At 72.0% G+C, this 54,672-nt stretch carries 61 protein-coding genes and 1 pseudogene (1 of these 62 only partly in view); 34 read left to right on the top strand and 28 right to left on the bottom strand.

Features of this window, described 5'->3' with window-relative positions; all coding sequences use genetic code 11:
* Positions 1-337 carry the final stretch of a helix-turn-helix transcriptional regulator gene (locus ACIQVZ_RS35795; protein WP_402455947.1) on the top strand. It extends 476 nt beyond the left edge of the window, so 337 of the gene's 813 nt are visible here — the last part of the coding sequence; its start codon lies off the left edge, out of view; it ends in the stop codon at positions 335-337.
* Positions 338-457: 120 nt separating this feature from the next.
* Here ACIQVZ_RS35795 and ACIQVZ_RS35790 read toward each other — a convergent pair whose 3' ends face one another.
* The gene (locus ACIQVZ_RS35790; protein WP_402455946.1) at positions 458-1,435 is read right to left on the bottom strand and encodes a hypothetical protein; all 978 of its coding nucleotides are present in this window, start codon (positions 1,433-1,435) and stop codon (positions 458-460) included.
* Positions 1,436-1,804: 369 nt separating this feature from the next.
* Here ACIQVZ_RS35790 and ACIQVZ_RS35785 point away from each other — a divergent pair, with 369 nt between their 5' ends.
* Together ACIQVZ_RS35785 and ACIQVZ_RS35780 are read left to right on the top strand one after the other, a co-directional pair.
* Positions 1,805-1,996, top strand: a complete 192-nt coding sequence (locus ACIQVZ_RS35785; protein WP_402455944.1) for a hypothetical protein — start codon at positions 1,805-1,807, stop codon at positions 1,994-1,996.
* Positions 1,997-2,319: 323 nt separating this feature from the next.
* The gene (locus ACIQVZ_RS35780; RefSeq protein WP_402455942.1) at positions 2,320-2,541 is read left to right on the top strand and encodes a DUF397 domain-containing protein; all 222 of its coding nucleotides are present in this window, start codon (positions 2,320-2,322) and stop codon (positions 2,539-2,541) included.
* Between the two features lie 126 nt (positions 2,542-2,667).
* Here the strand turns inward: ACIQVZ_RS35780 and ACIQVZ_RS35775 are convergent, their stop codons facing one another.
* Both ACIQVZ_RS35775 and ACIQVZ_RS35770 read right to left on the bottom strand, forming a co-directional pair.
* On the bottom strand, positions 2,668-2,886 hold the full coding sequence (locus ACIQVZ_RS35775; protein WP_402455940.1) for a DUF397 domain-containing protein: 219 nt from the start codon (positions 2,884-2,886) through the stop codon (positions 2,668-2,670).
* Positions 2,883-3,725: a helix-turn-helix domain-containing protein gene (locus tag ACIQVZ_RS35770; protein WP_402455938.1), complete on the bottom strand. Its 843-nt coding sequence runs from the start codon at positions 3,723-3,725 to the stop codon at positions 2,883-2,885. Before ACIQVZ_RS35770 ends, ACIQVZ_RS35775 begins: the two co-directional genes overlap by 4 nt.
* Before the next feature lie 354 nt (positions 3,726-4,079).
* On the opposite strand from ACIQVZ_RS35770, the gene ACIQVZ_RS35765 reads away from it, so the two are divergent.
* The 13 genes from ACIQVZ_RS35765 to ACIQVZ_RS35705 all read left to right on the top strand — a co-directional run bounded on the left by ACIQVZ_RS35765 (position 4,080) and on the right by ACIQVZ_RS35705 (position 17,601).
* Positions 4,080-4,694: an ATP-binding protein gene (locus tag ACIQVZ_RS35765; RefSeq protein ID WP_402455936.1), complete on the top strand. Its 615-nt coding sequence runs from the start codon at positions 4,080-4,082 to the stop codon at positions 4,692-4,694.
* A gap of 172 nt (positions 4,695-4,866) precedes the next feature.
* Positions 4,867-5,319: a hypothetical protein gene (locus ACIQVZ_RS35760; protein WP_402455934.1), complete on the top strand. Its 453-nt coding sequence runs from the start codon at positions 4,867-4,869 to the stop codon at positions 5,317-5,319.
* Between the two features lie 180 nt (positions 5,320-5,499).
* Positions 5,500-6,060, top strand: coding sequence for a DUF5753 domain-containing protein (locus ACIQVZ_RS35755; protein ID WP_402455932.1), 561 nt, complete (start codon positions 5,500-5,502; stop codon positions 6,058-6,060).
* A 367-nt stretch (positions 6,061-6,427) separates the two neighbouring features.
* Positions 6,428-6,589 carry an FxLD family lanthipeptide gene (gene fxlA, locus ACIQVZ_RS35750; RefSeq protein ID WP_402455930.1) on the top strand — a complete coding sequence of 54 codons (162 nt, stop codon included), beginning with the start codon at positions 6,428-6,430 and terminating at the stop codon, positions 6,587-6,589.
* Positions 6,590-6,676: 87 nt separating this feature from the next.
* Positions 6,677-9,796 (top strand): lantibiotic dehydratase, encoded by a 3,120-nt coding sequence (locus ACIQVZ_RS35745; protein ID WP_402455928.1) that lies wholly within the window; start codon positions 6,677-6,679, stop codon positions 9,794-9,796.
* On the top strand, positions 9,793-11,025 hold the full coding sequence (locus ACIQVZ_RS35740) for a lanthionine synthetase C family protein (RefSeq protein WP_402455926.1): 1,233 nt from the start codon (positions 9,793-9,795) through the stop codon (positions 11,023-11,025). The genes ACIQVZ_RS35745 and ACIQVZ_RS35740 overlap by 4 nt, the downstream gene beginning before the upstream one ends.
* A gap of 36 nt (positions 11,026-11,061) precedes the next feature.
* Entirely contained in the window at positions 11,062-13,137 is a 2,076-nt protein-coding gene (fxlM, locus tag ACIQVZ_RS35735; RefSeq protein WP_402455924.1) for a methyltransferase, FxLD system, read from the top strand.
* A 5-nt stretch (positions 13,138-13,142) separates the two neighbouring features.
* On the top strand, positions 13,143-14,222 hold the full coding sequence (locus ACIQVZ_RS35730) for a hypothetical protein (protein ID WP_402455922.1): 1,080 nt from the start codon (positions 13,143-13,145) through the stop codon (positions 14,220-14,222).
* Between the two features lie 186 nt (positions 14,223-14,408).
* A complete protein-coding gene (locus tag ACIQVZ_RS35725) occupies positions 14,409-14,534 on the top strand; it encodes a hypothetical protein (RefSeq protein WP_402455921.1) in 126 nt (41 codons plus the stop codon).
* Between the two features lie 176 nt (positions 14,535-14,710).
* Positions 14,711-15,367, top strand: a complete 657-nt coding sequence (locus ACIQVZ_RS35720; protein ID WP_402455919.1) for a hypothetical protein — start codon at positions 14,711-14,713, stop codon at positions 15,365-15,367.
* A gap of 60 nt (positions 15,368-15,427) precedes the next feature.
* Complete coding sequence (locus ACIQVZ_RS35715; RefSeq protein ID WP_402455917.1) at positions 15,428-15,586, top strand: hypothetical protein; 159 nt, start codon at positions 15,428-15,430, stop codon at positions 15,584-15,586.
* Between the two features lie 53 nt (positions 15,587-15,639).
* Complete coding sequence (locus tag ACIQVZ_RS35710; protein ID WP_402455915.1) at positions 15,640-16,242, top strand: hypothetical protein; 603 nt, start codon at positions 15,640-15,642, stop codon at positions 16,240-16,242.
* 522 nt (positions 16,243-16,764) lie between these two features.
* Complete coding sequence (locus ACIQVZ_RS35705) at positions 16,765-17,601, top strand: TrmH family RNA methyltransferase (protein ID WP_402455914.1); 837 nt, start codon at positions 16,765-16,767, stop codon at positions 17,599-17,601.
* Between the two features lie 7 nt (positions 17,602-17,608).
* Here ACIQVZ_RS35705 and ACIQVZ_RS35700 read toward each other — a convergent pair whose 3' ends face one another.
* From ACIQVZ_RS35700 to ACIQVZ_RS35660, 9 genes are read right to left on the bottom strand one after another with little or no spacing between them, the layout of a single operon-like run.
* Positions 17,609-18,598, bottom strand: coding sequence for a glycosyltransferase family 4 protein (locus ACIQVZ_RS35700; protein WP_402455912.1), 990 nt, complete (start codon positions 18,596-18,598; stop codon positions 17,609-17,611).
* 8 nt (positions 18,599-18,606) lie between these two features.
* A complete protein-coding gene (locus ACIQVZ_RS35695; RefSeq protein ID WP_402455910.1) occupies positions 18,607-19,458 on the bottom strand; it encodes a glycosyltransferase family 2 protein in 852 nt (283 codons plus the stop codon).
* A complete protein-coding gene (locus ACIQVZ_RS35690; protein WP_402455909.1) occupies positions 19,455-20,231 on the bottom strand; it encodes an HAD family hydrolase in 777 nt (258 codons plus the stop codon). The genes ACIQVZ_RS35695 and ACIQVZ_RS35690 overlap by 4 nt, the downstream gene beginning before the upstream one ends.
* Positions 20,228-21,253, bottom strand: coding sequence for an NAD-dependent epimerase/dehydratase family protein (locus ACIQVZ_RS35685; RefSeq protein WP_402455907.1), 1,026 nt, complete (start codon positions 21,251-21,253; stop codon positions 20,228-20,230). Before ACIQVZ_RS35685 ends, ACIQVZ_RS35690 begins: the two co-directional genes overlap by 4 nt.
* Positions 21,254-21,280: 27 nt before the next feature.
* Positions 21,281-22,483 carry a polysaccharide pyruvyl transferase family protein gene (locus tag ACIQVZ_RS35680; protein ID WP_402455905.1) on the bottom strand — a complete coding sequence of 401 codons (1,203 nt, stop codon included), beginning with the start codon at positions 22,481-22,483 and terminating at the stop codon, positions 21,281-21,283.
* Between the two features lie 15 nt (positions 22,484-22,498).
* Positions 22,499-23,536, bottom strand: coding sequence for a hypothetical protein (locus tag ACIQVZ_RS35675; protein ID WP_402455903.1), 1,038 nt, complete (start codon positions 23,534-23,536; stop codon positions 22,499-22,501).
* A complete protein-coding gene (locus ACIQVZ_RS35670) occupies positions 23,533-24,564 on the bottom strand; it encodes a glycosyltransferase family 2 protein (RefSeq protein WP_402455901.1) in 1,032 nt (343 codons plus the stop codon). Before ACIQVZ_RS35670 ends, ACIQVZ_RS35675 begins: the two co-directional genes overlap by 4 nt.
* Positions 24,561-25,220, bottom strand: a complete 660-nt coding sequence (locus ACIQVZ_RS35665) for a phytanoyl-CoA dioxygenase family protein (protein ID WP_402455899.1) — start codon at positions 25,218-25,220, stop codon at positions 24,561-24,563. The genes ACIQVZ_RS35670 and ACIQVZ_RS35665 overlap by 4 nt, the downstream gene beginning before the upstream one ends.
* Complete coding sequence (locus tag ACIQVZ_RS35660) at positions 25,217-26,173, bottom strand: NAD-dependent epimerase/dehydratase family protein (protein WP_402455897.1); 957 nt, start codon at positions 26,171-26,173, stop codon at positions 25,217-25,219. Before ACIQVZ_RS35660 ends, ACIQVZ_RS35665 begins: the two co-directional genes overlap by 4 nt.
* A gap of 458 nt (positions 26,174-26,631) precedes the next feature.
* Between ACIQVZ_RS35660 and ACIQVZ_RS35655 the strand changes: the two genes are divergently transcribed.
* The 3 genes from ACIQVZ_RS35655 to ACIQVZ_RS35645 all read left to right on the top strand — a co-directional run bounded on the left by ACIQVZ_RS35655 (position 26,632) and on the right by ACIQVZ_RS35645 (position 29,655).
* Positions 26,632-27,927, top strand: coding sequence for a hypothetical protein (locus ACIQVZ_RS35655; RefSeq protein ID WP_402455895.1), 1,296 nt, complete (start codon positions 26,632-26,634; stop codon positions 27,925-27,927).
* The gene (locus tag ACIQVZ_RS35650) at positions 27,924-28,637 is read left to right on the top strand and encodes an SDR family NAD(P)-dependent oxidoreductase (protein ID WP_402455894.1); all 714 of its coding nucleotides are present in this window, start codon (positions 27,924-27,926) and stop codon (positions 28,635-28,637) included. Before ACIQVZ_RS35655 ends, ACIQVZ_RS35650 begins: the two co-directional genes overlap by 4 nt.
* 739 nt (positions 28,638-29,376) lie before the next feature.
* Positions 29,377-29,655 carry a hypothetical protein gene (locus ACIQVZ_RS35645; RefSeq protein WP_402455893.1) on the top strand — a complete coding sequence of 93 codons (279 nt, stop codon included), beginning with the start codon at positions 29,377-29,379 and terminating at the stop codon, positions 29,653-29,655.
* A 111-nt stretch (positions 29,656-29,766) separates the two neighbouring features.
* On the opposite strand, the gene ACIQVZ_RS35640 is transcribed toward ACIQVZ_RS35645, so the two are convergent.
* The 10 genes from ACIQVZ_RS35640 to ACIQVZ_RS35595 form a co-directional block, all read right to left on the bottom strand.
* On the bottom strand, positions 29,767-30,033 hold the full coding sequence (locus ACIQVZ_RS35640) for a hypothetical protein (protein ID WP_402455892.1): 267 nt from the start codon (positions 30,031-30,033) through the stop codon (positions 29,767-29,769).
* Between the two features lie 107 nt (positions 30,034-30,140).
* Positions 30,141-30,326, bottom strand: a complete 186-nt coding sequence (locus tag ACIQVZ_RS35635) for a hypothetical protein (protein WP_402455890.1) — start codon at positions 30,324-30,326, stop codon at positions 30,141-30,143.
* Positions 30,281-30,820: a GNAT family N-acetyltransferase gene (locus ACIQVZ_RS35630; protein ID WP_402455888.1), complete on the bottom strand. Its 540-nt coding sequence runs from the start codon at positions 30,818-30,820 to the stop codon at positions 30,281-30,283. Before ACIQVZ_RS35630 ends, ACIQVZ_RS35635 begins: the two co-directional genes overlap by 46 nt.
* A complete protein-coding gene (locus ACIQVZ_RS35625; protein WP_402455886.1) occupies positions 30,817-31,659 on the bottom strand; it encodes a hypothetical protein in 843 nt (280 codons plus the stop codon). Before ACIQVZ_RS35625 ends, ACIQVZ_RS35630 begins: the two co-directional genes overlap by 4 nt.
* Positions 31,623-32,279, bottom strand: coding sequence for a hypothetical protein (locus ACIQVZ_RS35620; protein WP_402455884.1), 657 nt, complete (start codon positions 32,277-32,279; stop codon positions 31,623-31,625). Before ACIQVZ_RS35620 ends, ACIQVZ_RS35625 begins: the two co-directional genes overlap by 37 nt.
* Positions 32,276-32,704 carry a hypothetical protein gene (locus tag ACIQVZ_RS35615; protein WP_402455882.1) on the bottom strand — a complete coding sequence of 143 codons (429 nt, stop codon included), beginning with the start codon at positions 32,702-32,704 and terminating at the stop codon, positions 32,276-32,278. The genes ACIQVZ_RS35620 and ACIQVZ_RS35615 overlap by 4 nt, the downstream gene beginning before the upstream one ends.
* 129 nt (positions 32,705-32,833) lie before the next feature.
* The gene (locus tag ACIQVZ_RS35610; RefSeq protein ID WP_350876263.1) at positions 32,834-32,983 is read right to left on the bottom strand and encodes a hypothetical protein; all 150 of its coding nucleotides are present in this window, start codon (positions 32,981-32,983) and stop codon (positions 32,834-32,836) included.
* A gap of 6 nt (positions 32,984-32,989) precedes the next feature.
* Positions 32,990-33,190 (bottom strand): hypothetical protein, encoded by a 201-nt coding sequence (locus tag ACIQVZ_RS35605; RefSeq protein ID WP_402455880.1) that lies wholly within the window; start codon positions 33,188-33,190, stop codon positions 32,990-32,992.
* Positions 33,191-33,295: 105 nt separating this feature from the next.
* Positions 33,296-33,466, bottom strand: coding sequence for a hypothetical protein (locus ACIQVZ_RS35600; protein WP_402455878.1), 171 nt, complete (start codon positions 33,464-33,466; stop codon positions 33,296-33,298).
* A 54-nt stretch (positions 33,467-33,520) separates the two neighbouring features.
* Positions 33,521-33,745: a hypothetical protein gene (locus ACIQVZ_RS35595; protein ID WP_402455876.1), complete on the bottom strand. Its 225-nt coding sequence runs from the start codon at positions 33,743-33,745 to the stop codon at positions 33,521-33,523.
* Positions 33,746-33,853: 108 nt separating this feature from the next.
* Between ACIQVZ_RS35595 and ACIQVZ_RS35590 the strand changes: the two genes are divergently transcribed.
* Positions 33,854-34,096 carry a hypothetical protein gene (locus ACIQVZ_RS35590; protein WP_402455874.1) on the top strand — a complete coding sequence of 81 codons (243 nt, stop codon included), beginning with the start codon at positions 33,854-33,856 and terminating at the stop codon, positions 34,094-34,096.
* Here ACIQVZ_RS35590 and ACIQVZ_RS35585 read toward each other — a convergent pair.
* Positions 34,093-34,659, bottom strand: coding sequence for a hypothetical protein (locus ACIQVZ_RS35585; RefSeq protein ID WP_402455872.1), 567 nt, complete (start codon positions 34,657-34,659; stop codon positions 34,093-34,095). The two genes, ACIQVZ_RS35590 and ACIQVZ_RS35585, sit on opposite strands and share 4 nt — an antisense overlap.
* Positions 34,660-34,905: 246 nt before the next feature.
* On the opposite strand from ACIQVZ_RS35585, the gene ACIQVZ_RS35580 reads away from it, so the two are divergent.
* Complete coding sequence (locus tag ACIQVZ_RS35580; RefSeq protein ID WP_402455870.1) at positions 34,906-36,246, top strand: transcriptional regulator; 1,341 nt, start codon at positions 34,906-34,908, stop codon at positions 36,244-36,246.
* Positions 36,247-36,530: 284 nt separating this feature from the next.
* Here the strand turns inward: ACIQVZ_RS35580 and ACIQVZ_RS35575 are convergent, their stop codons facing one another.
* Positions 36,531-37,457 (bottom strand): SUMF1/EgtB/PvdO family nonheme iron enzyme, encoded by a 927-nt coding sequence (locus ACIQVZ_RS35575; RefSeq protein ID WP_402455868.1) that lies wholly within the window; start codon positions 37,455-37,457, stop codon positions 36,531-36,533.
* Positions 37,458-37,516: 59 nt separating this feature from the next.
* Entirely contained in the window at positions 37,517-38,293 is a 777-nt protein-coding gene (locus ACIQVZ_RS35570) for an aminotransferase class IV family protein (protein WP_402455971.1), read from the bottom strand.
* 546 nt (positions 38,294-38,839) lie between these two features.
* Between ACIQVZ_RS35570 and ACIQVZ_RS35565 the strand changes: the two genes are divergently transcribed.
* The 13 genes from ACIQVZ_RS35565 to ACIQVZ_RS35505 all read left to right on the top strand — a co-directional run bounded on the left by ACIQVZ_RS35565 (position 38,840) and on the right by ACIQVZ_RS35505 (position 52,573).
* On the top strand, positions 38,840-39,655 hold the full coding sequence (locus tag ACIQVZ_RS35565) for a hypothetical protein (RefSeq protein ID WP_402455866.1): 816 nt from the start codon (positions 38,840-38,842) through the stop codon (positions 39,653-39,655).
* A 44-nt stretch (positions 39,656-39,699) separates the two neighbouring features.
* The gene (locus ACIQVZ_RS35560) at positions 39,700-41,199 is read left to right on the top strand and encodes an amino acid permease (RefSeq protein WP_402455864.1); all 1,500 of its coding nucleotides are present in this window, start codon (positions 39,700-39,702) and stop codon (positions 41,197-41,199) included.
* On the top strand, positions 41,196-42,629 hold the full coding sequence (locus tag ACIQVZ_RS35555) for a glutamine synthetase family protein (protein WP_402455862.1): 1,434 nt from the start codon (positions 41,196-41,198) through the stop codon (positions 42,627-42,629). The genes ACIQVZ_RS35560 and ACIQVZ_RS35555 overlap by 4 nt, the downstream gene beginning before the upstream one ends.
* Before the next feature lie 197 nt (positions 42,630-42,826).
* Entirely contained in the window at positions 42,827-44,224 is a 1,398-nt protein-coding gene (locus ACIQVZ_RS35550; protein WP_402455861.1) for a glutamate ligase domain-containing protein, read from the top strand.
* Between the two features lie 31 nt (positions 44,225-44,255).
* A complete protein-coding gene (locus ACIQVZ_RS35545) occupies positions 44,256-44,774 on the top strand; it encodes a LuxR C-terminal-related transcriptional regulator (RefSeq protein WP_402455859.1) in 519 nt (172 codons plus the stop codon).
* A 112-nt stretch (positions 44,775-44,886) separates the two neighbouring features.
* Positions 44,887-45,837: a hypothetical protein gene (locus ACIQVZ_RS35540; RefSeq protein WP_402455857.1), complete on the top strand. Its 951-nt coding sequence runs from the start codon at positions 44,887-44,889 to the stop codon at positions 45,835-45,837.
* Positions 45,828-46,286 carry a hypothetical protein gene (locus ACIQVZ_RS35535; protein ID WP_402455855.1) on the top strand — a complete coding sequence of 153 codons (459 nt, stop codon included), beginning with the start codon at positions 45,828-45,830 and terminating at the stop codon, positions 46,284-46,286. Before ACIQVZ_RS35540 ends, ACIQVZ_RS35535 begins: the two co-directional genes overlap by 10 nt.
* A 156-nt stretch (positions 46,287-46,442) precedes the next feature.
* Positions 46,443-48,407, top strand: coding sequence for a glycoside hydrolase family 15 protein (locus tag ACIQVZ_RS35530; RefSeq protein WP_402455853.1), 1,965 nt, complete (start codon positions 46,443-46,445; stop codon positions 48,405-48,407).
* 166 nt (positions 48,408-48,573) lie between these two features.
* On the top strand, positions 48,574-49,278 hold the full coding sequence (locus ACIQVZ_RS35525) for a helix-turn-helix domain-containing protein (RefSeq protein WP_402455851.1): 705 nt from the start codon (positions 48,574-48,576) through the stop codon (positions 49,276-49,278).
* 54 nt (positions 49,279-49,332) lie between these two features.
* Entirely contained in the window at positions 49,333-50,265 is a 933-nt protein-coding gene (locus ACIQVZ_RS35520) for an endonuclease/exonuclease/phosphatase family protein (protein WP_402455849.1), read from the top strand.
* On the top strand, positions 50,262-50,933 hold the full coding sequence (locus ACIQVZ_RS35515; protein ID WP_402455847.1) for a 2'-5' RNA ligase family protein: 672 nt from the start codon (positions 50,262-50,264) through the stop codon (positions 50,931-50,933). The genes ACIQVZ_RS35520 and ACIQVZ_RS35515 overlap by 4 nt, the downstream gene beginning before the upstream one ends.
* A gap of 62 nt (positions 50,934-50,995) precedes the next feature.
* Positions 50,996-51,658: a 2'-5' RNA ligase family protein gene (locus tag ACIQVZ_RS35510; RefSeq protein WP_402455845.1), complete on the top strand. Its 663-nt coding sequence runs from the start codon at positions 50,996-50,998 to the stop codon at positions 51,656-51,658.
* Between the two features lie 120 nt (positions 51,659-51,778).
* Entirely contained in the window at positions 51,779-52,573 is a 795-nt protein-coding gene (locus tag ACIQVZ_RS35505) for a hypothetical protein (RefSeq protein WP_402455843.1), read from the top strand.
* Here ACIQVZ_RS35505 and ACIQVZ_RS35500 read toward each other — a convergent pair.
* The 3 genes and pseudogenes from ACIQVZ_RS35500 to ACIQVZ_RS35490 all read right to left on the bottom strand — a co-directional run.
* Entirely contained in the window at positions 52,567-53,637 is a 1,071-nt protein-coding gene (locus tag ACIQVZ_RS35500; protein ID WP_402455841.1) for a hypothetical protein, read from the bottom strand. The two genes, ACIQVZ_RS35505 and ACIQVZ_RS35500, sit on opposite strands and share 7 nt — an antisense overlap.
* 206 nt (positions 53,638-53,843) lie before the next feature.
* Positions 53,844-54,203, bottom strand: a complete 360-nt coding sequence (locus ACIQVZ_RS35495; protein WP_402455839.1) for a hypothetical protein — start codon at positions 54,201-54,203, stop codon at positions 53,844-53,846.
* A gap of 218 nt (positions 54,204-54,421) precedes the next feature.
* A pseudogene (locus tag ACIQVZ_RS35490) lies at positions 54,422-54,672 on the bottom strand (ISL3 family transposase); the annotation flags it as partial.

Raw genomic sequence — 54,672 nt, 5'->3', positions numbered from 1 at the left:
CATCATGCGATGGGCTTTCCTTTACCATGGCGCTCGCGATCAGCTGGTCAACTGGAAGGAATCCTGGGCCGTCCCGCTCCTCGCCCAGATTCGTACCGCAGCGGCTCAGTATCCGGACAACGATCAGCTCAAGCAGCTCGTCTCGGACATCATGACCGGCTGCCCCGAGGTACCGGAGCTCTGGGCGAGGCATGACTTCTACGAGCACCCCGACGGCGACATCCGCCACATGCGCATCCCGCACGGCGGGCCCGAGTCCGTCCCGGTTCGGATCATGGCTCTCACCCCGATGCGCGACAAGCAACTGCGGTTCATCGTGGCATTCCACGGCATCTGATCCCAGCTACTCAGCATGGTGACTGGATCGCTCGGCGTCCCGCGCCCGCGCCCGCGTCGCCGAGCCGTCGGCCGCTCGGCGACGCGGGCTCCACCGAGCGGCCGACGGGGCGCCTCCGGCTCACGCACCGGCTTCCGCGAGGGACCGGCTCCTGGGCCGCATCACCGCCCGCACACGGGCCGCACCCGCCGGCGTAGCGTCCGCACCGCAGCCGACCGCGAGCTGGGTCGGCGATCCCGAGCAGGGCCCGCACAGCCCTGGGCGCGTCCGCGGCGCGCGGCACTCGTCGCACTCGTACGTGCGGCTGGAGGGTGCCGCACGCTCCGTCCGAGCAGGCCTCATCGGCAGCTTGCGCAGCAGCCGGTCCCGGACCACGCCCACCGGCGAGTGGATCGTCTCCGGCAGGCCGGCCAGCAGCGCCGCCGCCAGCTCCGCTGGCCCGCTGCCCACCGCGAGCCACTCGGCGACCAGCGGCGCCAGCTCGGCCACCTCGGCCTCGCCCAGGCGCAGGCGCTTCTGGCTGCCCAGCACCTGGTACAGAGTGAGCGCCGCCGCCCTCAGCGGGGCATCCAGGTCCTCGACGGAGGTCCTCGCCCGCCCGCCCGCAGCCTCCGGCCGCCGCGTCGCCAGCACGTTCGGCGAGGTGTCGCCGGAGCCGGGGAGGGAGGGTTCTTTGACCAGGTTCTTTACAACAGGGAGGCCAGCACCACCGGAGTCCGCCGGACCGGACGCCGGACGGGTCACACTCGGCTCCACCTGCGGATTTGCCACCTCCAGCAGCTTCTTGGCTTCCTTCAGCCCGGGCTTCTGCGGAGTGTCGAAGACGTGGGCCTCGCTGCAGATCTTGCCGTCGGGCATCCGCACCTTCTCGACCCGGTAGTACCCCGCCTCGATCAGCTCCCGCAGGGCCTTGCGCACCGCAGCCCGGCTGTCGGTGCTGGAGTCCGCTATCTGCCGGCCGTCCTCGCGCCACCGGTCGGGCCGGGACAACAGGTCAGCCAGGAGGCCGCGTGCGGCGAGGCTCAGCCGCCGGTCCTGCAGGACCAAGTTGGGCAGCACGGTGAAGTTACGCGCGTGGGCGCTACGATGTACACGCATTGGGAGTTCATGCTCCTGTTGCCGGACCCCGGGGTGTTAGCGCACCGCCGGGGTCACCTGTGTTCGGTTGGACTACGGAACGTAGCACGACAACTCGCGGTCCCCCGCCCTACCGCGAGCGATGTCGATCACAAGTTGGCCTGCAGAGCAGGTTTCGTTGATCGACTACTTCTCTCGAGCGGACCAGCACCAGCCGCACGCTCGTGGCCTTGGCCTCTGGCTGTGCCCGCACAAAGCGCGGTGTTTGCGGTGTCGGCGACGGAGGGCAGCCCGAGTCTTCTCCACCGGGCCGTCTTCTACTCCCCTTGGCGACAGAGTCTGCGGCCCGCGTTCGGCTACCTTCACGCCTGCTGGGCATTCCCCCTCACCATGCTCTACGCCACACACGCCCTGGAACACACCGACGGCGACGTGCGGCAGTTCCTGACCAGCTACCTCGACCAGCAATGCGGCCTCCTCGCCACCACCACCGCCGACCACCCGCGCGCGCTCGAACTCGTCGGTGACGAGGAGCTGCGCGAGCGCCTCGTTGCCGTCCACCGTCGCTCGCTCCGCCTGTGACCGTCGACCGGCCGGACCTGATCCTGCTCGTCCGCCGCACCGGCCAGGCACCGACCTGCTGACACACCGGCCTGGCCAGCATCGAACACCGCGTCCCGATCACTTCAGGCACCGCGTTCAGCTGCACAGTGTTCGCAGCTTGGCGAGTGCCAGCATCGCAGCGATCTCCGCTTCCGGAAAGTCCTCCCACCGGCCCCGAGCGGGCAGTGCGGGCCTGGCCGAGGCATAGGCCGTCCACCACGGCCTCGGTCCGGGCGCGATACTGGAGGGTAGCCGCACCGACGCGGTGCTTCTCGTGAACGCCGCCGACAAGGAGATCAGTCGTGACCAGCCCAACCCCGAAGCCCCACGACCTCGACCTCACCGGGGCGCAGTGGCTGGCCGCACCGGATGCCCCGGAGGGCCCGCAGGTGGCCTTCGTCGACGAGTACATCGTTCTTCGGAAGGGCAACGACCAGGGAGCGCCCGTCCTGGTGTTCACCGCTGACGAGTGGCGGGCATTCCAAGCTGGCGCTGCGGGCGGCGAGTTCAACAAGCTGCTCTGAGCACCCGTTGTCGACTGGCGTGTTGCGGCTTACCTTGCGGCCAAGACGAGCTGGCCGATGGCCGCGGCAACGCCAACGGCCCGACACCCCCAGGGCGGGCCGGGCCGAGCAGCGGAACCGGGGCCGTCAGGCGACCGGAACGAGGGCGTCGTCGGAGACGGCAGCGAGGAATGCGCCGAAGACCGACACCGGGTAGACGTGGGCCGGACCGTGCGGGTCCTTACTGTCCCGGATGGCGATGTTCCCAGCGAGGTTCGCGCATTCGACGCAGTTCTCGTTGGGGTCGCTGGCGAGAGCCTTCGTCCAGGTCACGGGCAGGGCGGATGCCTTGGGCAGGTAGGTCACTTGAGCTGATCTCTCTTCTCGCGGATGAGGTTGCGGGTATCGCCGAGATCCAGAGCGGTCGCCATGATCTCGTCGAAGGCTGTACGGAACAGGTCGACGTGGGTGGCTTCCTCAACCCAACTGCTGCCGAGCAGACCACCGACCAAGACCAGGTCGAGGGCCCTCTGTTCGAACTCCAACAGGGTGTAGGCGCCAGTCTGACCCGGGTGAGGCGGTGCGTACGCCGGCATCACCAGGATCGTGATGTTCGGCATCTCGCTCCACTGGAGAAGCCTGTCGAGTTGATCCGCCATCACGCCGTCGGGCGCCTTCATCGTCAGCGCGGACTCGTGGATGACGGCCACGAGTTTCAGCGGGCTTTCTGCGCGAGTCAGAACGGCCTGCCGATTGAGCCGGACCTCGACCCGCGCCTCGATGCTCGGGGTCTTGGAGATTCCGCTGCTGATAACGGCGTGAGCGTAGCGGCGAGTCTGGAGGAGGCCGGGGACATAAGCGGCTTCGTACGCCCTGATGCTGACCGCATCCGCTTCGAGCCTGATCAAGTCGTGGTGGAGAGGATTCAGCTCGTCGTAGTTGGCTTCCCAGCCCGGCCGCCGGTTGCCGCGCAAGCTCCCGATCAGCACCTCCGCGAGCGCCGGATCGCACTCGTAGAAGTCGAGGAGTGACTTGACGACGTCCGGCTTGAGCTGGACCCGAGCGTTCTCGTACCTGCTCAACTTCACGAGGTGCATGCCCGGGACGGCTGCCACGACGTCCTGGGCGGACAGGTTCTTCGCTTCGCGAAGCCGCTGCAGCTCGGCAGCGACTCGTCGGTACCGCACCTGCGGCACTGCGGCCATCTGATACCCCTCCGGATCTGTCCGTGAACCAGTGTGCACGCCCCGGCCAGTGGTTCGCCACCACCTGGCCGCGAACATAGCTGCCGGCATGCCAGCAGAACTGAAAGTTTTCACACCTATGTGCAATCACTTGCGCTGGCAGTCAATCAGGCACCATGCTGTTCATTACGGATAGCGATCCACCTGTGACACATACCACTGATGAGCGTAGCGCTGTCCGGAGAGCATCTCTACGCATGAAGCTGACCCGCCAGTCCGCCGCCCCACCGCTGCGACCGACGGGACCTCGACGGCCTCCGAGCTGTCACCGGATTCACCCCAGCCGCACCACCGAACCGGCCCGGAGGATCTGCCATGCACCGCGTCATCACCTCGTTCACCATCCCCGCCAGGCGTGTCAGCGTTGGCGGGGCCCGCAACAAGCTCCTCGCCGACCTGGCCGGCGTTCCGCTGACCCCCGATCAGCGAGGCGACGTTCGGCTCGCCGTCTCGGAGATCGTCGGCAACGCGCTGGAACACGGTGTCGGCGGCGAGAACGGCGACCAGGACCTGCTGGTCGAGGCCACCGCGGACCCCGCGCGCGGCAGGCTGCGCGTCACCGTCACCAACCCGTGGCTCACCAGCACCGTTCCGGCCACCTGTGCGAACGCCGACCAAGACCTGGACGCCGAATCCGGGCGCGGCCTGTTCATCGTCGAGGCGATGGCCGAGGAGGTCGGCTCGACGATCCTGATCGGAGAGGACTTTCCCCGGCGAGCTGTCTGGTTCGAACTCGTGGTCGCCCTGTCCGCCGGCTCGCGCAGTGGGAGTGTCGCCGAGGAACCGGATCTCGGTCCGCCCGAGGGGCAGCTCTCGCGAAGGCGCCGGTCCGTTGCACGGGTTACCACAGGCCGCCTCCAGCGGCTTCCCCTCCGGATCGCCTGGCGCGGCAGGCCGGAGGTGCGGGCGACCGACCAGCGGGCCGCTTGACCCGCCGAAACCTTGTGCAAGCGCCGGACCTCCGGCGCCACGACCGCCAGCCGAACCTTGTTCGGCGGCCAGGTCCGTCAACAGTCACCAACTCGCAGGAAGTACGGCAGAGATGAGCAGCACGGGCTTAACGGCTGAGTCCCGCGCAACCGCGGTTGCTGGCGCCGCCAGGTTGGCCGCCCAGACCCGCGATCCGGACAAGGCGCTGGCGCGGTGGCAGGCCGGACGGACCGTCGCCGTCCCCGTCGGCGGCGCCTTCGTCGTGGTACGGGTGCTCGACGACCGCCTCGGCCGTACTGCGTTCCACGCACTCCACGAGGAGGCGCCCGACCTCCTTGGCCCCGTGATCTCCAACCGGGCCCTCAGGGCGGTCGAGTTCCTGACCGCCGTCCGGCCGCCGGTGTGGATGGGCAGCTCCACGGTGCTGCTCGACGGAACCCGGACCTCCACCCGCGAGGTGCAGTGCCCGCCGCTCGACCAGCTCGCCTCCGGCCGCCAGTGGCTCAACACGCCCCGCGCTGTGACCGGTTCCGAGCTCGTCCTGACGAGTCCGCTGCGTCTCGGCCGTGCGCTCGGCATCGCCCGGGACCGCCTCGTCCAGGCCGGCCACCGCGTCACCACTTGATCCAGACCGACACCGAGTCCACCGGCGGCACCGACGCCCACAACACGCGGCGGATCGACAGACCGCCGCACCATCCTCCGACCCTGCACCTCGGCGGCTTCGGCCCGGCGACCGCTCAACCACGCCCGGACCATCCGCATCAGTCCTACTCGTAGAACACCCGAGAAGAGGAGACACACCATGGATCTCTCGACGGTCGAGCTGGAGCCGATCCAGAGCCAGTTTCTGGAACTGTACCGCTCCGCCACCCACATCCAGGCGTTCGAGGACGGGATCGTCTACGGCAGCCTTCAGACCGAGACGTACGCCCGGGCCGTCTTCGAGTGCGCCAGCGAGCTCTACCCGGTCTCCCCCGTGGACATCGAGGCGGCTGTCCAGACGCGGCTGGCCCGGCGGGAACTCATCGACGGCGAGCGTCAGTTCGAGATCATCATGAGCGCGCGGGCCCTGGTGGCGGACGTCGCGGGTGCGGCCGTGCTCCGAGAGCAGTTGCAGTACTTGCTGGAGTGCATGGAGCGGCCGGGCCTGACGCTCGGCGTCATCCCCACGGGTACCCTGCTGCGCGCCCACTGGGGCTTCTGCATCGTCAACTCCGTCAGGGTCGAGGTCGACCAGTACAACGGACCACTCACCGTGACCGACGTCGACCAGGTCCGCCGCTTCCGGGAGACGTTCCACCGCGTGCGCCGCACCGCCGTCTTCGGCGACGACGCGCGTGCCCTGATCAGCGGCCTGCTCTAGAACCCGCCGAGGCCCGCTCTGGGGATACGCCGCCGGCGCTCGGTGGCCACCGCGGGGCGCGGGCCGAGTCTCCGCAAGGGCAGGCGCCACCCGCTCTCGCGCCGGCCAGCCGCTTCTGCCGCCCCATCAGGCGGCGTCACAGGACTCCCTGGCCCAGCAGGACACCCAGCGTGTAGCGCACTGGGCTCTGGGCAAGGTGACCGGACGGACACGCTTCGACCCGTCCGGTAGCAACAGGTGATCGGGACTGCGTCAACGAGGCCGTTGCTCCCGGTCCCACCCCCGGTACCGCACGGTACGGGCCCAGCACAGGTCGGACGGCATGCCGCCCGGCTTGACCATCGCGCAAACCACCGAAGGGAAAACCATGAGCGTCGTAAGCATGACGTCGGCCGACATCGACATTCCGGGCGACTTCGACCTGGACGTCACGCTGCTGGAGGTCGCCGACCCCTCGCACCTGGTCCAGATGACGGACGACAACTGCGGCTCGTCCTGCTCCAAGTCGACCTGCATCAGCGCGGCCTGATCTCGGTCCGGTCGGCCGCCTTCTGCGTCAGCGCAGGAGACGGCCGACCGCCGCGGCCGACCAACTGCCACTACCAAGGGAGGACTTGTGCGACAGGCCATCGGACCCGACGCGGGATTTCGTACTGCCGCGACCACGGTGCTGCTGCGCGCCCCGGCGACCACGCCGCTGGACCTGCCGCCCATGCCCGACCTGGAAGAGCGAGGCCCGCAGGTCCCCTCAGTCCTCGCCGCGTGGTTGCGCCAGGTGTGGACGCTCTCTCCGGTCGCCGACGCCGTGGGCCATTCCAGCCCCGCCCTGGCCCAGCAGGTCCGCTCCCTGCTCGCCGGGACCTCGCCGGACGAGGGGACGCTGCGTGGCACCGCGTTGTCAGTGGCGCGGTACCTGGCGCGGATGGCTGGCCGAGCGACTCCCAACGGGCTACTCGCCGGGGTCTGCCCCGCCACGTTCGGCGATCGGACCCGGGTCGAGTGGGGTGTCGGGCACCGGGTGACAGCCCGAGCGGATTCGACGTGGCTGGCCGGCGTCATCGCCGGGCTGGAACAGCGCCCCGAGGTCCTGCGCCACCTTCTGGTGGTGGCGGCCTCCACGGTGACGGTCCGCGGTGACCGCCTGGTCGTGCCCTACCAGCCGCGACGTACCGAGTCGGGCACCGGCGCGGTGGAGGCCGCCCTGCGCCACACCGCCCCCGTACGGGCGGCGATGGAAGCCGCGCTGTCGCCGATCCTCTTCGCCGACCTGGAGGGAAAGGTGCAGGCCGCCTTCCCGGACGCGACACCCGGCAGGGTCACCACGCTGCTGGCCGAGCTCGTCTCTTGCCGGGCCCTCGTCTCCAACTTGCACGCCCCGAGCACCGAGCCGGACGCACTCGGACACCTCCTTCACACTCTGGAATCCGTCGACGCTGGTGGGGAGGTCACGCGCACGCTCCAACAGATCCACGCCCTGCTGGAGCAGCATCAGGACTCGACGGTCGACGAGGCCCGGCGCCTGCGCGAGGATGCGGGCGCCCGGATGCTCCCCCTGGCGCAGGCCCGCCGTCATCCGGTGGCGGTCGATCTTCGGCTGGACGCGCGCGTCACCGTGCCTCAGGCCGTCGCCCGCGAGGCCGAGCGGGCAGCCCGCCTGCTCGCCCGACTCAGCCCGGCCCCCTACGGCAACAGCGCCTTGGGGGAGTACTTCCAGCGGTTCTACCGCCGGTTCGGCAGCGGCGCCCTGGTGCCGCTGCTGGAGCTGGTGGCCGACAACGGGATCGGCTGGCCGTCCGGCTACCCCGGCACCGGGGTCGAGCCTGCGCGGCCGGCGTTCAACCGCCGCGACGAGCAGTTGCTGGCCCTGGCGCAGGTGGCGGCGGTAGAGGGCAGCCGGGAGATCGTCGTCACCGAGGAGATCATCGCCCAGCTGGACCGGGCCACCTCCGGTCCGGTCCGGCTACCCCGCAGCGTGGAGCTGGTTGTCCGCATCGACGCTGCCAGCGCTACCGCCCTGGACCGCGGTGCCTTCCGGCTGTCGCTCACCTCGGTCTCCCGCGCCCACGGGGTGCTGTCCGGCCGGTTCCTTCACCTGCTCGACCCGGCCGACCGCCTTGCCCTGACCGAGGGGCTCGGCACCGAGACGGAGGAGGACGTGCTGTGCGCCCAGCTGTCGTTCCCGCCCCTGGAGTCGGCCACCGCCCACGTCACCCGGACGGTGTGCACGCTGCCTGCGGTCATCAGCCTCGGTGAGCACCGGGCCGCGCCGGCGGACGCGGACGACGACGTCGTCCTGACCGCGGCCGATCTGGCCGTCGGCTGCGACGGCCACCGCTTGTACCTGGCCGCGCCGAGCCTGGGCTTGCGGGTGGAGGCGTGGGCGCTGCACGCGCTGAACCTGCGCCGCCACACCCCGCCGCTCGCCCGCCTGATCACCGACATCTCCCGCGCCGGCACCGCCCGCGTCGGCGACTTCGACTGGGGCGCCGCCCGCGACCTGCCGTTCCTGCCGCGCGTCCGGGCCGGGAGGATCGTCCTCGCCCCCGCGCGCTGGCGCGTGACCAGCGGCGAACTCGACACCCGTGGACTGGACTTCGCCCAGTGGTGCGAGCTGCTGGACGCCTGGCGCTCACGGCGAAACGTCCCGCGGCGCGTCCAGCTCGTAGAGGCCGACCAGGTGCTGCCGCTGGACCTCGACCGGCCGCAGGGCCGCATGCTGCTGCACGCCCACCTGCGCAATCACGCCCACGCCCGGTTACAGGAAGCCCCGGCCGAGGACGGCGCCGGGTGGTGCGAGGGCAGGACCCACGAGATCGTCATCCCGCTGACCGCCGCGACCCGGCAGCCCTGGCCCGACGTCGCCCCGCCGGTTGCGGACAGGGTCGTCCACCCCGGCCAACACGGGCACTCGCCCGGCGCCTCCACGGTGATGCTCGCCTCGCTCTACGGCGATCCGAACCGCCAGGACGTCCTGCTCGCCGAACACCTGCCCGCGCTCCTGGCCGAGCTGGGCGACCAGCCGCCGCTGTGGTGGTTCCTGCGGTTCAGTGACGACAGCGGGCACTGCCTGCGACTGCGCATCAATCTGCCCGACCCGTCCGAGTTCGGCCCGGCCGCCAGCGCGGTGGGCACCTGGGCGGACGGCCTGCGCCGCCGGGGGCTGCTGCGGGAAGTCTCCTACGGCACGTCGTGGCCCGATACCGGGCGCTGGGGCGGCGGCCCGGCGCTGGACGCCGCGAATCAGGTCCAGGCCGCCGACTCCCGCGCGGTCCTGGCCCAGCTGCGACACGCCACCGCACTGCCCCGAACGGCGCTGATCGCCGCGAACTTCGCCGCAATCACCACCGCCTTCGCCGGCAGCACCGAGGAGGGCATGCGCTGGCTGATCGACCACGTCCCGGCCGCGCCCCCCACGCCCACGCCCCGGACACTGCTGAACCTCGCCCGGCAACTGGGCGACCCCAGCGGCGACTTCGCCGCGCTGCGCCAGCTGCCCGGCGCCGGGGCGCTCCTGAGCGGCTGGACCGAGCGGACCGAGGCCGTCACCACCTACCGGGCCCGCCTGGACGCGGGGCAGGCAGGAGGCGGCATCGACGCGAACACGGTGCTCGACTCGCTGCTGCACACCCACTTCCTGCGCTCCCGCGGCATCGACCCCACGGACAAGGCGGCCTGTCTGTACCTGGCGCGCGCCGCCGCTCTCGCCCACAGCGCCCGCCACGGAGGCCACCGGTGACACCCGACCAGGCCCTCGACATCGCGGACGCCCTCGCCAGCCCCGCCGCCCTCACCCTTCCCGCCCGTGAGCAGTGGTGGCGCCAGTCGCTGGCCCACGGCGCACCCGGCATCACACTCCTGCACGCCGAGCTCGCCGCCGCCGGCCTGCGCCCGTTCGACCGCGTCCACAGCTGGCTGACCGCCGCAGCGAGCGGGCCGGTCACCACCGGCACGGACACCGGCCTGTGGTACGGGGCACCGGCCATCGCGTTCACCATGACGGCCGCGACCGCCGCCCACCCGGGCGCCTACCGCGGTGCCCGCAAGGCCCTGGACGAAGCGGTCGCCGCCGACGCCCTTCGCCGCGCCCAGGTCGGCCGGGCTCGCATCGCCTGTGGCCAGCCACCAGAGCTGGCAGAGTTCGACGCGATTCGGGGCCTGTCCGGCCTCGGCGCCCACTTGCTGCACAGCGACCCAGGCGGCGAGGCCCTGCGTGAAGTCCTGCACTACCTCGTGCAGCTCGCCCAGCCGCTTCCCGGGGACGGAGGACGGCCGGTGCCGGGCTGGTGGACGCTCAGCGGATCCAACGGCAGACCCGATCCGAACATGCCCAGCGGGCACGCCAACTTCGGCCTGGCTCACGGGATCTGCGGCCCGCTCGCCCTCGCTTCCCTCGCCGCGCTCCACGGCGTCACCGTGCCCGGTCAGCTGGACGCCATCGCCACCTGGTGCCGGTGGTTGGACCGGTGGCGCATCGACACCGAGGCCGGAGCGCGCTGGCCCTACGTCATCACCCGCGCCGAGCTGGACGAACCGCCCGCAGACCCCGCGGAGATCACGCATAGCGGGGCCGCACGGCGCCCGTCCTGGTGCTATGGCACGGCCGGCCTCGCGCGCGCTCAGCAACTCGCCGCCCTGGCCACCGGAGACCGGGCCCGCCAGCACCTGGCCGAGCACGCCCTACTGGGCGCGCTGGCCGACCCTGGCCAGCGCGCCACGGTCCGCGACTCCTCCCTCTGCCACGGCTTCACCGGCCTGGCCCACATCGCCCACCTGGCCGCCGCCGACGCCGACGAGGCGAACGCCGGGCCGCTGCGCCGCCTGGCCACCGCGCTCCTCCACCAGGCAACGGCCGCTGACGACGGGCCGGGGCTGCTGGAGGGCCGCGCCGGAACGGCCCTGGCTGCCCTCGCCCCGCTGACCGGCAAGGCCGCCACCGGCTGGGACACCCGCTTCCTCATCGCCTGAACCGCCGCCCGCCCCGCAGAGCAGGAGAACGACCCGATGCCGTCCTGGCACCAGTACTCCATCGAGTTCACCGACCCCGCCACCATCGAGCACACCGCAGCCCGCCACCTCGCCCCCGCCCTGACCCGCGCCCAGCACGACGGCCGGATCGACACCTGGTGGTTCATCCGCAAGCCCCCCGGGCTGCGCCTGCGCTACCAGACCACCGGCCCCGGGCCCGACCCCGTTCCAGAACTGCTCGACGGGCTCTCCACGGAACCGGTCGCCGCCTGGACCCAGGGGATCTACGAGCCCGAGACGCTCGCCTTCGGCGGCCCGGACGCCATGACCGTCGCCCACACCCTGTTCCACCACGACAGCCGCGAGCTGCTGGAGCGCGCCGCCGCCGACCAGCGCCCGGCCCTGGGACAGCGCGAGACCACCATGCTGCTCTACTCCGCCCTGCTGCGCTCTGCCGGCCTGGACTGGTTCGAGCAGGGCGACACCTGGTCCAAGGTCCAGAACCTGCGTCCGCTGCCCACCAGCCAGCTCCCCTCGCCCGAGCGGGCAGAGAGGTTGGGAGAGGCGATACGCCCGCTGATGACGGCCAACCCGGCCAGCGTCCCGGGCCTGCTCCCCGCGAGCTGGACGGGCACGTTCGAGAGGGCCGGTCAGCAACTGGCCGCCCTCAACCGCGACGGGCGCCTGGAACGAGGTCTGCGCTCCGTCCTGGCCCACCACTTCATCTTCCACGCCAACCGGGCCGGGCTCTCCGGCCGCGACCAGGCCGTCCTGGCCGCCCTCGCCGTCAACGCCGTGTTCCACCGCGGCGAACGGCTCATTTCCGCCCCACCCGCACAACACACCACTAAGGTCCGCGACATGACGACTACCACCAGTGACACCGCCGCCTCCGCCGACGAGCTGCGCAACCAGCTCGCCGACCGCCTGCGCGCTGGCAACGTGATCCGCACGCAGCCCGTCGAGGACGCCATCCGCCGAGTCCCGCGCCACCAGTTCATCCCCGGCGTCCCGCTGACCGACGCCTACGCCGACGACGCCGTCTACACCAAGACCGACAGCACCGGCGCCTCGATCAGCGCCGCCTCCCAGCCGACCATCGTCGCGATGATGCTGGAGCAGCTCCAGATCCAGCCCGGCCAGCGGATCCTCGAACTCGGCGCCGGAACCGGCTACAACGCCGCCCTGATGGCCGACATCACCGGCGAGGACGGCCACGTGACCGCCGTCGACGTGGACGACGACCTCGTGGACGAGGCGAACAAGCACCTCGCCGCCGCCGACGTCGCCGGTGTCGACGTGGTCCTCGCGGACGGCGCGCTCGGCCACCCCGACGCCGCCCCGTACGACCGGGTCATCGCCACCGTCGGCGCCTACGAGGTTCCGCGCCCCTGGCTCGACCAGCTCCACCCCGAGGGGCGGATGGTCGTGCCCGTCCGCATCGTCGGCGCCGCCTCCCGCAGCATCGCCTTCGAGGCTGACGGCCACGGCGGCTGGACCAGCAAGGAGAGCCGGATGGCGGTGTTCATGCCGCTGCGCGGCATCGGCGACGACTCCCGCCGCATCATCGACCTGACCGGCGACGGCGAGGTCACCCTCCAGACCCACCAGGACAACCAGCACGCCACCTCCGCCGCCGCCCTGCGCGGCGTCCTCGGCACCAGGCCGCTCACAGCGTGGACCGACGTGGTGTTCGTGCCCGGCGAATCCTTCGAGTGGCTGGACCTGTGGCTGGCCTGCCGCCTGCCCAACCCGATCATGCGGATGAACGTCGAGGCGCCAGCCCGAGAGGCCGGGCTGGTCAACCCGATGTTCCCCACCGTCGCCATGGCCACCACCACCGAGGAAGGGGCCCTGGCCTACCTGACCATCCGCCCGGTCGACCCCGCCGACGACGGCACCCGGCGGTACGAGGTCGGCGTCATCGGCCACGGTGTCGGCGGCCAGGAACTCGCCGGCACCGTCGCGCGCCAGGTCGTCATCTGGGACCGGGACTTCCGCGCCCGCACGGTCACCTTCGCCATCCCGGTAACCCTGCCCAGCCCCGCACCGGACCACGGCCGATTCGTCCTGGCCCGGACCAACACCCCGATGACCGTCACCTGGGAGTAGCCACCGTGGACCCCATCGGATCCCTGGCCCGCCGCTTCCCTCTCGTCGCCCGGTGGCGCCCGGCGTGCACGCCGCTCGCCCAACGCGTCGCCGACCTCGCCGAGAACGCCCGGCGAGCCGAGCACGACCGCGACCTGGCCGGCGCCTCCGCCGTCTACAACCTGTCCGCGCTGCTGGCGTCCGATGTGGGTCTGCCCGAGTTGGCCCGCACCTGGTGCCACCGCCACGCCCGCGCGTACCTGGGCTCCCACCCGCTGGGAGCCCAGGACGCCCGCCTGGCCCTGGAACCGCTCGGCAACCTGGCCCGCCTGCACATCCGCGACGGCAACGGCGAACAGGCCTACCAGCTCCTCGAATCGCTCCACACCGCCGTCAACACCCGCACCGCCGCCGACATCGACGGCGTCCTGCTGCCCGCCGACCTCACCGACTCCGCCGACGCCCACCAGGAACTGCGCCGCTGGACCTGGGCCCTGCTCCTGGCCACCGGCGCCCGCGCCCTGGCCGTCAGCGGCCGGTGGGAACAGGCCCGCGCCCGCCTGGCCGGCCACCGGGGCATCGGCCGCCGCATGCTCGACGGCCGCCAAGTCGCCGTCATCGCCAGCCTGGTAGCCCACGACACCGCTCTAGCTCTCGACCTCCTGCGCGACACCCTCCCCGGCGAGACGACCGAGAACGCCGTCACCGCCTGCCTCACCCTCATAGCCCAGGACCAGGCCCCGGGCCCGAACACCCTGCTGGCCCCGCTCCGCGAGCTCGAACCCACCCCCAGGACCGCGGTCTTCCGCACCCGCCTGACACTGTCCTTCATCGACACCCTCGACCCGGACGGCCCGGCCGCCCGCTCCCTGGCCACCGACCTGATCACCCGCACCCTCGACCAGCCCGACGGCTACACCGCACGCGACCTGCTCGACCACCCCGGCTGCACCGCGCTCCTGACCAGCCGACAGCACCGCGATCTGACCACGCGCGTGGACACCTGCGGCCTCGGCAGCCAGAGCCTCCCCGAGCACCTGCGCCACGAGCTCGACGCCGCTCTCGACCGCGCCGACCGAGTCATCCAGGCCCGCCCCGCCGACTGACCCGAGGCGGCGAACCCGCCGCACCAGAGCCCGGCGCCAGCAGTGGCTGAACGCGCCGCCGCGCTTCAACGCCCTTCACCCACTGCACGCCGCACGCCGCACCGAGCTTCGGCGTGCCCGAAAACTCCCGGCCGCAACCCGCGACCGGGCCAGCCAGCACCACAACTGCCAAGGAGGCAAAGAACGATGACCCATAACGTCGACGACTTCGACCTGGACGTCACCCTGATCGAGACCAGCGACCCGGCCGCCGGATGGGCCGAGCCCAGCGACAGCGGCTGCATCCCCACCAGCCAGCTCGGCTGCGAGTAGTCAGCCTGAGCTAGCCCATCCCGTGTAACCGCGTCCCGGCGCACGCCGGCTGTTCCGGTGCGCGCCGGGACGCGCCCAACTGCCCATCGCACGACCGTGCCAGTGAACCCGCAACGGTGACGCGCCCCGAGGCGCGCCCGACGCTCCCGCCTCTCCTGAACCCGAGCGAAGGGACGATGAACCACCTCACCGAACCCGCCAGCCGCAGGGCGGTCTTCAACGCAGCCCGGGTACAGGGCCTCGACCCGACTGGGGCCGAACTGATCGTCCAAGGACTCAACCACGTCTACCGGCTCCCGCACTCCGGGGCGATCGCCAAGGTTCACCAGCCCGGAACGACCGCGAAGGCCGCGCACCGGCAGAACCGGGTGGCGCTGTGGCTGCTGCGCAACGGCATCCCCGCGCCGCGCCCGGCCGGCCGCTCCACCGAGCCCGTCGCCGTCGGCCCCCTGGTCGTCACCTTCGCCGACGACCTCGGCCACGGCCCGGCCGCCAGCCCGACCCAACTGGCCGAGCTGCTGCACGCCCTCCACCAGTTGGACGTCCCGGACGATCTTCACCTTCCCGACTACGACCCGTTCCCGGACCTGGCCCGCCGGATCACCGACCTGCTGCCGACCTCGCTCAACAGCGAGCAGCGGATGCTCCTGCGCGTCGCCTTCGACGACACCCGCGAACGGTGGGCCGCCGCCGCGTGGCCGCAGCGGCGCGTCATACACGGCGACGTCGGCTGGGCCAACACCCTCGTCACCGTTAGCGGCGCCGCCGCGCTCCTGGCCTTCGAGCGGGTCACGGCCGGTTACGCGCTGCGCGACCTCGCGGCCGTGGCCTAGGACAGGGGCGCCTTCGGCGGCAGCCCGAACGACTACCGCGAGTTCTCCACGGCCTACGGCGTGGACGTGGTGCGGCACGACAAGGGCCGCACCTACCAGGTCATCGCGATGCTCTCCGCACTGACCGGCTGCGTGACCGCGCTGGAGGTCGCCGAGACGCTGCCCTTCTGGCGGGAGGAAGCCGCGCTCGGGCTGGAGACCGTCCTGCGGGTACCCTAGCCTCGGCTGCCGTGGAAGTGGAACCTGGGCCGGACCCTCGCGCAGGCCGCCCGATGACCGCCCCCACCGAGCGAGTGCTCGGCGACGACGCAGCCGCCACCGTCGCCCGCACCGGGATACCGGTCCTGCTCCTCGCCGACCAGCCCGCACCCGCGACGATCACCGCGGCCATCGGCGGCGAGCCCCGCCGCTACACCTCCACCACCGTCACCTACCCGGACGGCGCGCGCGGTGAAGTCCACGCGCCCGGCGGCCCCGGGCCTGACGACCTGGTCCGGCGCGCGCTGCCCGGCGCAGCGCGCGTCACCTCGGCGTACCTCGTCGTACCAGGCCAGCTCACCCCCGGATTCGAGGTCCGCCACAACGGGTTCCTCGCCCGCGCCGGCGCCTGGCACGGATGGACCCTGCTCACCGTCACCCCCGACCCGCGGTACTACGGAGGACTGCCCACACTGCGGCTCGCCCTCGCGGACGGCGACGCTCATTTCCTCAGCGAGACGATCAGGGACTTCGCCCGCTACCGGGAGTCCTGGTGGATCTTCGACCGGGCAGGCTGGTGGGAGGTCACCAGAGCAGACGTCGCTGCCGGTCTGGATCTCATGGAGGCGAACATGCGACTCGCCGATCAAGCCGTTCGCCGTACTGGCAGGGTGTGAGGGTGTTCGCCGCAGGCCGGCGCCCTCACACTCCGCGGCCGTCAGATGTAGTCGGTGAAGTTGCTTCCAGCGTGCTCGATGTAGGCCGTCGTGCTGGAGCGAGCCGCGTCGGCAACTTGGCGAAGGCGGTTCATGCTCCGCAGGTTGAGGACGTCTTCCCAGTCTTCGATCGGGCGGGCATCCCACTCGCTGTGTTCAGCGGGGTCGAGCCGGATTGACGCGAGCTGCTTGGGGCCGAGTGCGCCGCTGTCGAGGGCCAGGTCGGTTCAGTCGGGAGGAGGTGGACCGCCAGCAGCCGTCCGCACTCCAGGGTGAGGCCGGTCTCCTGCTCGGTCTCCCGGACGGACCTGCTGGACCGGTGTAGGTGACCGCGGGCGAGCTTGGCCCTCCAGTCGTACCAGACGCTCTCGGTGGCTTCGCCCTGCGTAACGAGACCTGCGGTGTAGGGTTCTTAGCTGCGCTGGTGCGGACTCCGTCGTGGTCGGAACGCATCGTGGAAGTCGGCTCATCCTTGGAGGACAGGTGCCAGCGGTTCAGCGGATCACCTCTCGCAACGCCCGGTTCCAGCAGTGGGAGGCGCTGCTCACCAACCGGAAGAAGCGCAGCCAGCTGCGCGAGTTCCTGGTTCAGGGGGTTCGGCCGATCTCGCTGGCGGTGGAGTACGGGTGGCCGATCAGCGCGCTGCTCTATGACGACCGGCGGAAGTTGTCGGGTTGGGCGCAGGAGTTGTTGCGAACGACTCGGGCTGAGCGGATCGTGATGGCGGCGGAGCTGTTGGCGGAGCTGGGTGAGAAGACCGAGGGCGCACCTGAGGTGATCGCGGTGGTGGGCATGCCGGCGGACGACCTCAGCCGGGTCGAGGTCGGGCCGGATTTCCTCGGTGTCCTCTTCGACCGGCCGACCACGCCGGGCAACATCGGGTCGATCATCCGGTCGGCGGACGCCTTCGGTGCGCACGGGATGATCGTTTCGGGCCATGCCGCCGACGTCTACGACCCGAAGGCCGTTCGGGCGACCACGGGCAGCCTGTTCTCGCTCCCGTCCGTTCGGGTGCCGGGGGCGACCGAGGTGATGACGTGGGTGGAGCAGCAGCGGGCCTCCGGTCGTCCGCTGGTCTTGGTGGGCACGGATGAGAAGGGTGACGCGGACGTCTACGACTTCGATCTGACTCAGCCGGTGCTGCTGCTGGTGGGGAACGAGACGACGGGGTTGTCCAGTACGTGGAGGGAGCTGTGCGACTTCACGGTGAGCATCCCGATGACGGGGGCGGCCAGTTCGCTGAATGCGGCGAACGCTGCGACCGCGGTGCTCTACGAGGCTTCCCGGCAGCGGATCGCGGCCGGGAAGCGCTCGCGCTGAGCGTCGGTCAGGTCCAAGTGCCGTCCGCGGCGGCGCGGCGGTAGACCTCCAGGTACGTGGAGGCGGTCAGGTGGTGGCCCCAGCGCTCGACGGCGGTGGCGCGCAGTTGCTTCGGGGCGGGGAGGCCGGCCAGGATTTTGGCTGCCTCCTCCCCGGTGGGCGTGTGCTCGACCGGTAGGGCGATGCCCACGTGCGGGGCGATCTCGGCGAGGCAGCCGTTGTCGCTGGCGATGACCGGGGTGCCGCTGACCGCGGCCTCGGCGACGACGGTGGCCCCGGGTTCGATCCACTCGTCGCCGAGGGGGCCGCCGAGAGGCTGGGAGAGGACGAGCAGCCCACGGGCGGCGGCGAGCAGTTCGGTGCGGTGGCTGCCGCCGACCTCGCCGACGTACTCGGCGGTGCCGGGGAAGTCGGTGAGGATGCCGTGCAGGTAGTCCGGCTCCCACGCGGGTCCGGCGAGTTTCAGCGGGAGGCCGGCGGCTTGGGCGAAGGCGGCGGCCTGTCTTGCGCCCTTGTGGACGGAGACCCGGCCGAGGAACAGCAGGAAGTCCTCCTTCTCCTGGCGGTAGGTGTAGCGGTCGGGGTTGACCGGCAGCCGGATGAGCGGCGCGTGCTCGGACCCGGCGGCGCGGCGCTGGGCATGAGAGAGGTAGACGCTGTTCGTCCGGTACTCCGGCACGCTGTTGAGGTGGTGGGTGCGCACGGTGGGCCAGTCGGGTTCGGCGGGCAGCAGCTGGCCGTTGGTGTGGTCGTGCACGACGTCCGGGCCGAACGTGCGGAGCGCGGCCCGGGTGGTGTCGAAGGTGGTGGCGTCGGAGACGGTCAGGCCCGGCCGGGCGGTGCTGCCGGGCGCGCCGACCAGGAGGACCTCGTGCCCGGCTGCCAGCAGAGCGTCGATGAGGGTGGCGACCACCCACTGGATGCCGCCGTAGCCCTGCGGGGGGACGGTGATCCACTGGCTGGTGTCCTGCCCGAAGCGGTGGGGCGGGTTGAGCATCGCGATCCTCACGGGCGACGCCGGGGCCGGTGGAGGAGTTCGCGGACGGTGCCGGCCAGCACGGCGGCGGTGTAGAGGACGGCGAGCGCGGCGGGGAGGAGGCCGGGCCCGCCGGAGCGGTTGCGCCCCCACTCCTTGAGCAGGCCGCTACCGGCTGTGCGGCGGCGGACTTCGCTGCGGCCCTGCCAGTAGGCGCGGCGCAGGAGGTAGCCGGGGCGGAGCCGGTGGGCGGGGATCAGGTGGCGGACCTGTGTGTCGTGGAGGACCGCGGTGGCCGCGCCGAGTTGGGCGAGGCGGCGCACCAGCGTGGTGTCCTCGGCGCTGGCCAGGTTGGTGCCGACGCGGCCCAGGCGGCTGTCGAAGTCGACGCCGAGCAGCCGGGCGTGGTCGCGGTCGAGGGCGAAGCACCCGCCCCAGATGCTGGCGGGCAGGTCCGGGTGGTGGGAGCCGAGGTAGTGCAGCTGCCCGGCGGTGAGCCACCACGGGGTGCGGCGGCCTTGGAGGTCGGCGGTGATCCGGGTGCCGGCCACCTGCGCCCCGTCGGACAGGGCGGCGCGCAGGTGCTCGATCGCTTCGGTGGTGGGGACGATGTCGTCGTCCACGAACACGACGTGCCGGGTGGGGGCCTCCTTCAGCGCGAGGTTGCGGCTGTAGGACAGGCCGATCGTGGCCCCGTTGAACAGGACGGTGCGCCGGTCGGCGGGTCCGGCGAGCCGCTGCTGGCTAGCGGCGTCCGCGGCGGTGTCCACGACGACCACGAGGTGGTCGTTCGGGCCGAGGACGCCCGGGAGCCGGTCGAGCGCCGTCAGGAGCAGGGTGGGCCGGTTGCTGCACAGCGCGACGGTGAGGGCGGTGGTCATCGGAGCGCCTTTGTGTGGCGCCGGGCCGGGGCGCGGTCGGCGAGTTGGTCGGCCAGGTCGGCGAGGTCGCGGGTGTGGAGGCTGTGGTCGGCGGCGGGGTGCCGGCGGACCTCCAGCCGTTCGGCCCGCACTTCCTGGTAGGCGGTGGCCAGGGCCGGGTCGGTGCCGGGCGGGGCGCTCCAGTCGGTGGGCGGGGTGACGAGCGCGGCGTGGGCGCCGAGGCTCTGGGCGGGGGCGGCGTCGTGGTCGGGCCGGTCGCCGACCATGAGGGTGGTGGCCGGGTTCCAGCCGAGCTGCCCGATGGCCCAGCCGAGCAGGCCGGGGTCGGGCTTGGCGATGCCCACTGTGGTGTCGAGGGCTATGAGGGCCAGGTGCTCGGCGGCCCCGGAGGCGCGCAGGACCTCCTCGCACTCCGGGGGCTGGTTGGCGACCACGCACACCGGCCGGTGCTGGGCGAGGGCGGCGAGCGCGTCGACGGCGCCGGGGACCGGTTGCGCGAGGTCGGCCCAGCGGCGGCGGACGTCGGTCCAGGCGTGGGTGCCGGCCGGGGTGTAGAGGCCGGGGCTGGCGGTGGCGCTGGCCCGGCGGAGGTAGAAGCGGCGCATCTGGGCGGTGAAGCGCTCGATGGTGAGGGCGGGGTCGGCGTCACCGGCCCGCTCCAGGACGCCTTGGAGCCAGGCGAGTTCGAAGGGCTCGTCGTAGTAGAGGACGCCGCCGACGTCGGTGGCGATGGTGTCGATGGCGGGGGCGCTGGCCGTCGGGGGCTTTGTCACGGGGTGTCCGTCCGGGGGGCGGTGGCGGTGGTGTACCACTCGGGCTGGGTGCCGGAGCCGGTTTCGAGGGTGAGCGTGCTGCGCGGGGTGACGGGGCCGTGGGCCGTGGCCCAGGCGGCGGTGGCGGCAAGGCCGTCGGCCAGCGGGGTGTCCTGCCAGCTGCCGAGCAGCATCCGGGCGAGGTCGCTGCTGGTGTAGGCGGCGTGGACTTCCTCGCGGGTGGCGAGGTGGCGGATCGGGTGGCCGGGGACGCCCATCGCCTCGCGGACCGCGTGGGCCATCTCCAGGACGGTGCAGGGCTGCTGGCTGCCGACGTTGATCACCCGGTTCCAGTGCCGGGTGTTGTCGGCGGCGTCGAGGAACGACCCGACGATGTCGTGGACGTAGGTGAAGGAGCGGCGCTGGCTTCCGTCGCCGTACACGGTGATCGGCTCGCCGCGCATGATCTGGTTGAGGAAGATCGCCACGGCGTTGCGCAGGGGGTCGCCCATGTTCTGCCGCTCGCCGTAGACGTTGTGCATCCGCAGGGCGGTGAACGGCAGGCCCTGCATCTTGGCGGTGATGGCGAGTTCGCGTTCGATGGTGAGTTTGGCGTTGCCGTAGCTGTCGGCGGGCTGGGGGCGGTCGTCCTCGCACATCGGGACGCGGCCGGTGCCGTAGACGGCGACGGAGGAGGCGTAGGAGAAGTACCGGACCTTGGTGCGCAGGGCGGCGTTGATCAGGTGGGCGCTGCCGAGGACGTTGACCTCGTAGTTGTGGGCCTTGACGGCGTGGCTGATGCCCTCGGCGGCGAACGCGGCCAGGTGGAAGACGCTGTCGAAGGCGTGGGAGGCGAAGAGGTCGTCCACGGCGGCGCGGTCGGCGATCGAGCCGACCACCAGCTGCGCGCCGGTGGGGACGTTGTCCTTCTTGCCGCCGTCGAGGTTGTCCAGGACGACGACGTCGTGTCCGGTGGCCAGGAGGCGGTCGGCGAGGTGGGAGCCGATGAATCCGGCTCCGCCGGTTACCAGGTGAAGGGCCATGCGGGTTCTCCGATCGGGTTGGCAGGTTCAGGAGTTGAGGAGGGCGCGCACCCGGGCGATGTCCGCCGTTGCGCGTGCGACCGTGTTGGGGAGCCGGGTGGCGAGGCGGTTGCGGAGCTTGTCGGTGTCCAGGTGGGCGATCCGCTCGGCGGCGGTGGGGTCGGCGGTGAACGCGGCGACGTCGCGGTGGACGTCGCCGGCCGGGACGTGGGGGCCGTAGGTGTCGGCGAGGACGCCGCCGAACTTCGGGCTGTGGCCGAGGGCGATGGCCGGGGTGCCGCTGGACAGGGCGCCGATCGAGGCGTGCAGGCGCTCGGAGATCACCAGTTCCGCGCCGCCGAGGACCGCCTTGTAGTCGGCGGCCCCGGTGCCGTCGGCGTCCAGCAGGTGCACCGGCACGCCGGGTAGGCGGGCCGCGATCTGCCGGGCCAGGAGGCGGTCGTCGTTGTGCTCGCGGGAGTCGTGGCAGTGCGGGAGGAGGACCAGCGGCCGGCGGCGCACGCGCCACAGCGTGTCGGCGAGGCGGGTGAGCGCGTCCAGGTGCCGGGTGTCGGTGATCGGGCTGTAGCGGGTGACGCCCCGGCTCGGCGCCAGGCACACGTACTCCTGGGCGGCGTCGAGTCCGGCGTCGGCGAGCAGCTGCGCGGCGCGGTCGGGGCCGGACGGCTGGAGGAGGAAGGCGGGGTCGGCGGAGAGCACGACCTGGTCGGCGGGTAGGGCGAGTTCGCCGACGAGGTAGGCCAGGGTGGTGCTCTCGCGGACGGTCAGCAGGTCGAGGCGGCCGGCGGTGGCGGTGAACGCGGCCTGTTCGGCCGGGTCGGTGAACGGGCCCACCGACTGGCCGACCATCGCGGTGGGGACGCCGAGCCTGTGGGCCCGGTCGAGCACCGCGAGGTAGGAGGTGGAGACGCCGTAGTCGCAGGTGTGCAGGTCGCCCCCGGTGGCCAGGACCAGGTCCGCGTTCTTGACGAGGCGGGCGGCGCGTTCGCGGCGGTGCTGCTCGGTTTCGACGGGCCGCATGGTGGCCCAGGAGCGGGAGACGACGAACGGGTCCGCGGTGCAGTCGGCGCCGCTTCCGGCGAGCGTTTCGGCGTCCAGGTCGGGGGTCTGGGTGAGGACGGTGACGGTGGTGTGCGCCGTGGTGGTCAGCGCGGTGGCCAGGGAACGGACGAGGGCCTCGACTCCTCGGCTCTCGCAGCTGGTGACGCCGGTGATCAGGATGTTGGGCACAGGGGGTCTCCCGGGCTAGTGGGTGAAGGCGAGGAGCTGGCCGAGGACGCGCCGGTAGTTGAAGCGGCGACGCAGGTCGTCCTGGACGCGGCCGAGTTGCCGGCGGTTGGCGGGGCCGTCGCGCAGGAGCCGTGCGAGGTCCTCGGTCGGGTGGGCGCCGAGCAGGAACGGGGCGATCTCCTCGCCGTAGAGGGCGGTGGTGTAGGCGAGTTCGGGCGGCAGGGCGGGCATGGTGCCGGCCGCGATGGTCTCGAACATGCGCGGGGTGAGCAGGTGTTGGTGGGCGAGCAGGGGGCGGGCCAGGACCGGGGTGATCTCGGCCTTCGCCATCTGGGTGAGGACCTGGCCGAACGGGACGGGGCCGGTGACCTTGACGCCGCGCTCGGCCAGCCAGCCGGGCCGGTTGGCGGTGGCGGTGAGGTGCTCGGGGTGGGGGTCGCCGCTCCACCAGCGGCCGGCGACCCGCAGCCGGGTCAGCGGCGGGCGGGCCGACCGGGCGGCTTCGACCAGGTTCGCGAGCGCGTCCCAGCGCCACCAGTTCGCGCCGACGTACTGCAGGTCGTAGATCGCGGCCGGTGACCGATCCGGGCGGTGCACGGGCTTGGGCATCCCGAAGTAGGGGAAGAACTGCGCGCCGTCCGGGATTTCGCGAAGGCGCGGCTGGAGGATCAGGTCGCTCAGCTGCCGGTACAGCTGCTGCCACTGCTGGTGGCCGTAGGCTCCGGCGGAGTCGTCCGCGCCGAGGACGGTGTGCTCGCCCCAGTGGGCGTCCGGGTCCAGGACGATCCGGCGGCTCCGGGGGATGCGCTCGCACAGCTCCATCCGCCGCTCGTCCAGGAACTGGCGGCCCTCGAAGACCAGCACCAGGTGCGTGCCCCAGGCGAGGTCGTCGACGACCGGCAGCAGGCCGGAGACCTGGTCGTCCAGGCGGCACAGCGGCCCGGCCAGCGCCACTTCGCAGTCCAGCGCGGGGGCGGCGCGTACGTACTCGGCGACCATGTGCGCCGATCCGGCCTGCCAGTGGAAGTCACCGGCGATCAGCACCCTGGTCACCGCGCACCCCCGGCGGGCGGTGTGGCGGCCAGGCGGTGGTGGGCGCGGCGGCGGCGCGCGATGGTCGGGGTGAGCCGCAGCAGCCACCACGCGGCGGCGGCCGTCTCCGCCCACCCTCGAAGCGGGGTGGTGTTCCCGCCGACCGAGCGACCGGCCAGGTCCTGGCGCAGCCACCGCCCGGCCAGGGAGAGGATCGCGGGCCACGTCCAGGTGACGTCGGTGAGCAGGAAGTAGTAGCGGTTGCGGCGCATCTGCACGCGCTTGTAGGTGCTCGCTCCGGTTCCGCCGCCGCCGTAGTGCTGGATGCCGAGGTCGAGGTTGAGGGCGACCCGCCAGCCTGCCCAGCGGGCCCGGCGGCACAGGTCGGTCTCCTCGTAGTAGGTGTGGAAGACCGGGTCGAACAGTCCGAGGGTGCGCAGGAGTTCGGCGCTCACGAAGAGGGCGGCGCCCTGGACGTAGGCGTGTTCCAGGGTGGCGGGGGCGCGGCCGTGTGCGGGGCCGGCCGGGGAGGGCCGGTGCGGGCGGTCGCCCACGAAGCCGTCGGCCTCGCCCAGTTTCAGCGCGAGCAGCGACCACGCGTTGTGCTCGTCCAGGGCGACCGGCCCGTCCCCGGGCTCGGCGTCGGTGTAGGTGTACTGCATGGGGCCGCAGATGCCGTAGGTGGGCCACTGCTCCATGAAGGCGGTCAGCCGGTGGACGAGGTCGGCGGGGGTGCGGGTGTCGGGGTTGACGAGGAACACGTAGTCGGCGCCTGCGGTCAGGGCGGCGCGCATGCCGACGTTGTTGGCGCGGGCGAAGCCGAGGTTGGCGTCGTTCTGGATGATCCGCACGGCGGGGAAGGCGTCGCGGACCATCTCGGTGCTGCCGTCGGCGGAGGCGTTGTCGACGTACCAGACGGTGAGGTCGAGGCCGGGGGTGTGGCTGGTGAGGAGGGTGGACAGGCAGGCGGTCAGCCAGCGGGCTTCGTTGGTGCCGACCGTGACGGTGGCGACCTTCGGGCGGCGGTTCGCGGGTGCGGTGCTGGTCACGGTGCCTCCGTGGCGTTGGGGACGAATTCGATGACGAGGCTGCGGCGGGGCCGCGCGGTGGGGTTGGGGCGCGAGGCGTGGACGGCCCGCACGTCGTGCACGGCGACGTCGCCGGCCTGGGCGCCGACCGTCAGCACGGGCCCGGCGGTGCGGACCTTCTGCGCGTCGGCGTCGTCGGCCAGCAGGTGGCTGCCGGGGACGAACTCCAGGCAGCCGTTGGAGGGGTCCGAGTCGTCCAGGAACAGGCTCAGGTTGACGGCGCGGCCGGGTTCGGCGTCGGTGCGGTCGCGGTGCCAGGGGACGGCGGCGGCCACCTTCGGCATCTTGACGATCATGGCAATGACCCGGGCCCGCGCCGGAGCGCCCAGGATGGTCTCGGCGAGGTGGTGCAGCGGGCCGGCGGCGAACAGCCCGGCCGCGAGCGTGGCACCCGGCTGCTGCTCAAGGTTGTGCACGCGGTAGAGCACCGGGGCGCTCTCGCCCTCGCGGGTGAAGTGCCAGAAGTCGTCGCCGCGGTGGCCGGCCTCGAACGCGGCCACCAGGGCATCGGCCTCCGCGCGCAGCCGCTCCAGCAACGGACCGGTCACCACGGCAGGGACGACCGTGTACCCGTCGGCCCAGAGCCGGCCGAGGGCTTCGGCGGTCGGCGCGCTCACCGGGTGGCCCCGGCGGCGAGCTGCCCCGTGAACCAGGCGACGGTAGCGGCCAGGCCGCCCTCGATCGCCGTCTGCGGCATCCACCCGAACACCTCACGGGCCAGGGTGGTGTCCGGTCGGCGGCGTACCGGGTCGTCCTCGGGCAGGGCGGTGAACTCCACCTCTGCGGCGGAGCCGGTGATGTCCAGGACCAGGCGGGCGAGGGCCAGCACCGTGCGCTCGTCCTCGGTCCCCAGGTTGACCGGCCCCGGGTGATCGCTCGCGGCGACCGCCAGCAGTCCGGCCACGGTGTCGTCGACGTAGCACAGCGAGCGGCTCTGGCTGCCGTCCCCCGCGACCCGGAGGGGCTGCCCGGCCAGCGCCCGGGTGACGAAGGCCGGCACCGCCCGGCCGTCGTCGGCGCGCATCCGCGGGCCGAAGGTGTTGAAGATCCGCACGATCGCGGTGTCGGTGCCGTACTCGCGGCGGTACGCGGCGGTGGCGGCCTCCGCGAAGCGCTTGGCCTCGTCGTAGACGCTGCGCGGGCCGATCGGGTTGACGTTGCCCCAGTACGACTCGGTCTGCGGGTGCTGGTGCGGGTCGCCGTACACCTCGGAGGTCGAGGCCAGGACGAACCGGGCACCGCGCTCCCTCGCCAGCTCCAGCGCGTTCAGCGTGCCGATGGAGCCGACCGACAGCGTCGCGATGGGGTGGCGCAGGTAGTCCGCCGGGGAGGCCGGCGAGGCGAGGTGGAACACCACCTCCACCCCGCCAGCGACGGCCAGCTTGTCGTTGACGTCCTGCTCGACCAGCTCGAAGTGCTCGGTGCCCAGCAGGTGCGCGATGTTGTCGCGCCGGCCGGTCAGGAAGTTGTCCACGCAGACCACGGCGAACCCGGAGTGGGTCAGCGCGTCACACAGATGGGAGCCGATGAATCCGGCTCCGCCGGTCACGACAGCAGTCCTTCGGGGCATGGGGCTCCTCCAGGCTCGGGCACGTCCGACCCTCCCGGCGGCACAAGGGCACGGCGGGCCGGAGCGGCGTACGCGGTGAACAGGCGTGGGCGCGGCCGGCTTGTCGCGCCCCGGTGATCGGTGCGAGTGGTCCGTCCGTCGGTGGACGTCTTCTCGCCGCACAGCCGGGTCATCGACACGAACGTGAAGTGGTCCCCGGCCGAGCGCCCCGGGGTACCCGGCCGCAGTTCAGCCAGCCGGGCACCCGTCGGGGGGAGCACTAGCTAACCCCCGATCAACTACTGCTGGCCATAGCGGGTTTGTCGTCTTCCTGTCGTCTTCTGACCCCAGCCGCCCCGGGCTGTACCATCAGCACACAGTGGTGGACCGGCTACATTCCGCTGAATCAATCGGGGGTTGAAATGGGCCGATCGACCGGCTCACGTACACCGGTACGGCTGGTTCACCCGCTGAGCGTGGTGCGGGACGAACGGGGCTGGACCTACCAGGACGTGGTCGACATCGCGGCCAGGCCCACCCGCCGGTCGGCCGACCGGCGCAAGGCGTGGAAATGGGAGCACTGGGGCGTCGAGCCGGACGCCGAGAGCCAAGCCGCCCTCGCGGCCGAACTCGGCATCCCGATACGGGAGGTGCACCGGATCGGCTGGCCCGGCTGGCTGCCGGACGGCAACCCGGTGCGCACCGGTTTCCCCTGGACCCGGGCGGGGACGCTCCAGTCGTTGGACGACACCCTGGAGCACGCCATGCTGGACCGGCGCGGATTCATGAAGCTCGGCGGCGAGGCCCTGACCGTGCTGGCCGGCCAGTGGCTCGCCGAAGACCCCGAGCCCGTCGCCGCGGCGCTCGCAGGGGGCCGCATCGACGCGCAGCTCGTCGCGGACCTGGAGGACGGCCTTCCCCGGCTCCGACGCCTGGAGGCCCGCCTCGGCGGACCGCGCGCCCGCCACCTCCTGGCAGCCGAACTCGACACCGTCACCAGTGTCCTCAAAGAGGCGTCCTACACCGACCCGGTCGGCCAGCGGCTGCTCCGCCTCGGCGCCGAACTGGCCCGCCTTGCCGGATGGTCCTCCTTCGACGCCGGACTCCACTCCGCAGCCCAGCGGTACTGGACGGCCGGCCTGCGCGCCGCCCACACCGCCGGCGACCGCGCACTGGGCGCCAACATCCTCAAGTCGCTCAGCCTCCAGTGCTGCGACCACGGTCTCGTCGCTCCCGCACTCGATCTCGCCGCCACCGCCGTCGAGGGCGCCGGCGATGTCACCCCCAGAACACGCGCGATGCTGCTGCTGCGGCAAGCCCGAGCCCAAGCCGCCTGCGGCGACAAGAGCGGATGCGACCGTTCGCTGTCCGAAGCCGAGACCCAGATGGCCCGCGCCGCCACCACAGACGACGACCCGGCGTGGCTGGAATACTTCGACCCCGCCGAGTTCCACGCCCAAACCGCCACCTGCTACGCGGACCTGCGCCGCCCGAGGCTGGCCGAGGTCCATTTCACCACCGCACTGGGCCTCATGCCTCCAGCCAAGGGGCGTGACCTGGCCACCTACACCATCCAGAGCGCCCGGACCCACATCGCTCTCGGCGACGCCGACCACGCCGTCCACCTCCTGGAGAGGGCCGTCCCGATGATCACCGCCGCCCCGTCCCAGCGCAACGCCGCCCGTTCCGCCGCCGCCCGCGCCGAACTCCCCTTCACCGCCCAGGACCCGAAAGTCCAGCACCTCGACCAGCTGCTCGCCACACTGGCCGTATGACCACACACCCCACCCCACGCGTCGCCCTCGTCTCCGGCGCAAACCGCGGGCTCGGCCTCGCCATCGCCACCCGCCTCGCCGAACAGGGCATGCAGGTCGTCCTCGGCGTGCGCGACCGCCTCGCCGGCCGGGACGCCACGGAAGCCCTCGGACGCCAGCGGCTGTTCGTCCACTCCCACGAACTCGACGTCACCGACCCGGCCAGCGTCGCCCGCTGCATCGCCGACGTCGCCGCCCCGCTCGGCCGCCTGGACGTGCTGGTCAACAACGCCGCCGTCGCCATCGACCGCGGCCAGGCCGCCGCCGCGCCGGACTTCGAGCGCGTCCGGGCCACCCTGGACACCAACCTCCTCGGCGCCTGGCGGCTCGCCGCCGCAGCCTCCCAGGAGATGCGCAAGAACGGCTACGGCCGCATCGTCAACATCACCAGCCACCTCGGCACCCAGAACAACATGGGCACCGGAAACGTCAGCTACCGCGTGGCCAAGGCCGGCCTCAACGCCCTCACCCAGATCCTCGCCGCCGAACTCGACGGCACCGGCATCCTCGTCAACGCCACCTCCCCCGGGCGCATGGCGACCCGCATGGCCTACGGCGAGACCGACCGCACCCCCGAGGACGCCGCCGACACACCCGTCTGGCTCGCCACCCTCCCCGACGACGGCCCCACCGGCGGCCTCTTCTACGAACGCAAGCCCCTAGCCTGGTAGCCGGAGGCAACTCCCCAGTCCAGTCCCGTTCAGCGGCAACACACGCAAGGTGCGCCAGTAGGGCAGCCGTGTCGGTCAGGTCCGGCAACACCACCTCCGCGCCGGCCGCACGAAGTCCAGAGGCGGAATGGACCCCCGTGGCGACGGCCACGATATGAACCCCGCTGATCAGCGCGGCCCCGACGTCCCGGTGGGGTGCCACCGACCAGCACCACAGGCGAATCCGCCGCAACGGCACGGGCGACGTGGACGCGGTCGCGGGCCACCGCGACGAGGGCCGTCCGATCCCGGTGGTCGGCACCGTAGGCACCGACCCCCAGGTCCACCGAGCCGTCGAGCCCGAAGGCAGCCAGCTTCAACCGGGCGTTCGCCGCGATGTTCCCGGTCAGCACCGACGAGACGACCCCAGGCTCCTGCGCGACAGCAGTAAGGGCCTCCCACACGCCGGGCGGCGCGCGGCCGCGCAGCCGCAGCGCCTCCGATCTCGCCCGGCCGGCGGGTTGGCGCTGCGGACGCTCCTTTGGTCGGCGGTGCCGGGATGGCTTCGAGTCAGCCGACACGCTAGGTCTCCGACCTGTGCAACTCGCAGCTCAGCACCTCGGTTGTCGCCCAAGGCATGTATTTCTTCACATAGTCAATCCACTCCTGCCTCGCTTCCTCTTCATTGTCCCGCCATGGAGTGTAGACGCGCGTTACCTGCCTCGTTCTGCGGTCCGTGAGAGATACGGTCAGGAGGTAGGTGTTCTTCTTCGCGCCCATCGATTCCGCCATTCCTCGTCCTCAAGCGCCGTACAGTAGTTCCATCCGGCGGATCTCGATGAATTCTCCGAGCGGCGTACTGGCCAGCAGTGCGACCTGCGCGCAGAAGCTCGGCCATGGCTGTCTCGGGGGTGACGCCCAGTCCTTTCGAGAGCTGCATCATCTCGGCGAACATGTGGTGCCTAGCCAGGCGATCGCCCTCGCCACGCGGTATCCCGGAGTCTGGACGCGCCACCTGAAAGACGGCCGCGAGGGTTAATGCGGCATTGCCGGAACGGAGCTGTATCTGAAGCTCTGCGCTTTTCGGTTTCACATTCATGCGCTATCGCTAGGGCCGGGATGTACAGACGGCTTGGAATTGGGGCCAGGTCTACGGCATCGCCTTCCGGCCCGGAAGCCGTATCGGAGCCCAGGGCAGCGGGTCCGTGGGGCGCATCCCGGTGGCCTCGTCCAGCGGCCGGACACGGTGCCCGGCCTTGAGCATCTGATCGCGGAGCCACTTCGGATCACAGCCGTACATCGTGCCAATGACCCGTATGCCCACCCCCGAGTCGTAGCGGCGGGCGATGGCGGGCAGGGCGGCGATCACGAGCTTCTTCAGCATGTCCTGCCGGTCGGGCCCGGTGTTGGCCCACATGGGAGTCCTCCGGGTTGAGAAGCCCCCCGTCCTGCGGCTGCGGGGGCAGCGACAGGGCGGGGGCGGTCCCGCCGCTGGGGGTTGAGGGCGGCGGGGGTGGGAGATGGTCAGTGAGTGTCGAAGACCTGGACCTTCAGGGCCAGGCCCTTCTGCCAGACCTCCACCGTTCGCCGGTCGCCGACACGGGCGTAACGGAGCGTGCCGAGGTCCGCGTCGTCCTGGGGCGTGCGGTAGTACCGGACGCCGGTCACGGCGTAGACGAGCAGGGCGAGGACGAGGGCGGCGCGTTCCATGGGGTGCTGCGGTTGTGCGGGAACAGGCTGGCGGCCGCTGGCGGCCGGATGGTGTAGGTGAGGAACCCGGCGTGCTCGCCGGTGGGTGTGAACCCGGCCTTCGTGAGGACGCGGCCGGAGGCGGAGTTGTCCGGGTGATGCTTGGCGCTGACCTCCGGCAGTCCAAGGTGGCTGAAGGCCAGGGCGAGGATCTTTCGGACGCCCTCGGTGGCGTAGCCCTGCCCCCAGGCGTCCCGGCGCAGGATGTAGCTGATCGAGGGGACGGGCCGGTCGAGGTGGAGCTTGACGACCCCGAGGACGTCGTCATCCGCGACCAGCCCAAGGGTGTACAGCGCGCGGGGGCTCTGCGCTGCTGAGGCTGCGGCGCTGCGGGCATAGAACCGCGCTTCGGCGGCGTCCATCGGGGCCCTGCCCAGGTATTGCGTTGCCTTCGCGCTGTAGATGCGCAGCAGGGCGTCGGCGTCGCCGGGGACCAGCTCCCGCAGCTCGATCACGCGTCGGCGGCCTTCACGAGCATGGTCAGCTCTGCGGCGGTCGGCCGGTCGTCGGGGGCGGCCAGCAGGACGTGCCGCAGACGGGCTTGGAGGGACGGCCAGGGCAGCACGGTGGACAGGGGTACGGCCCGGTGGGCAATGGCCTTGCGCTTCTCCTCTACCGGGGCGTCGACGCCGATTCCGGCGGTCTCGTAGTCCAGCGGCCAGCGACCGGTGATGCAGGTCCACAGGGTGCCGGCGAGGGCGTAGACGTCGGCGCTCTGCGTCGTCTCGACGGGCTGCGGGCCGTTGATGATCCGTGCGGCCAGCTCCGGCGCGGTGAGGTGGATCATCGTGCCGTCGAAAGTCGACCACGGGGTGATGCCGGTCTGCCGCGACCACGCGAAGTCGAGGAGGCGCACACCGTCCTCGGTGTGGATGCCGTGCTGGGGCTGGAGGTCGCCGTGTACCCACCCTGCCTGGTGGAGATCGGACACAGCGCGGCACAGGTCAACCGAAGCGGCGAGGGCTTCGTCGCGTCCGCCGTTGCCCTTGCGGACGGGACGGAACACGTCCCAGGTGGACGGGCCGGCCAGCCACGGGGTGACGTACCAGACCCCGCCGTCGAAGCGGCCGGCGGTCACGGTGTACTCGGGGAGTTGGTCCAGCACGGAGGCTTCGCGGGCGGTGACCTCGGCGGCCTCGCCGGTGCCGAGTTTGATGCCCACCACCCCGCGCGGGCCGCTGGCTTTCCACACCGCCGAACCCCGGCGGTCGCTGATCTCCTCCAGCTCGACCGGCCCGCAGACGGCCTCCGCGGCCTTCAGCGCCGCTGCGGCATGGGAAGTGAACTCGCCCATTCTCGTACTGCCTTCCACTCACAAGGGATGTGCTCGAAGACGTCCCGGCCATCGTCCACCGCCACGGACAGCGCCGTGGCGAGGTCGGGCGTGTCTTCCAGGAACTTCGGGTCCAGCGGTCGGACGCCCGCCCGTATCGGGAGGAACGAGAACGGCGGCGGGGGGATGCTCTGCCCGCGCCGGCCGGTCTCGACCGTCCCCTGGGCGAACTTGCCGAACATCACGCCGACCGGGGCGTAAAGGTTCTTCAGCGCCCAGTGCGGCCAGGCCAGCAGCTCCCGGTGGTCCGCCCCCTCGCAGTGCCCGGCCAGCACCACGTTCTCGCACGTGAGAACACCGTACGGCCGTCCCATGAGCGGGCGAACCCATTCCGCGGCCTGGACCCCGGCGTAGAACAACTCCGCTTCCACCGCGTACCGGTGGCTGCCCGGGGTGATCTCGTAGACCGTCCAGCCGGTCATCCCCCGGCGGATGGACGGCCGCAGGAACGGGCAGTGCTCGTACAGGTCGGCGAGGTAGCCGTCCACGTTCACGCCGACGGGGTTCTCCGTCCGGGCCTCGGTGAGGCGGAGCGCCCCGGCGGTCGGCAGGGACGCTCCGTCGAACGGTGCTGTGATCACAGGTAGGACGCCGCCGGGGTCAGGTCGTCGCCGTCGCCGGGGCCCGGCCGGGGGCCGCAGTCCCACTCGGCGGTGACGGTACCGGTCTCCCGGTACTGTGCGAGGGCTTCGGTGTTCACGGTGCCGTCGGCGTTGGTGAACCAGATCTCCGGCAGGGGCCCGTACGCCTCCTCGTACGCGGCCACCCAGGCGATGGGCCCGAAGCCCTGCATCTCGACGTGCTCCAGCCTGCGGCCGGCGTGCTGGATCGCGAACGCGTCGTGCGCGGCCGGGTCCGCGACGAGAGCGTGCCACGTCGCGTCGATCGCGGCCGAGAACATCTGCGGCGCGGTCTCGCCCGCGTCGATCCGTTGCGCGGTGATCTTGAAGAACTTGCCCAGCTCGTCCAGCTCCACGGTCGAGCTGGGGGTGGTGGCGGTGCTCACGTGCCTCTCCAATCGGGTTGGCTCTGCCCGCCCGGGTGCGGGCGGGCAGTCGTGCGTGGTGCCCCGGCCCGTCAGAGAATTCACGACGGGCCGGGAGTTCATGGCGCGCCCGGGGGCGCGGGGTGACGGTCAGAAGCGGCCGGAGGCGATGAGCGCGGTCACCACGAGCGCCAGTAGGACTATCGCGACCGTCTGGGCGATGGCGACCGGCAGCGGCGTCGGGAGCCCCCGGTCGGCCCGGTCGGCTGCCTCGCGGTACTCCTCCTGGCCGTCGTCCACGGCGGCCTACGCCGGGCGCTGGTCGAGCGCGGCCCGCAGCGCGGCGCGGCGGCGGGGCCGGCGGGCACGGGCAATGCAGTCGTCGCAGATCGCGTGGCAGGTGCTCTGATCCTCGCCGGGGGCCTGCAGCGTGGTCCCGGCACAGACCAGCGTCTCCCGGTGGCACACCCAGCAGGTCCCCTGCCGGTAGCCGTCGGGGCGGTCCACGACCATCCCCTCACCCGTGATCCGGATCGGCGTCGGCGTCGGCGGCGAGGGGGCTCGCTCGGACGGGAAGCGGCGCGGTCACGCGGACGGGCAGCAGCGGGTTGCTCACTCCGCGGGCTCCAAGTCGGCCAGGAGGACCATATCCGGGTACGTGTCGGCCGAGCTGTCCCGGTTCACCCATGCGTAGTTGGCGAGCGGGCTCGGGGTCTCGGCGACGGTGCCCGTCCAGCCGTCCGTGCGGTGCCGGACCGGGTCACCCTGGATCACACTGTTCACAGTTGCGCCTCTCCATCGGGTCGGGGCGTGCGATGTGGTGGTGCTGGTCGCGGTTCAGGCCGAGAGGCCGGCGCGGCGGGTCGTGCAGTTCGGGCAGACGCAGGTGGACCGAACAGCGGCGACCTGGAGCAGCGTGCCCACGGACGGGGCGGTGCTGGCGGCGTTGGCCGCCCGGTAGTCGTACAGCGGGCTCCAGCCAGCCGGGGGTCGGTTCAACTGGCTCTTGCTCGGTCCGGTCACGACCTCGCGGTACTCACGCGTGGGGGTGCGTCTCGCCATCGGTCTGTCCTCCTTCGCTGAGGGCCGCCGTGGGGAGGTCTGCCCTCGGAATTCCTGCGACACCTGGGAACTTGCGCGCTTCGGTGCCGTGATCGCTACTCTGCGTTCATGTCCGCCCAGCCGTTCACCAACGACGACGACGATCACGACGCCTGCTGGATCTGCCCGAGTCTGCGGCTCCCCGCTGGGGCGTTCGACGTTCTCGAACGCCCCAGCGGGGAGTATCCGTTCAACCCGGCCGACGGCTTCCGGTACAACAGGGAGGGAGTCCCGGCCTGCGTGCACGGAGACCGCATCGGGCTGCCTCCTGGCCGGTACGCGAGTGCCGGCCAGGAGCTGTCCGAGGGCTAGAACGCGATGGCGTGCTCTCGCCCGCTGCGGCCGAACCCGATCGAGTCGTACAGCCCGGCGAGGACGTCCAGGCGGCGGTCGACCTCCGCCTTGTCGAGCCAGTAGCGGGTGGGCGGCTCGGTACCCCAGGCGGCCACGTACGCCGCGTGGGTGTACTCGCCGCCGGTGTAATCGGTGTGCTCCTGGTCGGTCTGGTGGATCAGGGTGAAGCCGGCCCGCTCGGCGATGCGGGCGAGGAGCTGGGGCTGCGCGATCATCGCGTGCGTCATCTCGTCCACGGGGACGGGCAGCGCCAGCTCGGCGTCGGTCTCGCTGCCGGTCAGCTCGAAGGCCGACGCCTTGAGGGCGATGGCGCGCAGGGCCTCGGCAAGCAGCGGGGCCTTGTCGGTGTCGAGGTTCCACTCGCTGATGGTCGGGAACCCGGTGAAGCACTGCCAGTCCGACGAGTACTCCAGGGTCGCAGACTCGAACGCCGGGAACTCCTGGTCGGTGGTGATGGCGGTCAGGATCTCGCGGGCGCGCTCGCCGACCTTGTCGGCCGTCGGCATGGTGCTGGTGGACATGCTGGCCCTCCTGGTGGTTGAGCTGCAGTCAGCGGGCCGGCAAAGCCGACGCTCATGACTGCAACGGTCAAGAATCGCCTGGACCTGGACCTTCGGTTGCCGGTGTTCGGTCCCGGGCGGCTGACAACCATTCAACGGGGGGGCTTTGGCGGTGGGAACGTTTCGGGGGTGTTTCTGTATGCGGGACGTAACTGACGGTCAGCGCGGGTAGGCTCCCCACGCCGAAGTCTTGGATCGGGGACAGCCATGATCGAGCCATCCGCACACCCGCTCGTCCACATCCGCCGCCAACGCGACTGGGGCCAGAGTCAGTTGGCAGAGAAGTTACGGACGCACGGCTGCGCGATGGGGAAGAACCTGGCCACAAATCGCACTACCATTTGGAAGTGGGAGACCTGCAAGCAGGCGCCCGATGCTGTAGCACAGGAGGTGCTTGCCGACCTTCTCGGGGTGCCGCAGGCGCATGTGAAGGCGGGCGGGTGGCCCGGTTGGCTTCCCGTCTGGGAGATCTCAGCGCTCTCCGCACCCTGGAACGAGGCAGGTACCGTGAGCGCATTGACGGATCTGCTCAGGAGCGGGCACATGGACCGACGAGGGTTTCTAACCATCACCGGAGCCACCTTGGCGGGGCTCGCGGCAAACTGGGCATCCGCCCCCGGAGCCGCTGCGGCAGCGCTAGGCGGCGACCGCGTCACCGAGCAACTGGTAGATACCATCGAGGAACGCGTCGCCGCGCTTCGCAGCCTGGACGAACAGATGGGAGGCGGACGCCTCCTGGAGCACGCACGTGGGGACTTCGCCCTGATCACCGGCCTGCTCGACAAGGGCACTTACACGGGGCAAGTCGGCCAGCGGCTCTACAGCCTCGCGTCCAGAGTCTCGTACCTCACCGGATGGATGGCGTACGACGCGGGCCTTCGTTCGTCCGGGCAGCAGTACTACGTCGGGGCCCTGCGGTCGTCCGAGCAGGCGGGAGACCGGGCGTTCGGCGCGTTCATCCTGGCAGAGATGGGCGTGCACGTGGGAGACGCGGGTGACACGAAGTCGAGGGTCGATCTGATCGGAACCGCCATAAACGGGGCCCCGAGCGGCCTGGCTCCGATGGCGGAGAGCTTCCTGCAACTCCACCGCGCCGAAGCCCTGTCGCGTGATGGCCAGCACAGCGCCGCCGCCAAGGCCCTGAAGTCGTCGGTCGGGACCTGGGACCGCGTTGACACCACTGACCGCCCGGACTGGCTCCACTGGTACGGCGAGGCCCAGCTCCGTTCAACTGAGGGCAAGGTGCTGCTGCGAGCCGGGAAGCCCCAGGAGGCGACTCGGTCACTGGAGGCGTCCGTGGCTGCGGCCGTGCCGCGAGACCAGGCCGTCAGGGCACCCCGACTCGCGGAGGCCCGGCTTGCAGGGGGCGACTTGGACGGCGCCCTGCACGCGGCTCTCCAGAGTGTCACCTTGCTCGAAGGGCCCGTGACCTCCGACCGGGCCGTTACACGGATCACGGCGTTCTCCAAGTCCCTGGACCAGTACGCAGCTGATCCAGCCGTACGGGATTTCCGGGAACGCGTCAGAGGGCTGACACCCCCCGCGTAGCTCAGTTCGGATAGCGAGGCCCCGCACCACCCAGACGAGGGATGGCGTGTGGCCTCACGGCGTGAATTCCGATGCCTACAAAGGGAGGTGGAGAGCCACGCCGGGGTGCCAGCGGCGTCTTCGGGGGTACGGTCGGTCTCGCCGTAAGTCATGCGGGTGTTCGTCTTGCCCGGACATCGCCGGCCAGCACCGGATCGTACGGTGGGACTCAATGCCAACCGGGCTCCGGCCCCCTCAGAGCCTCGCATGCGGTGCAGGACAGCTGGCGTCGTTCTTCGGGTGGTTCAGTTCGCAGGGGACGCCGCTATGCAGCAGCGGAAGCCGGTGTCGTCGTCCAGCATGGTGCTGGCGGCATCGTTGAAGAGGCTGGGTGCCATCCGCGAGAACGGGCTCGTGAACGCGCCAGCCTTGAGTTCGTACCGGCCGGGACTGGTCTCGTTGCTGCACCATTCCCAGGTGTTGCCGCACAGGTCGTAGACGCCGTACTGGCTGACGCCGCTGTGGTACCGGCTGACGGGCGTGGTCTCACCGATACCCGACTCGCGAGTGTTGCACTTGGCCGGAGTCGGCTGCTTACCCCATGGATAGGCATCGCCCCGGGGGCCGCGGGCGGCCTTCTCCCACTGGTGGCCGGTAGGCAGCTGCTTTCCGGCCCAGGCCGCGTAGGCCTGGGCGTCGTTCCAGGTTACGAACACCACCGGGTGGTCCTGGAGTTTGACCGGACACCGACCGGTGGGCCAGTGCTGGGGTGGCTGGTGGTTGGTCGCCCTCACGAAGCGCTCGTAGTCGGAGTTGGTGACCGGGAAGATGTCGATGTAGAAGTCCGGCAGCCACACCGCTTCGTCGTCGGGGCCCGAGAGAAAGATGCCGCCCTCGACCAGAGCCATCTTCTTTCCGTCGCCGTGGTGGCGGATGTGGTGCTGTCGGGGCAGGGTCAGGGCCGACTCGCCGCGCTCGTCGGGGATGACGGCGCTTGAGGAGTTGGTGAGGCGGACGAACCGCTCGTGGACCTCGGGGCCGGAGGCAGCCAGTGAGGTGTCCAGCGCGGCCTGATTGACGGGGCGCGGCTTCACTGCGGCTCCCCTCTCCTCCCACTTCGACACCATGCGGTCGCTGATGCCGAGGTGGTCGCCGAACTCCTCCAGGCTCATCCGCTTCGCCAGGCGCAATGCCCTGGTCTCCACGCCCGTCCACTGCTCCACGGTGGCCACGACGCTCTACCGCCCCCTCTTCCTGACTTCAGTGGTTGCGCTGTTCAGTCTCGGGTGGTTCAGAGCTGTTCGGAGGGCAGTTCGGCGAACTTCCGCTGCAACTCTCCGATCACCGGGTGCGCTTCGGGCAGCTTGACGTCGTCAATCTGGCTGATGGCACGCACACCGATGGCCACGTTGGTCGCGAACGCGGCGTCGAAACCGGTCAGGTCAGCCAGGTGCACCGGCCGGATGGCGAAGGGGTGTGCCTGCTGCAACAGTTCCATCGTGGTGCCGACCAGCTGGGGTGCGTCGGGCCAGATGACCTGGCCGTCCTGGACGAAGCCGATGTTCCAGGTACCGCCTTCGGAAATGAGGGTCTGGGAGTCCACGAAGAGGGCGTCGTCGAAGCCGGCACGCTGGGCTTGGCGGCGTTGGTACAGCGAGCCGAGCAGCCCGACGCTCTTGACGGAGGGCAGGTCCCGGACGTACACGGCGGACTGTGCGCGCAGTGGCGGGGCGGGCAGGTCGCCGGCGGGGCGGACGGTCACGAGAAGGTGAGGTTCGGCGTCGTGTCCGATGTGGCCGAGGTCTAGCGCTGGGTCGAACACGGTCACCCGGACCACGGCGGTTCCGGTGGCCGGTGCCAGACGGCCGGCCAGCTCACGCACGCGATCCGGAGCAAGCTGCGCGTCGAACATGGTCTTGCAGTCACGTACCAGGCGCGCGAGGTGGAGGGACAAGCCGCGGACGCGGCGGCCGTTCTCGACGCGCATCGAGGTGAAGTGGCCGTAGTTGGTGAGTGCGAGGCTCTGGAGATCGGAGGGATCGACCGCCGTGCCGTTTAGTTCTGCCATGCGGTAAGTCTGGCAGCCGGTTCGGCGCTCGTGGCCGCCCCGCCCGTTCTGGGGTCCCGAAGTTCGGCGAAAGTTCGGTGCAGGGGCGGTGGCAAGACGTACTGGTTCGGTCACCGTGTGAGACATCCTGGAGGAGCCCACCGGGCCATGCGCTCGCCGTCCGGGGTGCGGCGCGGTCGGCTGCCGAGTTGCACGCCCAGTGCACGGAGCCGGCTTCACCACCGTGGAGCCCTGGCCCTTCGACTCAGCGCTGGCCAAACCCAAGTGTGAATCGGCCGGCGTTTACGTCATCGCCACCAAGTAGGACCACGGGCCCAGCCACTCCACAGCCCCGCCGTCGGCCAACCAAGCCAGGCACCCAACCACGTCTGGAAGGACGATCCCATGATCGCCGTGTCTCCGGCTCCGCCGGCGTACCACCCGGCCGGCCTAGACGATGCGCTCCGGACTGCGGTGGACGATCTGCGGGCCGGACGCTGGCTGTCGACACAGCGATTGCTGGCCACCACGGCACAGAACCTTGGCCTTCGGACGTCACGGACGCAGGTGCTGGCGCTGGTCGCGGCCCGGTCTACGGTGCTCACCGACTGGGGGCGTGAGGACCCGGACGACCCGGGACTGGCCATCCTGCGGACCCGGGCGATGGTCGAGCACGCCCTGGCAGCAGCCGAGGCCGGTTCCCCCGCAGCCGGCCACCTGGAGCGAGCGGCGCGGGAATCGTGCCGGGCCGCCGCCGAGGCGGTGCCCTCCGACTCTGTTCCGTGGGTGTGCCTTCTCGCCCTGGCCGTGCTGGACCGGTCCAAATCCCGCCCCGAGCACCGGTGCCGCTCATCGGATCCGATGCTGCCGCTCGGGCCGTGGGGGCTGCTCGACGAGGCGCTCACGCGTGATCCGGGCAATCGGGAGGCCCATCACCGAGTGCTCCGCTACTGGCTCCAGGCCTACCGGCCAGCGGCTGCCGACTTCGTTCACCTCGCCATGTCGAAGGCTTCGGCCAGCTCGCCGCTCGCCGCCCTGCCGCTGTACCTGTCAGTTGAGCACTACCGCAACGAGCCAAGGCGGAACGCCGCCGTGCTCCGACAATGGCTTCGGGAGCCGCACTTCTCCCGTGCTCTGCGCGCCTACGAGAGCTGGTCCGTGTCGGCGCCCGGATCATGGCCGGTCGCCGATCTCAGCTACCTCGCCCACGCGCTGTGGGCGTCGGCCCAGATGGACACCGCCGCTGAGGTCTTCACCGCGCTCGGACAGTTCGCTTCCAGAGCCCCGTGGAGCCTGGTCGCCGACTCGCCGGAGAAGGCGGAGGACCTGCTGCTGACCGCGCGCCAGCAGTCCTTCGCCGGCCGGGCGACCGCTCTGGCCTGACGACCCCGTCCCTGCCCACCTTCTCCCCATGGAGGTCGACTTCGATGTCCCCCGTCCACGCCGCTGAGCTGTCCGACGAGGATCGGCTGCGTCAGCTCGGCTACGAGCCCAAGCTGAGCAGGCGGATGGGCGAGTTCGGCAACTTCGCCAGCTCGTTCTCCGTCATCAGCATCCTGTCCGGGTGCATGACGATGTTCGCGTTCGGCCTGAACACCGGCGGTCCGGCGGTGATGTTCTGGGGTTGGATCGGCGTCGGTGCGATGGTCCTCTTCGTCGGCCTGGCGCTCGCCGAGGTGACCTCGGCCTACCCGACGAGCGGGGGCCTGTACTTCATGGCGCACCAGCTCGGTGGCCCGCGGTGGGGCTGGCTGGTCGGCTGGCTCAACCTGCTCGGTCTGATCGGCGGCATCTGCGGCATCGACTACGGCGCCGCCAGCTTCATCGGGGCCTTCCTCAACCTTCAGTTCGGCTACGAGCCCACGCCCGTCGGCCTGTTCGGGATCTTTGCGGCCGTCCTGCTGCTCCACGCGCTGCTGAACCTGCCGAACGTGCGCCGGGTCGCCTTCCTCAACTCGATCTCGGTGTGGTGGCACATCGGCGGCGTCGTGCTGATCGTCGGCGCGCTCGCGATCGTGCCCAGCCACCACCAGGACGCCGGCTGGGTCGTCGGGCACTTCGTCAACAACACCGGCTGGAGCAACCCGATCTACGTGAGCGCGATCGGGCTGCTGCTGGCGCAGTACACCTTCTCGGGCTACGACGCCTCCGCGCACATGGCCGAGGAGACCACCAAGGCGGCGGTGTCCGCGCCCCGGGGGATCGTCCGTTCGATCTGGGTGAGCTGGATCGCCGGCGCCGTCCTCCTCGCCGGCATGCTCTTCGCCGTCCAGGACTACGACGCCGTCCTCACGACCACCACCGGTGTGCCGCCCGCCCAGATTTTCATCGACGCGCTCGGGACAACCGGGGGGAAGGTGCTCCTGGTCGTGGTGATCGTGGCGCAGCTGTTCTGCGGGAACGCGGAGACCGCCGCGTCGGCGCGAATGGTCTTCGCCTTCTCCCGGGACGGCGCGCTCCCCGCCTCGGGCCTGTGGAGTCGGGTGTCGGAGCGCACCGGGACGCCGGTGGCCGGGGTGTGGTTGTCGGTGGGGGCAGCCGCGGTGCTGGCGCTGCCGTCGTTGTACAGCACGACCGCGTACGGGGCGGTGACCGCGGTGAACGTGGTGGGGATGACGCCGGCGTACGCGGTTCCGGTCTACCTGCGGCTGCGCCGGGGCCGCAGGTTTCGGCCCGGGCCGTGGAACCTGGGCAGCCGGGGACCTGTGATCGGGTGGATCGCGGTGGGCTGGGTGGCCGTGGTGAGCGTGCTGGTGTGCCTGCCGCAGAGCTACCCGGTGACCGTCGACACCTTCAACTACGCGCCGATCGCCCTCTTGGCGGTGATGGTGCTGGCGTGGGCGTGGTGGCTCAAGGCGGGGCGCTCGTACGCGCCGCCTGTCCAGCGGTCGGCCGAGCTGGTGGAGCTGACCGAGGAGGTCGTGTGACCAGCCGCCGACGCACCAGCCGAACGGTGAAGCTGCGCGCCGCCCGATACCGCACCGCTGGCGCCCCGGCGACGGCCTCGCCGACCGGGCCACTGCGCCAACTGGTGAACGACTTCGGCGTCGAGACGGTGCTGCTGGCGGCCGTGGACGCGCAGGGCCGGCTCAAGGGCAAGGAGTTCGACGCGGCCGGGCTGGTGAAGCGGCTTGAGTCCGGGCGGCTGGCCCCGGAGATGTGCGGGTACGTGATCGGCACCGATCTCGGGATGACCGCACCCACGACCGGGTCATTCTCGTGGGAGTCCGGGTTCGGTGACATCGCTCTGCTGCCCGACACCCGGCACGCCCGCGTCCTGCCATGGCTGCCGTCCACCGCCCTGGTGCTCGCCGATCCGGTCAGCAAGTCGTGGCCGCACCCGCTCGCCCCGGTCACCGTGCTGGCCGAACAGCAGCAGCGCCTCGCCGGCCTCGGTCTGAGCGCGAAGGTGGGTGTCGAGACGGAGTTCGTGCTGTACGAGGGCTCGGCCCGGGATGCGGCGGCGGCCGGCTGGCGCGGGCTTCGTCCCGTCACCCGGGACAACCGTGACTACGCGCTCGACCTGCCGGCGCCGGTGCGGGAGTTCACCGCGCGGCTGCGGCAGGTACTCGCCGAGGCGGGCCTTGCCGTCGAGGCGGTGAAGGCCGAAGGCGCCCACGGCCAGCTGGAGGTCACCTTCCCCTACGGCGAGGTGACGGCGGCGTGCGAGCAGCACGTGCTGTTCAAGCACGCCGCGAGGACGGCGGCGGACGAGCGGGGCATGGTGGCGTCGTTCATGGCGGCGCCGGCCACCGGGGTCGGCAGCGGGATGCACCTGCACGTCTCGCTGCACGACGCCGACGACCGGCCGGTCCTGACCTCCGCCCCCGAGGACGGGACCGCCCTGTCGGAGCTGGGCGAGCGGGCGGTGGCCGGGCTGCTGACCGTGCTGCCGGTCCTCGGCCCGTTGTGGGCGCCGTACGTGAACAGCTACAAGCGCTTCGCCGACCACTCCTTCGCCCCGGCCCGCTTCGCCTGGGGGCGGGACAACAGGTCGTGCGCGGTGCGGGTGGTCGGCCACGGCCGCAGCCTGCGCCTGGAGGTGCGGCTGCCCGGTGCGGACGCCAACCCCTATCTGGCGCTGGCGGCCGTCCTGGCCGGGATCCGGCACGGCGTCGAGGCCGGCCTCAAGCCCCCGCCCGCCACCGGCGGCGACGCCTACCTCAACCGTGAGGCCGAGGCGGTGCCGCGGTCCCTGGCCGAGGCGCTGGTGGCCTTCGAGACCAGCGAGCCGGCCGGTGAACTGCTCGGCGAGCCGGTCCTCGCGCACCTGGCCCGCGTCGCCCGCCTGGACCTGGACCACCACGCCGCCCGCGTCACCGACGCCGAGCTGGAGCGCGGTCTCACCCAGGCATGAGCTCCGGGCCGGCCGCGGCGCCACACCCCCGGGCCCGCGGCCGACCCGGTTCCACCCCCACCGCCCCCTGTTCTCGACCCTGCCGAAGGAACCCGTCCATGGACACCACCACGCGCCCCCCGACTCACGCGAGCCCGCGACCTGCCGGAGCTGATCTGCTGGTTAGGGCCCATCTGGTCGATGCCACCGAACCCGGCATGGAGGGTCTCGCGCTGTGGCTGGCCTCGCGTGGGCTGGAGGTCACCGCCAGCACCGGCCCCGCGGAGCAGGACGGCCGGGCCGCCGCCCGGCTGCGCGAGGCCGGTGTGAGCGTCAGCGTCGGTTTCGATGCCGGGCACGTCCGTGAGGACTGCAGCTGCGTGGTGTGGTCCGGCGCGGCGACGGGTCCGCACCCGGAGCTCGACCGGGCGCGGGCCGTGGGGCTGCCGGTGCTGATCCGCGCGCTGGCCCTCTCCGTGCTGGCCGGCGAGTACGGCGGGCCGGTGGCGGCCGTCTACGGCAGTCACGGCACCGCGACCGCGGCGGCGGCCCTGGCCGCCGTCCTGGACGACGGCCGCACCTCCTGGATCCTCAACGCCGCGCCTGTCGGCGCCACCGCGGGGCAGGGCCGCCTCGGCCGGCGCCTGGTGGTGGACCTGTCCCCGGACGCCGCCACGCACGAGGCCGCCCGCGGCCACCTCCCGAACGCCCCGCAGCCCCTGCGCAGACCATCCCCGACCGTGACACTGATCACCACCGCCGCGGCGAACGTCCCGCACTTCGAGGACCCCATCGAGGCCCTGAACGCCGCCACCACCCTCGCGCGGGCCTCGGCCACGGTGGTGCTGCCACTGTGGGACAAGGGCGCCACGATCGTGCACGAGAGACTCACGGACCGGCCCGGCCCGCGCGTGGTCACCGTCGGCACCGACCCCCACTGCACCGTCTGGATCATGTCGCTGTCCTGGACCGGGTGGGACTTCCGCGTCGCGCTGCGCTACGACGGCATGGACTGCGGGTTCGTCGTGCCGGTGCAGGGCCGCCACCACGCCCTGGCGGTGTGCGCGGCCCTGGCCACCGCCCTGGTCCTGGGCGAAGAACGCCAGGAACTGATCGACCGCGCCACCGAGTTCCGCGGCGTGCGGCGCTCGCTGACCACCCTCGGCACACAGCGCGGCGTCACCGTCGTCGACTCCCGTGCCCGGCACCCGCGCGAGATCGCCCAGGACGTCACGGCCGCCCGGCTGCTCACCGAGGGGTCCGTGGTCGTCGCCCTGGAACCCGACGGTATCGCCCGCACCAGCGCGCACAGCAACGAACTCGGCGCCGCCCTCGCCGACGCCGACCACGTACTCCTGCTGCCGGTCAGCACTCCGCTGGCCACACACGACGGGCCCGACCCGCTCGACGCCGTCGAACGGGCCGCCGTGAGGGCCCTGGGCCCGGGCGCGGTCCACCGCACCGGCTCGGGACCGTGCGAGCCCGGCCCCGAGCAGCGGCTCGCCGAGATCGCCACCGAGGGCGATCTCGTGCTCGTCGTCGGCACCGGCGCAGCTGTGCAGCGGCTCGGCCCGCGTCTGCTGGACCACCTCGCCCAGGCCACCGGCCGACCGTGAAGCCGCCCGCCGACCACCGGAGAGAACTGTCATGACCGCTGTCCTTGCCCCGCACCGCCTGAGCGGGCAGCAGGTCCGCCTGCTCGAACACATCGCTGCCGACGCCACGACGCGCACGATCGCGGCCGACCCCGAACTCCCTTGGGAGCGCACCGAGGTCGACGCCGCCGTCACCGCGTTGCTCTCGGCCACCGGCACCCGCACCGCGTCCCAGCTCGCCGCCTGGGCCACCGCGTACCGCATCATCACCGACACCGCGCAGCCCCACACCGTCCTCGCCCCCGATATTCGGCTGCCCCGGCGCCTGCGCCGTGTCCTGGCGGGTTGGGTCGGCGGACGTACCGCCCCGGAGCTCGCGGCGGACATCGGCATCGCGACCACCACCGTACGCAGTTACGGCAGGGACCTGCGCGCCTGGCTGGGGGTGCGATCCCAGGTGCAGGCGAGCATCGCCGCGGTCCTGGCCGGCCTGGTCCTCCTCAGCGACATCGACCCCGCCTGGCCAGCCGAGCCCCTGCACCACGCCGCGTCCCGCAGCCAGGCGGCGTGAGCCCCCGCCACACCGGCGGCCAAGCCGCGATCGGAGCGCTCTGCTTCCTTCTCACCCATGGCGGCCGTTTCGGGCCAGGGCCGCACCCCGACAACCGAGACAGACAGACAAGATGAGCACCTTACGACCTGCCGACGCACTGGCGGCCCGCGACCTGGACCGTTACCTGATCAACCGTGCGGGCGTCCTCGTCGACGCCGCCGCCCTCGCCCAGCTGCCCGCCACCCGTCTGTCCGGCGCCGACCCGTTCCTCCTGGCCACGGGTGCCCCCGTGCCGGCCGCCGTGCCCGCTGCGCTGCTGCGGCTGCTGATGCGCGCCGCCTCCATGGCCGTCCCCTGCGCCCTGGTCACCGAACAGCTCGGTCGCCACGTGACCGCCATGCTCGCCGCCCAACGCATCCCCAACGTGTGGTCCGCCTCCGTGAGTGCGGCAGAGCACCGCGAGCAGGGAACCAACCCCTACCGGGCCGCGGCCCGTGCTCTCAGGCTCCCGGTCGGCAGCTGCCTGATCATCGCGACCGATCTCTGGCTGCGCGAGGCCCGGGCCAGCAGGGCACGCCGCGTGCTGATCAGCAGCTCCGGATCCCTCAGCGTGGCCGCCAGGAACACCGATGGACTCAGCCAGCGCGAGCACGACGTCGCTCTGCAGCTCGCCCTCGGCCACACCTACGAGGGCGTCGCCGAGCGGCTCGGCTGCTCCGCCAGCGCCGCCGCCAACCTCATGTCCCGGGTGATGCGCCGCCAAGGCCTCGCCGATCGCACCCGCACCATCGCCGACCTCATCACCACCGGGCTGCTCGACACCGCCGAGCTGCGCGCGGCGCTGCCCGACCGGCTCCCCGACCTCGCCCCGCGCGAACACCAGGTGCTCGCCCTGCTCGCCACCTACGAGGTGTGCACCGTCGCGCGGATGACCGGCATCAACCAGGACACCATCGGCGGCGTGATCACCCGGGCCACCACCGCCATCGGGGCCCGGACCCGCACCCACGCCGTCGTCATGGTCCTCCTGCTCGGCCAGCCCGGCCCGGCCGCCACCTCCGGCGGTGCACCGTGCAGCTGATCGAGTACCCGCAGCGCTACACCCCCGACGGCTGCCCGGCGCTGTACCTCGCCGCCTCCGGTGCCGGCCGCCCGGGCTGGCAGAGCGAGGCCGTCGCTCTCCTGGACGCGGCCGGCTTCACCGGCACCGTCCTCAACCCCCAGCCCAGTAGGCCCACTTCTGGAGCGGGTGCTGCGGACGGCTGGCAGGAGCACAACCTGCGGCGTATCGGCGCCGTCATCCTGTGGTGCCCCCACGGCGCGCAGCACGTGCGCGATGTCCAGCGGCGCTTCCTCCACCGCTCACGCACCGTGCTGGTCGTCGGCTGCGATCTGGAAGACCGCCTCCAGCGGTTCGTCCACGCCGAACTCCTCCACGCGACACCCGCCCTGGCCGTCGCCACCGGCCTCGCCGCCACCGTGCGCGCGGCCCTCGACCACCTCAGCACCCCCGGCACCGGCCCGCGCTGAGACCACCCGCCCCATGCCCAACCCGCGCCCGGCGCCTGTGCCCGTCCCGGTGCCGGACCCGCCATCGAACGCGCGCACTGGCCGGCGCCCTCGCGAACGCGACGCCCCCAGCCGTCTATCCCTGCCCAGTTCCCCGATTCCCACGACAGGAGCCTGATGCCCTCCACCTCCGTGCCGGCCCCGCTGATCGAGGACCACGCCCTGATCGGCAACGCGCGCAGCGCCGCGCTGGTGACCCGTGACGGGTCGCTCGACTGGCTGTGCCTGCCCCGGTTCGACTCCCCGGCCGTCTTCGCCGCCCTCCTAGGCAGCCAGGAGCACGGCTTGTGGCGCGTGGGCCCCGCCGGGTACGACGGCGCGCCGCCCGTGGTGAGCACCCGGCGCCGCTACCGGGGCGAGTCCCTTGTCCTGGAACAGGAGTGGGACACCCCCGACGGATCGGTGCGCGTCACCGACTTCATGCCCGCGCCCGACGACACCGGCCACGCGCCCGCCGAGGTCATCCGCATCGTCGAGGGCCTGTCCGGGCAGGTCCGCGTCGCCTCCGAGTTCCGGCCCCGTCCCGGATACGGGGCCCAGGTGCCTGTCATCCGGCGTGCCGAGCAGCACGGCCAGGACAACCTCGATGCCGTCGGCGCCGTCAGCGGCACCGACGCGTACTGGCTGCGGGGCGGCCCGCGCCACAGCCCCGGCCGTCACGGCACCTGCCGGGCGGACTTCCCCGTCGCCGCCGGACAGCGCGTCGTCCTCACCCTCACCTGGCAGGAGGCCCGCCACCACCCACCGGCCGCGCCCGACACCGGCCGCGCCCTGGGCCACACCCTGGCGTTCTGGCACGCGTGGTCCTCCAGCTGCACCTACACCGGGCCGGAGCGCGAGGCCGTGGTGCGCTGCGCCCTCACCCTCAAGGCCATGTGCCACGTGGACGGCGGGACCGTCGCCGCGCCCACCACCTCCCTGCCCGAGCGGCTCGGTGGCGAACGCAACTGGGACTACCGCTTCACCTGGCTGCGCGACTCCGCGCTCACCGTCTCCTGCCTGCTGCGGCTGGGCTTCGTCCAGGAGGCCGGGGCGTGGAGGGACTGGCTCACCAGCGTGGTGGACCCCGCCAACCTGCGGGCGCTCTACCGGCTCTCCGGCGCGACGGACACCGACGAGGAGATCCTGGACCACCTGCCCGGCTACGAGAACTCCCGGCCGGTGCGCATCGGCAACGCCGCCGCCGGCCAGGTGCAGCTCGACGTCTACGGCGAGCTTGCGGATGCCCTGCTGCTGGCCGACGACGCGGGGCTGCCCCGTGACCGGGACGCCGACGAGCTGCTGCTCGCGCTCGCCGAGCAGTTGGAGCGGCGCTGGCGCGAGCCGGACGAGGGGATCTGGGAAGTACGCGGCCCGCGACGGCACTTCACCCACTCCAAGGTCATGAGCTGGGTGTTCTTCGACCGGGCCGCCACCCTGCTGGCCCGGCGCCGAGGAACCGGCCTCGCCGTGGCACGCCTACGCGCGGTGCGCGAGGAGATCCACGCCGACGTCTGCGCCCACGGCATCGACCCCGAACGCGGCGTGTTCACCCAGTACTACGGGAGCCGCGACCTCGACGCGTCCCTGCTGCTGATCCCCGTCGTGGGGTTCCTGCCCGGCGACGACAAACGCGTCATCGCCACCGTCGAGGCCGTCCAACGTGAACTCGCCACCCCCGACGGGCTGGTCCTGCGCTACCGCACCGGCGAGGGCGCCGAGAACGTGGACGGGCTCCGCGGCCACGAAGGCGCCTTCCTCGCCTGCTCGTTCTGGCTCGCCGACGCCCTCACCATGATCGGCCGCGACCAGGAAGCCCGGGACCTGGTCGACCGCCTCCTGGCCCTGCGCAACGACCTTGGCCTGCTCGCCGAGGAATACGACCCGCTCACACGGCGCCAACTCGGCAACTTCCCGCAGGCCTTCTCCATGTGGGCCCTCGCCGACTCCTGCCGCGCCCTGTCCACGTTCTCCGCGCGGGCCGACGTTTCCGTTGCGGGGTCCCGAATCCCGTGTCCAGAGTCCGTTTCCGATGTCCAACCGGCGCAGAACTCCCTACCGACGCACGAACCCGCAGGTGAAGCCGCTCTCCAGGGAACGTGATGATCCAGGCGCCCGCCCGCGAGACATCCGCCAGCGCGCACACGCCGCACCGCCTCCAGGGCGTCGCCACCGGCCGGGCCGCACCCGCGGATTCGGGCGCGGCCGGGCTCCCACCGCCCCGATCCGACGCCCGCACACCGCAGTCACGCCACCACTGGAGGACGTCATGACACGACAACCCGCTGACCGGCCGTTCGGGCCGGGCACAGCAGGCCTGCCGCTCGTGGGCTGGCAGGACCGGACCCTGCCGGTGCTTCGCGCACTGGCGGACGCCGACCCCGTCGTGCACGCACTGGAGGTGACCGGGTCCGCCGCCCGGGGCGGCCCGCTCCTCGACGTCTGGTCCGACCTGGACGTCTCGCTGACCACCGACCGTGACCCGGGACCGGTCGCCGACCGGCTCGCCCTGACGGCGTCCGCCGCCCTGGGCCCCGTGTACGCGAGCAGCCGCTGCGCGCACGGGCAGGAGGCCGGAGTGTGCCTGGTCCTGACGGGCCTGCGCCGTATCGACCTCACGGTCCGCACCACGAACGCCACCGGCCCCCGGCGCGACCGACTGCGCCAGCTGCGCCGGCAGCACGGCCTGAGCATCCGCCAGCTGGCCGGGAGCAGGTTCTCCACGGCGTACATGTCCCGGATCGAGACGGGGCACCGCCAGCCCACCCCGAAGGTGGTCGCGTGGGTGACCACCCGGCTGGCCCTCGCCCCCGGCGACCTGGACGCGTTCCCCGAGGAACCCACCGACCTGGTCGAGGTGGCCCGACGGCTGGGAGTACCGTCCCGCTGGCGGCGCGGCTTCGCCGCTGCCGTGCTCGCCCTCGCCGAGGGGTGCAAGGCCGAACACACCGGCCGCTCCGGCCCCCGACCGTAACCCCGGTGCGGCCCGCATCCGGGCCGCACCCGCCAGTGCCTGGAAGGAACAAACGTGCGTTTTGCCAACCTGAACGCCTACAAGGTCCGCCCCGGAGAGGACGGTGCCAGGAGCCGGGCGCGTACGGCCGCGATCCGGGAGATGGCCCCTGACGTCCTGACCGTGCAGGAGATCCTCGTCGACACCACCGGCCCCGACCGGTGGGACGACGCCGCCGCGGAGATCATCCGCGCTCTGGCGGCCGACTGCGGCCTGGCCTGCACGCTCCCCGGCGGCCCCGCCGGCGCGGCGATGTGCCACAACGCCCACCGGCCCTGGTACACCGCGATCCTGTGGAACCCGGACACCGTGGCCCCCGTGCCGGGCGCCTTGCGCGCCGTCGGCGCCCCGGACTTCTGGCACGGCGTCACCACCCTGGCGCTCGACGTCGGCGCCACCGAGCCCCTGCTGGTGGCGAGCTACCACGGTGATCCGTTCCGGCCCGACGCCCGCTACAACGAGGCGCTGCGGCTCAAGGGCCTGTTCCGGCGCACCGGCGGGGTCGCGTCCGGCGTGCTGCTGGGCGACTTCAACAGCATCTGCGCCGCGTCCTCGCCCACCGGCGGCTACTACGACGCCGAGCCCTACGGCGGGCAGGACCACGACGACCTGGAGTACCAGTGCCTCCCGGACACGGTCGGCGGGACGAACCTGGCCGACCGCAGGCCCACGGCCGCCCTGCTGCGGCGCGGCTTCATGACCGACGCGGCCGCCCACCTCGGCGTGCCGTGGCAGCCCACGGTGGGCTACTGGCGCGACGGCCAGGGCGACCCCGACCCGTGGGGGCAGCGCCGGATCGACCTCGTCCTGGCGACCCGCCACGTCGCCCCGGCCCTGACCGGCTACGGTGTCCACGTCAGCGAGGCCAGCACCCTCGCCTCCGACCACCGCCCGGTCTGGATCGACCTCGACCCCGCGAAGATCACCACCAGGGAGGCGGCAGCATGAGGAAGTTCATGACCAGCCGCCGCCGCTGGGGCCGCGAGGGCGGCCCGGACGAGGACTGGGTGCGCCCGCACGTCCTGTGGCTGCCCCAGGACCAGCCCCGGGTGATCACCTACTTCGAGCGCCTGCGGGAGATCACCTCCCGCTACCCCGACATCGTCGCCCCCGTCGCGGCCGACGACCTCCACATGACCATCCAGTCCATCCGGGCGCACACCGCCGACGGCACCCGCGTGGACGCCGCCCTGATCGCCGACGCCGCCGACGCCGTCCGGCACGAACTCGCCGACCTGGACCCGTTCACCGTCGAGATCGGCCCGGCCCGCGCGGGAGGATCGGCCGCGCTCGCGGAGATCTGGCCGGAACACGGGCCGGACGCGCTCTACCGCCGGGTGCGCACCGCACTGACCGCGGCCGGACTCGAACTCCCCCCGGCCGAGGACCACTTCTGGTGCCACATGTCGGCCGGCTACGGCGTCCAGGACACCGACACCCCCCACCTCGCGGCCCTCTCCGACCGCCTGGCCTCCGACCTCGGCCGGGCCATCCGGCCGGGCATCCGCACCACCGCCACCATCGCGAGCGTGTGGCTGGTCTGGGAGCGCCAGCACCCCGACACCGCCCGCTACACCTTCGAACGCCTCCACGAGGTGCCTCTCGGCACGCCCTGACCCGCCCAACCGCACCCCACCCGCCGTGGCAGCCATCCACCCCCTACCCGAACGGAGAACCAATGCGGCAGTTCGTGCCGTCCTACCGAGGCGCGCCCTGGCCCGACGGCGCCTCCGTCCTGCACGTCTACGCCCGCCCCGACCGCAGCGAACCCGCCCTGGCCCGCCTGCTCGCCGCGTGCGCGCAGGCCATGGCCCCCTACCCGATCACCCCCCAGAACGAACTCCTGCACTGCACCATCGAGATGATCGCCGACACCACCAGCGACACGATCACCGAGCCCGACCGCGCCGCGCTGACCCGAGCCCTGACCCGCCACCTGCGCGACACCCCACCACTGCACCTCACCGCAGGCTCCCCGATCGCCAACAGCGCCGGAGCCCTGCTCGACCTCCACCCCGACGGCGACCTCCTCGCCCTGCGCGAACGGGTACGCCAAGCCATCCACGAGACACGAGGACCCGGCGCCCTCCTCCACCACGGCGGCCGACCCCACCTCTCCCTCGGCTACGCCTACGACACGGCCTCCTCCGACACCCTGCAATCCGCGCTGCGCCGGATCAGCCCCAGCCACGTCCCCCTGACCATCGACGCGGTCGAACTCCTCGACGTGACCTGGACCCGGCAGCCCCGGCCCGCAGGCCTGAGCGGCTGGACGATGTCCTGGACCCCGGTGGCGACGATCCCCCTGCCCAGCGGCGCCACCGAGCGCCACAACGCGTGAACGCGCCAGCCCCCGGTCCGCCCCGCGCCCTGGACCGGTCCGGCGCAACAGCGCAGCCTCCCGTGAGCGCGACGTGCGAAGTCCGCCCTGCCGGGCGCGGTCACGGTCTAGGGTGCTTCCGTGACCTGGAACTTCGCCACCAGCCGCATCGGCCACGACGGCGCCGGCACCCTGACCCTGGAGGTCTGCCACCACCGGGCGGACTACGGCAACACCTTCGGCGGGGTGTTCTGGCTGAACAGCCCCCCGACGTCTGACCTGGACGTGTTCTGCCCGGCCTGCACGGCCGACCGCGGCCTGAGCGTCAGCGGAACCTGGGGCGCACCCGCCCGCCTGGCGTGTGTGTGCGGGCACTCCTGGACACCCCGCCTGCCCGGCCTCACCCCCGAACAGGTCCTGCGGAACCTGGTGCGCCTGGCGCTCTCGCCACAGGGTCCCGCCATGCCGCTGTGGCGGATGCGCGCGGACCACGACACCGAACCCCCCAGCCCGCTCCATCAGGCCGTCCGCCCCTACCTGGCCGAGGCCGGGCACGCGCTCAACCGCCGCGAGTGGGCCTTCACCGAGCACGAGGGGCGGGCCGCCGCCGACATCCTGACCCGGGCCGGCCGCATGCCCCACCGGCGTACCGGCGAGCCCGGCGCCGAGGAAGCCGACGACGCAGCGCACCTGGCCTGGCTCCACGACAACCTCCACGTCCTCGAAGGCCATGCCCTCACAGCCCAGGGACGCCTGGGAACGCTCCTGTCGAACTGTGCCACGGCACTGCGTCCCGCCGCCGCGCTGACCATGGACGACCTGGAACCAGGCCCGACCTGGTCCAGCCTGCCACCGGTACTGGACGACGCCCTGCGGGCCCTGGGTGCCGTCCACGTCGTGCTGACGGCCGGCGCCACGGGAGACGTCGACTACTGACCGCCCTGCTCCCAGGGCAGGCCGCGCCACGCCGGCCCCTTCCAGTCGACCAGCCGGGACGCGGTGATCACCGCAGTGGTGCGGACCCCGTCCGGCGCGACCACCTCCAGGGCCCCGGCGAGCGGCAGCACAGCGTCCGGACGCACCCGCCCCCGGACCAGGCCGCCGGCCGGCTCGGCCAGACCCCACCGGCGCAGCGCCGCCCACGTGCTCCAGGCACACAGGGCGGGACCGGCCCATACGGACTGCCCCGGCTCCGTCTCCAGCTCGGCGAGCAGGGGCCGCCACCGGTCACGGCGGCGCTCCCCCCGCTCCAGGAACACCGCGCAGTGCCGGGGCGAGAGGACGCCGACGATGTCGTCGCACAGGTGCCTGTGCAGCAGGCGGCCCAGCGGAACCTCCGCGGGGACACCGTCCAGGCCCGGCAGCGCGACCAGCAGATGGCCGTAGGCGACGCCCTCATGCAGGGTGTCGGCCACCCCGGGCCCGGTGGCAGTCAGGCCGAACGAGACGACCGCGTCGTCCCAGCCGCCGTCCGGGCCGCCGCCCCCGTACGGCACGTCCCCGAAGGCCGGGTAGAGGGACAGGTGGACGACCGGGGCCGCCGACGGCCCGCGGTCGACCACCACCGCCGTGACCCACGGCGAGACCCGGCCGTTCAGCACGGTACTGCCAGCCAGAGCAGCCGGCACACCGCCGTCGGCGTCCTCCCGCAGCATCCGCGCGAGCGCCCGACGGCGCCCGTCCACCACCGGCACCGCCCCCACAGCCACATCCGCCCGGTGGCACGCCAGAACCCGCCCCACCAGCCCGCCCACCTCATCACTCCCCGCCGCCACCGCCACCTCGGCCAGCGACATCGTCAGCAACGGCGTGCCGTACGCGCCCGGCCGCCGGGGAAGCCCGTGCAACGTCGCCGCAAGGCGCTCCACCACCTCAGCGCGCCGCAGCACAACCCCGATCCGCTGCTCCGCCCACGCGGTCAGGAGCTCCGCCCACTCCCGGCACTGCTCCCGCCCGTCGTCGGCGGCCGGCAGCTGACCGAACAGCCCGTCGTCCGTCATACCCCTACCAGCTCCCTCGGCCGGGTCCGTCCATCGGCCCAGCGGGCCAGAGCACGCCCGCCGCCCCCTCACGGGCTGCCGCGACCACGCTAGCGCTCACGGGCCAACGGCCCGAAACCAACCGTGACACGCCCGGCACGGCCGCAGGCCCATGGACCCGTTGCCCACCCGGCCCGCCCGAGAGCGGTCAGAGCCGCCCGGCACGTTCAGCGCTGAAACGTGTACTCGACAGCGGTACGACGCATACGCAACGCCGCACCCGCGGCGCGGCGGGCACCGGCATAGGTGAGAGCCCAGCCGTCCCGATGGACGACGGACCCGTCAGCGTCGTGCGCCACCCTGATCCACAACCACCCGACCGGTACGCTGCGGCCCGCAGCGAGCGGGGGCACGAACGCCAGCACCGGCACCCCCTCCAACAGACCGCTCAAGGTCCTCACCCCATCCCGGGCATCCGAGACCGCGATCAGATCGCGCCGAGCCGACTCCCGCTGCTGCTGCCGAAACCCACGACCGAAGTGAACGGCGAACCAGACCACCGCCAAGACCCCGACAGCCGCCACCACGGCCCACACACCGTTCAATGCCCCACCCCCGGATCGTTCTGTTCGCCGGCAGTCTCTCACCGGACCGGCGGAGAATCACCGGAACCTGGAAGACACAGAGCAGCCGTCGAAGCCAACCGAAGGGCGGCGCCGAGCCCCCCAACGGGTCTATCAGGATTTCGGCTCAGTCCCGCAATCGGTGGTAGCGCTGTAAAGCAATCACTGGAGGAGGATGCAGGTAGCAGGGGGAATCCAGCTCGGCCGTGCATCTGCCTCATGATCCTCTTGGTCCATGTGTTGACGCCTTCGGTGCGGCCGTTGTGGAAGGGAAGGGTGAGTCCGGCGTTGACAGCGGGCCGGTCGATTTCGAGGCCGTTCGCGAAGGAGCGCAGGTGGGGCAGGTCGACAGCGCGAACCGACGTGATCCAGTCGGTGACCTTGACGTCGTTACCCTCCTCCGGTGTCGGAAGTTGCGCAAACTCTCTTGTCA

The organism is Kitasatospora sp. NPDC098663 (assembly GCF_044760075.1).
Lineage (GTDB): Bacteria > Actinomycetota > Actinomycetes > Streptomycetales > Streptomycetaceae > Kitasatospora.
Note: the sequence above shows the minus strand (reverse complement) of the source record. Positions and strands in the feature narration are given on the sequence as shown.

Excerpts from the sequence above, each read along its gene's own strand:
- ACIQVZ_RS35515 (WP_402455847.1), top strand. The coding sequence starts at position 50,262 with ATGAGGAAGTTCATGACCAGCCGCCGCCGCTGGGGCCGCGAGGGCGGC.
- ACIQVZ_RS35685 (WP_402455907.1), bottom strand. The coding sequence starts at position 21,253 with ATGGCCCTTCACCTGGTAACCGGCGGAGCCGGATTCATCGGCTCCCAC.
- ACIQVZ_RS35530 (WP_402455853.1), top strand. The coding sequence starts at position 46,443 with ATGCCCTCCACCTCCGTGCCGGCCCCGCTGATCGAGGACCACGCCCTG.
- ACIQVZ_RS35585 (WP_402455872.1), bottom strand. The coding sequence starts at position 34,659 with ATGTCCACCAGCACCATGCCGACGGCCGACAAGGTCGGCGAGCGCGCC.
- ACIQVZ_RS35640 (WP_402455892.1), bottom strand. The coding sequence starts at position 30,033 with ATGTGGGCCAACACCGGGCCCGACCGGCAGGACATGCTGAAGAAGCTC.
- ACIQVZ_RS35595 (WP_402455876.1), bottom strand. The coding sequence starts at position 33,745 with ATGGCGAGACGCACCCCCACGCGTGAGTACCGCGAGGTCGTGACCGGA.
- ACIQVZ_RS35500 (WP_402455841.1), bottom strand. The coding sequence starts at position 53,637 with ATGACGGACGACGGGCTGTTCGGTCAGCTGCCGGCCGCCGACGACGGG.
- ACIQVZ_RS35765 (WP_402455936.1), top strand. The coding sequence starts at position 4,080 with ATGCACCGCGTCATCACCTCGTTCACCATCCCCGCCAGGCGTGTCAGC.
- ACIQVZ_RS35550 (WP_402455861.1), top strand. The coding sequence starts at position 42,827 with ATGGAGGGTCTCGCGCTGTGGCTGGCCTCGCGTGGGCTGGAGGTCACC.
- ACIQVZ_RS35570 (WP_402455971.1), bottom strand. The coding sequence starts at position 38,293 with ATGGCAGAACTAAACGGCACGGCGGTCGATCCCTCCGATCTCCAGAGC.
- ACIQVZ_RS35625 (WP_402455886.1), bottom strand. The coding sequence starts at position 31,659 with ATGGGCGAGTTCACTTCCCATGCCGCAGCGGCGCTGAAGGCCGCGGAG.
- ACIQVZ_RS35650 (WP_402455894.1), top strand. The coding sequence starts at position 27,924 with ATGACCACACACCCCACCCCACGCGTCGCCCTCGTCTCCGGCGCAAAC.
- ACIQVZ_RS35720 (WP_402455919.1), top strand. The coding sequence starts at position 14,711 with ATGAACCACCTCACCGAACCCGCCAGCCGCAGGGCGGTCTTCAACGCA.
- ACIQVZ_RS35590 (WP_402455874.1), top strand. The coding sequence starts at position 33,854 with ATGTCCGCCCAGCCGTTCACCAACGACGACGACGATCACGACGCCTGC.
- ACIQVZ_RS35785 (WP_402455944.1), top strand. The coding sequence starts at position 1,805 with ATGCTCTACGCCACACACGCCCTGGAACACACCGACGGCGACGTGCGG.
- ACIQVZ_RS35755 (WP_402455932.1), top strand. The coding sequence starts at position 5,500 with ATGGATCTCTCGACGGTCGAGCTGGAGCCGATCCAGAGCCAGTTTCTG.
- ACIQVZ_RS35525 (WP_402455851.1), top strand. The coding sequence starts at position 48,574 with ATGACACGACAACCCGCTGACCGGCCGTTCGGGCCGGGCACAGCAGGC.
- fxlM (WP_402455924.1), top strand. The coding sequence starts at position 11,062 with ATGCCGTCCTGGCACCAGTACTCCATCGAGTTCACCGACCCCGCCACC.
- fxlA (WP_402455930.1), top strand. The coding sequence starts at position 6,428 with ATGAGCGTCGTAAGCATGACGTCGGCCGACATCGACATTCCGGGCGAC.
- ACIQVZ_RS35510 (WP_402455845.1), top strand. The coding sequence starts at position 50,996 with ATGCGGCAGTTCGTGCCGTCCTACCGAGGCGCGCCCTGGCCCGACGGC.
- ACIQVZ_RS35695 (WP_402455910.1), bottom strand. The coding sequence starts at position 19,458 with ATGACCACCGCCCTCACCGTCGCGCTGTGCAGCAACCGGCCCACCCTG.
- ACIQVZ_RS35545 (WP_402455859.1), top strand. The coding sequence starts at position 44,256 with ATGACCGCTGTCCTTGCCCCGCACCGCCTGAGCGGGCAGCAGGTCCGC.
- ACIQVZ_RS35635 (WP_402455890.1), bottom strand. The coding sequence starts at position 30,326 with ATGGAACGCGCCGCCCTCGTCCTCGCCCTGCTCGTCTACGCCGTGACC.
- ACIQVZ_RS35725 (WP_402455921.1), top strand. The coding sequence starts at position 14,409 with ATGACCCATAACGTCGACGACTTCGACCTGGACGTCACCCTGATCGAG.
- ACIQVZ_RS35660 (WP_402455897.1), bottom strand. The coding sequence starts at position 26,173 with ATGCCCCGAAGGACTGCTGTCGTGACCGGCGGAGCCGGATTCATCGGC.
- ACIQVZ_RS35580 (WP_402455870.1), top strand. The coding sequence starts at position 34,906 with ATGATCGAGCCATCCGCACACCCGCTCGTCCACATCCGCCGCCAACGC.
- ACIQVZ_RS35770 (WP_402455938.1), bottom strand. The coding sequence starts at position 3,725 with ATGGCCGCAGTGCCGCAGGTGCGGTACCGACGAGTCGCTGCCGAGCTG.
- ACIQVZ_RS35710 (WP_402455915.1), top strand. The coding sequence starts at position 15,640 with ATGACCGCCCCCACCGAGCGAGTGCTCGGCGACGACGCAGCCGCCACC.
- ACIQVZ_RS35540 (WP_402455857.1), top strand. The coding sequence starts at position 44,887 with ATGAGCACCTTACGACCTGCCGACGCACTGGCGGCCCGCGACCTGGAC.
- ACIQVZ_RS35560 (WP_402455864.1), top strand. The coding sequence starts at position 39,700 with ATGTCCCCCGTCCACGCCGCTGAGCTGTCCGACGAGGATCGGCTGCGT.
- ACIQVZ_RS35700 (WP_402455912.1), bottom strand. The coding sequence starts at position 18,598 with ATGCTCAACCCGCCCCACCGCTTCGGGCAGGACACCAGCCAGTGGATC.
- ACIQVZ_RS35790 (WP_402455946.1), bottom strand. The coding sequence starts at position 1,435 with ATGCGTGTACATCGTAGCGCCCACGCGCGTAACTTCACCGTGCTGCCC.